Origin of the sequence: Aeromonas sp. S12(2024), from assembly GCF_041402305.1 — a bacterium.
GTDB classification, from domain to species: domain Bacteria; phylum Pseudomonadota; class Gammaproteobacteria; order Enterobacterales; family Aeromonadaceae; genus Aeromonas; species Aeromonas veronii.
In genome coordinates, this window is record NZ_JBGLRB010000001.1 from 115,344 (window position 1) to 171,744 (window position 56,401).

Below are 56,401 nucleotides of genomic sequence, written 5' to 3' on the forward strand. Positions count from 1 at the left end.
TGGCCCGGGTAGGGCTGGCCGGATTTGAAGAGAACCCGACCGGGCAACTCTCTGCCGGCCAGCAACGCCGGGTGGCTCTGGCCAGACTCTGGCTGTCACAGAAACCGGCACTCTGGATCCTCGATGAGCCCTTTACCGCCATCGACAAGCAGGGGGTCAAGGTGCTCGAACAGCTCTTTCTGGCCCACGCCGAGCGGGGCGGCATGGTGATCCTCACCACCCATCAGGATCTGACCCTGATGCAGGGACGGCTGAAGACTATCTCGTTGACCCCCTTCGCCTCGACATTGCAGGAGTAACGCCATGTTGCGCGCTGTTATGCACCTTATTCACCGTGAACTGCTGATGGCTCTGCGCCAGCGTTCCGATATTCTCAACCCGCTCTGGTTTTTCCTCATCGTCATCACCCTGTTTCCGTTAGGGATTGGCCCGGAGCCCAAACTGCTGGCCCGTATTGCCCCGGGGATAATCTGGGTGGCGGCGCTATTGGCGGCCATGTTGTCGCTGGAGCGACTGTTTCGCGACGACTTTGCCGATGGTGCGCTGGAGCAGATGATGCTGATGCCGCACCCGCTGGGCTTGCTGGCGCTGGCGAAAGTGGTCGCTCACTGGCTGCTGACCGGCTTGCCGCTGCTGCTGATCTCTCCCTTGCTGGCGATTTTGCTGTCGCTGGATATGAACACCTATCTGGCTGTCGTCGCGACGCTGGCACTGGGCACTCCGGTATTGAGTCTGCTCGGCGCGGTCGGGGTTGCGTTGACGGTGGGATTGCGCAAAGGCGGGGTGCTGCTCAGTCTGCTGATCCTGCCGCTCTATATTCCGGTACTGATTTTTGCCACCTCAGCCATCGATGCCGCGGGGATGAGCTTGCCCTATGGTGGGCAGCTTGCCATTCTGGCCGCCATGCTGGTGGGGGCTTTGACACTGACACCGCTGGCTGTGTCGGCGGCGTTGCGGGTCAGCCTCAACTGATGGCCGTGAGCTGAGCCGGATTTGGCTCCGAACGGAGTCTTTTTGCAAAAAATAATGTTGCGATGGATCAAGGAGAGTGCCGCTTATTGCTTTCGGGGTATTTGATGCTGCCCTGCGGTCGGTATGGTAGGCCTCGCCAAACGATTAATAACAAAAAGGTTTTGTGAGCTATGTGGAAATGGTTGCACCCTTATGCCAAACCGGAGCGTGCCTATCAGCTGGCAGGCACGCTGTTGCCCTGGTTTGCGGTGATTAGTCTGCTCTCGTTTGTGATCGGTACTGTCTGGGGCCTCGCGTTTGCGCCAGCGGATTACCAGCAGGGAGATTCGTTCCGGATCATCTATATCCACGTGCCTTCCGCCATTCTCTCCATGGGGGCCTACTCCACCATGGCGGTGGCTGCCTTTATCGGCCTGGTGTGGCAATTGCGGATGGCGGACATGACGGTTGCAGCCATTGCACCGGTCGGCGCTGTATTTACCTTTATTGCCCTCTTTACCGGTGCCGCCTGGGGCAAACCGATGTGGGGTACCTGGTGGGTGTGGGATGCACGGCTCACCTCTGAGCTGATCCTGCTGTTTCTCTACCTCGGCGTGATTGCTCTCTACAACGCCTTCAGCGACAAGGTGGTCGCTGGCCGTGCGGCCGGCATTCTGGCGCTGGTTGGGGTGATCAACCTGCCGATCATTCACTACTCGGTGGAGTGGTGGAATACCCTGCATCAGGGGGCCACCATCACCAAATTTGACAAACCCTCCATTTCACCCGAGATGCTCTGGCCGCTGCTGATCATGATCCTGGCGTTTGCCGCGTTTCTCGGGGCCCTGACCCTGATGCGTTTTCGTAATGAACTCCTGATGCGGGAGTGGCATCGCCCCTGGGTCAAAGAGATTGCAGAGCAGGAGAAGTAAGCATGCACTTTGCCTCTTTCAGTGATTTTATGGCGATGGGCGGTTACGCCTTCTATGTCTGGCTCTCTTTTGGCCTGACGCTGGTGTGTCTGGTCGGCATCATTATTTCTACCCGCATGAAAACCCGCAGCCTGCTCGCCGAGTTGCGCAGCAAACAGGCGCGTGAGGCCCGTCGCAAGGCGGCCCAGCAGATGGAGAACACCCTATGAATCCGAGACGCAAAAAACGCCTCACCATCATTCTCGCCATCACCCTGGGTCTGGCGACCGTCAGCGGGCTGGTGCTCTACGCCCTCAGTCAGAATATAGACCTCTTCTACACCCCGAGCGAGCTGGTGGAGGGGAAAGGACCGGACAAGATCAAGCCGGAAGAGGGGCAGCGCCTGCGCATCGGTGGGTTGGTCGTGCCGGGGTCGGTACAGCGGGATCCCCAGAGCCTCAAGGTTGCCTTCAAGCTGGTGGATAACGGCGGTCATCTGGTGAAGGTCGAGTTTGACGGCATCTTGCCGGATCTGTTCCGTGAAGGGCAGGGGATTGTTGCCCAGGGCACCCTCAAAGATGCCACGACCGTAGAGGCGTTCGAGGTGCTGGCCAAGCACGATGAGAACTACATGCCGCCGGAAGTGGCCGATGCCACCAACGGCATGCACTTCAAGCCGGAGTATACCGAGGCGCAGTTGAAGGGAGCCAAGCAGTGATCCCTGTGGTGTTTGCCTTTTCCGCTTTGCCTGCCGTGCGTGGTGCGGCTGTTGTCACCGTTCAATTGAAAGGAATGCCTTCATGATCCCGGAATTAGGTCAGTTTGCGCTGATCCTGGCCTTTGCCACCGCCCTGCTGCTGGGCAGCTATCCGCTGCTTGGCGCTAGTTGGGGGCGTCTTGGTATGATGTCGGCGGCCCGTCCGCTCGCCTATGCCCAGTTCTTGCTGCTGCTGCTGTCGTTTCTCTGCCTGACCTGGGCTTTTATCGATAACGACTTCACCGTGCAGTATGTGGCCACTAACTCCAACAGCCTGCTGCCGCTCGCCTATCGCATTTCCGCCGTATGGGGTGCCCACGAAGGCTCCCTGCTGCTGTGGGTACTGACCCTGGGTGGCTGGACCGCGGCGGTAGCCATGTTCAGCCGCCGTCTGCCGCTCGATGCGGTGGCCCGGGTGCTCGGCGTGTTGGGGCTGATCTCGGTCGGTTTCACCGCGTTCGTGCTGTTCACCTCTGATCCCTTCACCCGTACGTTGCCCTATTTCCCGGTAGATGGCCGTGACCTCAATCCGCTGCTGCAGGATCCGGGTCTCATCTTCCATCCGCCTATGCTCTACATGGGTTATGTGGGCTTCTCGGTGGCGTTTGCCTTTGCCATAGCTTCGCTGATGACCGGCCGTCTCGATGCGACCTGGGCCCGCTGGTCGCGCCCCTGGACCATGGCGGCCTGGGTATTCCTGACCCTCGGCATCGTGCTCGGCTCCTGGTGGGCTTACTACGAGCTCGGTTGGGGCGGCTGGTGGTTCTGGGATCCGGTAGAAAACGCCTCCTTCATGCCCTGGCTCGCGGGTACCGCTCTGCTGCACTCGCTGGCGGTGAGCGAGAAGCGCGCCACCTTCAAAGCGTGGACCGTGCTGCTGGCCCTCTCAGCCTTCTCGTTGAGCCTGCTGGGTACCTTCCTGGTGCGCTCCGGCGTGCTGGTGTCGGTCCATGCGTTTGCCTCCGACCCGACCCGCGGTCTGTTTATTCTCGGCTTCCTGCTGGCGGTGATCGGTTCATCCTTGCTGCTGTTTGCCTTTAAAGGCTCGCAGGTGAAGAGCCACGGCAAACACGAGCTGTGGAGCCGCGAGACCCTGCTGCTTTGCAACAACATCATGCTGGTTGCAGGTCTGCTGACCGTGCTGCTCGGTACCTTGCTGCCGCTGGTGCACAAGGAGCTGGGGCTGGGGAGCATCTCTATCGGTACCCCCTTCTTCAACCACATCTACAGCTGGCTGATCATCCCGTTTGCCCTGCTGCTGGGGGTTGGCCCGCTGTTTCGCTGGCGTCGTCAGGAGCTGGGGGAACTCAAAAGCAAGGTGGTTGTGGCACTGGTGCTGAGTCTGGCCGCAGCCTTGCTGTTGCCGCTGCTCTTTGCCGAAACCTTCAAGCCGTGGGCGGCGGTAGGGATTGGTCTGGGCGCCTGGATCATCGTCACCAGCGTGCAGGAGACCTGGGCGCGAGCGACCCACAAGCACAGCTTTGCGGTCGGTGTGCGCAAGCTTGGCAACAGCCACTGGGCCATGATCCTTGGCCATGTGGGGCTGGCAGTCAGCATCATAGGTATCGCCTGCACCCAGAACTACAGCATCGAGAAGGATCTGCGGATGCAGGCGGGTGATCGGGTGCACTTTGCCGATTACGAGTTCGTCTTTGCCGGGATCAAGGAGAAGAACGGCCCCAACTACGATGGCTTCAAGGGCGTGCTGGAAGTGCACCGCAATGGCAAGCAGGTCGCCCTGCTCAAGCCCGAGAAGCGGATGTACAAGGTGACCCGGATGCCGATGACCGAAGCGGCCATCGATGCCGGTATCACCCGCGATCTCTATGCGGCGCTGGGGGAACAGCTCGACAACGGTGCCTGGGCGGTGCGGATCTACTACAAGCCGTTCGTGCGCTGGATCTGGTTCGGCGGCGTTTTTATGGCCATTGGTGGCGTGCTGGCGATGCTGGACAAGCGTTACCGTTTCGGCCGTCGTGAGGAGGAGGCCAAGGCATGAACAAAAAGACCTGGTTGTTTTTAATCCCCTTTATCGTCTTTTTGCTGGGGGCAGTGTTCCTGTTCAAGGGGCTCTACTCCGATCCCACCAAGCTTGAGTCCGTGATGGTGGGCAAAGAGGTGCCAGTGTTCACCCTGCAGGACATTTACGATCTGAACAAGCAGCACGATCGCAGTATCCTGACCGGTCGCCCCATGCTGCTCAACGTCTGGGCTACCTGGTGCCCGACCTGCTACGGCGAGCACACCTACCTCAAACAGCTGGCGGGGCAGGGCATTCCCATCATCGGCATGAACTACAAGGATGAGCGCGACAAGGCGATCAAGTGGCTGGCGGAGCTGGGTAACCCCTATCAGGTCAACCTCTATGATCCGGACGGCATGCTGGGGCTGGATCTCGGGGTATACGGCGCGCCGGAGACCTTCTTTATCGACAGCAAGGGGATCATCCGGTATCGCCACGTGGGGGATATCAACCCCGAAAACTGGGCGTCGACCCTCAAACCCATCTTTGATGCCATGAAGTGAGGGGAGTCCTGATGAGAGTATTTATTGCTTCCCTGCTGCTGTTGCTGGGATGGGTAGTGCAAGCACCCGCCATGGCCGCTATCGATGTCTACACCTTCGACAACGACAATCAGGAGCAGGTCTTTCGCGAACTGACCAAGGAGCTGCGTTGCCCCAAGTGCCAGAACCAGGATATCGCCGACTCCAATGCGGGGCTGGCCAAGGACTTGCGCGACAAGACCTACCAGATGGTGCGCGAGGGTAAGGATAAAGAGGAGATCGTGGACTATATGGTTGCCCGCTATGGCAACTTTATCCTCTATAACCCGCCCCTGATGGCCTCCACCCTGATCCTCTGGCTCGGCCCGCTGCTGGTGATCCTGATCGGTGGCGCCGTGGTCGTGATGCGCAGCCGCCGGCCCCCTGCGGTGAAAAAACAACTGGATAACGCCTTGAGCGAGGAGGAGCAGCGCCGACTGGCCGAGCTGCTCAAAGAGGAAGAGAAACAATGACCGCTTTTTGGATAGTGATTGCGGGCTTGCTGGTGCTGGTGAGTCTGGCGCTCGTCGTGCCGCTGTGGCGTGGTGAAGGCAAACAGAGCATCAGTCGCTCGGCGCTCAACAAACAACTCTATCGCCAGCGGCTGCTGGAGATTGGCGAAGAGCGCGAGCAGGGTGTCCTGGCTGAGGAGTCCGACTCGCTGGTCGAGCTGCAACGAAGCCTCTTGGATGATATCCCCGATGTGGAGCAGACTGCCCGCAGTGGCAAGAGTCTGATCTGGATCCCGGGTGTGCTGGTGCTGTTGGTGGTGAGTCTGGGGCTCTACTACAAGTTGGGCTCCTGGCAAGAGGTGAGTCGCTGGCAAGATGCCAGCAGCCGTCTTGGCGAGCTGAGCAACCGCATTCTGGTGGAACGCGATGCCCAGGTGACCGAGCAGGATCTGCTGGATTTCACGCTGGCACTGCGTACCCGTCTCAAGGATGAACCGAACGACTACCGTGGCTGGCTGCTGCTGGGACGTTTGGCGCTGGATGGCAATGATCCTGAAATGGCCAGCGAGGCGCTGGAGCGGGCCTACACGCTGGCTCCCCAGAAATCGCTGGTGGCGGTGCCCTACGCGCAGGCGCTGATGATGACGGGGGATGAGGCGCAAGCGGATGCCCTGTTGCAAGCGGCTATCGCGCAGGATCCGGACAATATCGAGGCGCGCTCTGTCTATGCCTTTATGGCGCTGCAAAAAGAGGACTTCCAGACCGCGCTGGCTCGCTGGCAGGCGATGTTGCCACTGATGGAGAAAGGTACCCCCCGTTACGTGATGGTCGAGCGCTCCATGGAGTACGCCCGCGCGCAGCTCAAGCAGCGCGGCATCGAGGTGACGAATTCAGGCGTAGCCAAAGCGGGCGCAGTTGAGGGACAACCGCTGGCGGTGAAGGAGGGGGAATTCCCCATCCACGTCACGTTGGCGGCGGGCATTCAGATGCCGGAAGATGCCCATCTCTTTGTCTTTGCCGTGGTGCCCAACGGGCCGCCCATGCCCATCGCCGTGAAGCGTATCGCAGGGCCAACCTTGCCTGTTACCCTGTCGCTCGGGGATGGCGATGCCATGATGGAAGGTAGCAAACTGGCGGCCTATCCGGAGCTGCAGTTCAAGGCACGTCTCTCGCGCGGTGGCAATGTGATGAACAAGGAAGGAGCCTTCGAAGGGGTATCCTTACCGGTCAAGACGGCCGAGATCCCTGCTGCTCCGATTGACATCCGCATCGATCACGCCCTCTAATATGCCTTTGGATAACCCGGCTCCTGGATAGGTGCCGGGTTATCTATACTTCTGATAAATCAAAATAAAACGTCAGGACAATCATATGTATCTTCGTTCAGGGGCCATACTGGCAGCCCTCTTGCTGGCTGGTTGTGCCGGTGGCCCACCCAAGCCTGGCCCAGAGAGTCTGGATCTCAATCCCGGCATGAATAATCCGGGAGCCACCAGTACGGCGGCCGATCCGCGCGATCCCTTCCAGGGGGCCAACCGGGCCATGTGGGCGGTCAACTATGATGTGCTGGAGCCCTATGTGGCACGTCCTGTGGTACATGCCTATGCCCGCTACATTCCGGTAGGGGTGAAGGATGGCATTGCCAACTTTGTTGCCAACTTTGATGAGCCAAGCAGCATGGTGAACCATCTGATCACCGGTGATTTGAAAGGGGCAGGCACCAACCTGGGGCGCTTTACCCTCAACACCACGGTCGGTCTGCTGGGTATCTTCGATGTGGCCAAACATGCCGGCCTCGAGCGCAACAAGCTGGAGATGGACACAGTGCTGGGCAGGGCCGATATCGGTAATGGTGCCTACATCATGGTGCCTGTCTACGGTCCGACTACCACCCGGGAGCTGGTTGGTGATGCGATTGACAGCTTCTACTTCCCCTATGCCCTGTTAACCTTCCCGATGAAGGTTGCACACTGGGCACTGGATGGCTTGGGCACACGTGCCAAGCTGATCGATCAGGAGCGGATCATCGACAACTCCCTCGATCCTTATGCGCTGACCAAGGACTTCTACCTGCAATATAACCAGGGCAAGGTGACGGGCAAGCAGACCGAGCTGAAAGCGTCTCAGCAAGAGCAGGCTGACGACGCAAATCTGGATGAATACATGGACGAGCTGGACCAGTAAGCGGGTCATCTCGATATGTAAAAGGCGCCTGCGGGCGCCTTATTCATTTTTGCAGCCATCTCGAGATAAAAAAACGCCCCGCAGTGCGGGGCGTTTTGGCAAGTGAAGCTGATTAGGCAGCCAGATTCTTGGCCACGAATTCCCAGTTAACCAGAGCCCAGAAGGTTTCCATGTACTTCGGACGCAGGTTGCGGAAGTCGATGTAGTAGGCGTGCTCCCACAGGTCAACGGTCAGCAGCGGGGTGGTACCGGCTTCAGTCAGCGGGCAGCCAGCGTTGGAGGTGTTGACGATAGCCAGAGAGCCGTCAGCTTTCTTCACCAGCCAAGTCCAGCTGGAACCGAAGTTGCCGATGGCAGATTTGGTGAAGGCATCTTTGAACTCGGCGAAGGAGCCGAATGCCTTGTTGATGGCCTCAGCCAGGGCGCCAGTCGGCTCGCCACCGCCATTCGGGGAGAGGCAGTGCCAGTAGAAGGTGTGGTTCCAGATCTGGGCGGCGTTGTTGAAGATGCCGCCGTTGGAGGTCTTGATGATCTCTTCCAGAGACTTGCCTTCAAACTCGGTACCCGGCACCAGATTGTTCAGGTTGACCACGTAGGTGTTGTGGTGCTTGCCGTGGTGATATTCCAGAGTTTCCTGGGAGATGTGCGGTTCCAGAGCGTTGATTGCATAGGGCAGAGCGGGAAGTTCGAATGCCATTTTCTACTCTCCATTGGCTGGACCGTGCGAAGGCGACGGTTGCAAGACATTGCGTACTCTTTTCTATATGTGAAAAGAGTTGTTTTTAAAATGATGGGGCTGGGTAGCCCAAAGCCAAGGGATTGTAGCAGTATCAAAGATGGCCTAACAACTCTTGATTGGCGCCATGATCGCGATCAATCCAGTGTGGGTTCTTTGCACAATTCGAGCCGGGTCACCCCTTTGTCAGTTTGTGCTCGGGCAAGATTGCAGTAGAATGGCCGCCGAAATCGCTCTAGTGAGGCACCTATGGAAACTATTGAAAAGATTAAGCAGCAGCTGGCTGACAACCCCATCATCATCTACATGAAGGGCTCCCCCAAGCTACCCAGCTGTGGCTTCTCTGCCCAGGCCTCCCAGGCTCTGATGTCCTGCGGCGAGCCGTTTGCCTACGTTGATATCCTGCAGAATCCGGATATCCGCGCCGAATTGCCAAAATTCGCCAACTGGCCGACCTTCCCCCAACTGTGGGTTGAAGGTGAGCTGATCGGTGGCTGTGACATCATGATCGAGATGTTCCAGGTTGGCGAGTTGCAGGCTCTGATCAAAGAGACTGCTGCCAAGTACAAGAAAGATGATGCTGCAGCCGAGTAATCGGTTCTGTGTTGTCGAGAGGGAGCCTTATAGGCTCCCTTTTTTATTGTCCCGGTTCTGGCAGGCAAGCAACTGATTGCCGGTTGCAAAAAGCAACGTAATTGCCCTGAAAAATCTAATCTTTACGGCTTTGTTTTTGAGTTGTTAATTATATTATTTGCCAATATCTGATTACTTTTTTTAATCCATTTGGATTCAAGTGTTGCTGCCATCACATTTTTTGATAATTTCACCGTAACGCAGTCTCTTTGTAGATTTTTTTGTGTTTATACTCACATTAATTGCGAGTGATAGAACCTAGTATCGCTTCGCCCTGTGAAATAAAACCCTACAAATTAATAAATAAAAAGAGATTTGCGATGAAGATGTATAGCAATCTGCCCATTGGTCTTCATGATATTACTGAAGCCAAAAAAAGACTGACCAATCATATATACAAGACCGCGCAACTACCCTCTAACTACATCAGCGAACGTTGCCATGGCGAGGTTTACCTCAAGCTTGAAAACATGCAACGTACAGGCTCTTTTAAAATTCGTGGTGCCTTCAACAAACTCAGTTCATTAAGTCTGGAAGACCGACAAAAAGGTGTTGTCGCCTGCTCGGCGGGCAATCATGCCCAAGGTGTATCACTCTCCAGTGCCATGCTGGGAATTGATGCCAAGGTGGTCATGCCTTGCTGTGCCCCCAAATCCAAAATTGCTGCAACCAGTGACTATTCAGCCAAAGTGATCCTCCATGGAAATAGCTTCAATGACACCATTGCCAAAGTCAGCGAAATCGTGGAGATGGAAGGCCGCGTATTTATCCCTCCTTTCGACGATGCAAAAGTGATTGCCGGCCAGGGCACCATTGGCCTGGAAATTATCGAAGATTTGTATGATGTCGATAACATCATAGTGCCGATCGGTGGCGGTGGTTTGATTGCCGGTGTTGCCATGGCTATCAAATCTATTAATCCGACCATCAAGGTGATTGGTGTGCAATCCGAGAATGTGCACGGTATGGCGGCCTCTTTCTATGCCGGTACCATGACCAATCACAGAACCAGCAGCACGCTGGCCGATGGCTGTGATGTGGCAAGACCCGGTTCACTGACCTTCGAAATCGTCAAACAATTGGTGGATGATATTGTACTGGTCACCGAGGATGATATTCGTCATAGCATGGTTGACCTTATTCAGCGCAACAAGGTGATTACCGAGGGAGCGGGAGCTCTGGCCTCGGCAGCGCTGCTCAGTGGCAAGCTGAAACATTATGTCGAAGGTAAAAAGACCGTCAGCATTATTTCGGGTGGCAATATTGATCTGACCCGGATCGCCGAAATTATCGAACAGAACAATATTCGTCAATTTAGTCTGTAAGGAATGCAGTCATGATATTAGACAGTGTTGTCACCGGCAGTAAAGAGAATACGCGTGCATGGCGTAAATCGGATACCACATGGGGATTAGGTCTGTTCGGTACTGCTATCGGGGCGGGGGTCTTGTTCTTTCCAATCCGGGCCGGATATGGTGGCCTGATCCCAATATTAATTATGCTGGTGCTGGCTTACCCCATTGCATTTTATAGCCACAGAGCGTTGGCAAGATTATGTCTTTCTGGCAGTAATCCATCGGCAAATATTACCGAGACCGTTGAAGAGCATTTTGGCAAAATGGGTGGAGTAGTAATTACCTTCCTCTATTTCTTTGCCATCTGCCCACTGCTGTGGATATATGGTGTGACGATCACCAATACCTTTATGGCATTTTGGGAGCATCAACTACAGTTGGTTCCGCTTAATCGCGGTGTGGTTGCACTGGCATTGTTGATGTTGATGGCATTCGTGATCTACTTCGGTAAAGATCTGATGGTCAAGGTGATGAGCTATCTGGTCTTTCCCTTTATTGCCAGTCTGATCGTTATCTCTCTCTCCCTCGTCCCGTACTGGAACAGTGCCGTCTTTGATCAGGTCAATCTGAGCGAGATATCCATGTTTGGTCACGATGGTATTCTGGTCACCGTCTGGCTGGGGATCTCCATCATGGTCTTCTCCTTCAACTTCTCGCCGATTGTCTCCTCTTTCATTGTCTCCAAACGGGAAGAGTATGAGCAGGAGTTCGGGCGTGATTTTACCGAGAAGCGCTGCTCGAAGATTATCTCCGGTGCCAGTATGCTGATGGTGGCCGTGGTGATGTTCTTTGCCTTCAGCTGTCTCTTTACCCTGTCACCGCAAAATATGGCGGAAGCCAAAGCCCAGAATATTCCGGTGCTCTCCTATCTGGCCAACCACTTCTCCTCAATGACGGGCAGCAAGTCTGCATTTGCCACCACTTTGGAGTATGCCGCTTCCATCATTGCGCTGGTTGCCATCTTCAAATCCTTCTTCGGCCACTACCTGGGGACGCTGGAAGGGTTGAATGGTCTTATCCTCCGCTTTGGCTACCAGGGCGACAAGAGCAAGGTTTCCAGTAAAAAACTCAATATGGTCAGTATGTTGTTCATCATGGGTTCGACCTGGCTGGTCGCTTATGTGAACCCCAACATCCTCGACCTGATTGAGGCAATGGGGGCGCCAATCATCGCTTCCCTGCTCTGTCTGCTGCCGATGTATGCGGTGAGCAAGACACCGGCACTGGCAAAATATAAAGGTCAGGCCAGCAACCTGTTTGTCACCATCATCGGTGTGCTGACCATCCTGAATATAGTTTCCAAGCTGTTCTGAAAACCTTTTCTGCAAGTCATCAACCATTCTGGCTCCCCTGGCGGGGTCTGGATGGCGCAGTCAGAAGTGCGCAATAACCTGTTCTTGGTTGGCCCAATTATGTGGGCCCAGGGCAAGGCTATCCGTGATTTGGCCACCACACTCAGTGGTAAATATGTTCTGACTGCAGTGACTCGACATCATAAATATCGAGGCGATGTAATGAAGTTTGATTCGTTGGTTCTGGTTATCAATTGCGGCTCCTCATCGGTCAAATTCTCGGTACTGGACAGTAAAACCTGCGAGGTGGCGATATCCGGTATAGCGGATGGTATTGATACAGCCCATCCCCAATTGCAAGTGGGTAAAGAGCCCGCAATGTCATTACCTGAAAATAACCACACCTGTGCATTGGTTGCCATCGCGGCGGCATTGAAAAAACGGGATCTGCTGGATGCCATTGCACTGGTGGGTCATCGAATTGCTCATGGTGGTAGTGAATTTAGCGAAGCCGTGATCATTGATGAACATGTATTGGCCAAAATAAAGCAGGTGTCATCCTTGGCTCCCCTGCACAATCACGCCAATTTGAGTGGTGTGATGGCGGCTCGTCAGCTATTTCCCACACAACCCCAAATTGCGGTATTTGATACCGGTTTTCACCAGACCCTGAAGCCGGAAGCCTATATCTATGGGCTGCCTTACCAATATTTGCAGGATTACGGTGTGCGCCGCTATGGCTTCCATGGCACCTCCCATCGCTATGTGGCCGAGCAGGCCTGCGTATTTATGGGGCTGGATGAGCAGCATGCCGGTCTGGTCATCGCCCATCTGGGCAATGGCGCCTCTATTTGCGCGGTGCAGGATGGCAAGAGCGTCGATACCTCGATGGGGATGACGCCGCTGGAGGGGCTGATCATGGGCAGCCGCAGCGGCGATATCGATTTTGGTGCGCTGGCCTATATCGCCAGCAAGACCGGGCAATCCATCGAGGATATCGAGCGGGTATTGAACAAGCAGTCCGGCCTGCTGGGTATTTCGGGGCTCTCCTCCGATATGCGGGTATTGGAAGCTGCCTATCACGAAGGGCACCCCGGCGCGAAACTGGCGATCCACGCCTTTGTCCACCGTATTGCCCGCCATATTGGCGGTCATGCCACCTCATTGCGCCGACTGGATGCCATTATTTTCACCGGTGGTATTGGCGAGAACTCCACGTTTATCAGAAAGCTGGTGTGCGAACGACTTCAGGTATTTGGCGTAGCGATCAGCGAGCCATTTAACCAGCGTCCCAATAGCGAGGGCTGCCGGGTGATTTCGGCGGCAGAGTCCATGGTACTGGCGGCAGTTATTCCCACCAATGAAGAGAAAATGATCGCGCTGGATGCCATTCGTCTGGGGCAGCTGGTTCGTCAGGCCGAGTGCGTCTGACATCTTCCACTGTAGTGTCATGAGTAGTGAATGAGGTTTATTTGATGAAAGTTGATATGCAATTGGATCAGGATAAATTCCGCTTGGCATGGCAAGGGTTTGCCGGTGAAAACTGGAAGCACGAGATCAACGTCCGTGATTTTATCCAGCAGAACTACACCCCCTATGAAGGTGACGAACAGTTTTTAGCGGATGCGACCGAAGCGACCACCACTTTATGGAACAAGGTGATGGAGGGGATCCGCATCGAGAATGCCACCCACGCGCCGGTCGATTTTGATACCAATATTGCCACGACCATCACCGCCCACGGGCCGGGCTATATCGAGCAGGGGCTGGAAAAGATTGTTGGCCTGCAAACCGACAAGCCCCTTAAAAGAGCACTGCACCCGTTTGGCGGTGTAAATATGATCCGCAGCTCTTTTGAAGCATATGGCCGGGAGATGGACCCCAAATTTGAATATACCTTCAGCGAATTGCGCAAAACCCATAACCAGGGAGTGTTCGACGTCTACTCTCCCGAGATGTTGCGCTGCCGAAAATCGGGAATTTTGACCGGTTTGCCGGATGGTTACGGTCGTGGTCGCATTATCGGAGATTATCGTCGGGTCGCGCTCTATGGCATAGATTATCTAATCCGTGAGCGGGAGCTGCAGTTTGCCGATCTGCAACCGGCTCTTGAGCGGGGAGAACAGTTGGAGCAGGTGATCCGCCAGCGCGAGGAGCTGGCCGAGCACAAGCGGGCACTGGTGCAGATCAAGCAGATGGCGGCCAACTACGGCTTCGATATCTCAGGGCCAGCACGCACGGCGCAGCAGGCGGTGCAGTGGCTCTACTTTGCCTATCTGGCGGCGGTGAAGTCGCAAAATGGCGGGGCCATGTCCCTCGGTCGTACTGCCACTTTCCTCGACATCTATATCGAGCGGGATCTTAAGGCGGGGCTTATCAGCGAGCAGGATGCCCAGGAGCTGGTTGATCACTTCATCATGAAGATCCGCATGGTACGTTTCCTGCGTACCCCCGAGTTTGACTCCCTCTTCTCCGGCGACCCCATTTGGGCCACCGAGGTGATTGGTGGCATGGGGCTGGATGGTCGCACCCTGGTGACCAAGAACTCCTTCCGCTACCTCCACACCCTCAAGACCATGGGGCCAGCGCCTGAGCCCAACCTCACCATCCTCTGGGCGGAAGGGCTGCCGCGGGCCTTCAAGACCTATGCGGCTCGCGTCTCCATCGATACCTCATCCCTGCAGTATGAAAACGATGACCTGATGCGCACCGATTTCGAGAGCGATGATTACGCCATCGCCTGCTGCGTGAGTCCCATGGTGATCGGCAAGCAGATGCAGTTCTTCGGTGCCCGCGCCAACCTGGCCAAGACCCTGCTCTACTGCATCAACGGTGGGGTGGACGAGAAGCTGAAGATCCAGGTCGGCCCGAAAGTGGCGCCCATCATGGACGAGGTGCTGGATTACGACACCGTCATGGCCAGCCTCGACAGCTTTATGGATTGGCTGGCGGTGCAGTACATCAGCGCGTTGAACCTGATCCACTACATGCACGACAAGTACAGCTATGAGGCCTCGCTGATGGCGCTGCACGATCGCAACGTCTATCGCACCATGGCTTGCGGCATTGCCGGTCTGTCGGTGGCGGTCGATTCGCTGGCGGCCATCAAGTACGCCCGGGTCAAGCCGGTGCGCGATGCTGACGGGCTGGCGGTCGATTTTGTGATTGAGGGGGCGTATCCCCAGTACGGCAACAACGACGAGCGGGCCGACTCCATTGCCTGCGATCTGGTCGAGCGCTTCATGAAGAAGATCCAGACGTTGCCGACCTACCGCAATGCGGTACCGACCCAGTCGATCCTGACCATCACCTCCAACGTGGTCTATGGCCAGAAGACCGGCAACACCCCGGATGGCCGCCGCGCCGGAGCCCCGTTTGCCCCGGGGGCCAACCCGATGCATGGTCGGGATCGCAAGGGGGCGGTCGCTTCGCTCGCCTCGGTGGCCAAGCTGCCGTTCAAATATGCCAAGGACGGGATCTCCTACACCTTCTCCATTGTGCCGGGAGCGCTCGGCAAGGAGCCGGCCAATCGCGAGAACAATCTGGTGGGGCTGATGGATGGCTACTTCCATCATGAGCGGGATGTGGAAGGGGGTCAGCACCTCAACGTCAACGTGATGAACCGCGAGATGCTGCTGGATGCCATCGATAATCCGGACAAGTACCCCAGCCTGACCATCCGGGTCTCCGGCTATGCGGTGCGCTTCAACGCCCTGACCCGCGAGCAGCAGCAGGACGTCATCTCCAGAACCTTCACCAACATGATGTAACTCTCATGCCCGGGGTGAGCAGGCTTGCTCCGGGCCTACTTTTTGTTTGTCAGCACGAGGAAGTAACAGATGCGACAGGTTATCACTACCAAGGCGGCGCCGAGCGCCATCGGCCCCTATGTGCAGGCCACCCGGATTGGCAACATCCTCTACACCTCCGGTCAGATCCCGCTGGACCCGGTGAGCGGCGACGTTGCGGAGGGGATCGAAGCGCAGACCCTGCGCTCCCTGCAAAACGTACAGGCGATTGTCGAGGCAGCAGGCGGCCAGGTGCGCAACATCATCAAGACCACGGTGTTTGTCTCGGATCTGAACGACTTTGCTGCGGTCAACCGGGTCTACAACGACTTTTTCACCAAGCACGATGCCATGTATCCGGCGCGCTCTTGCGTGGAAGTGGCCCGCTTGCCGAAGGATGTGAAGATCGAGATTGAGGCGATTGCTGCGCTGTAACCCCATCGGGAGTGTGTCAGCAAGCCAAAACAGAGCGGCTGCCATAGGCAGCCGCTTTTTCTATCTGGTCATCTGGCAGATCAGGCGATCCGTTCGATACGAGCCATGTAGAAGCCGTCGAAGCCGGTCTCGGACGGGCTCACGGTGTGATCGTCACGCAGACGGAAGTTTTCGTTGGCGGCGAGGAACTTGTCTACCTGCTGGCGGTTCTCCTCGGGCAGGATGGAGCAGGTTGCATAGACCAGCAGGCCGCCGACCTTCACCATCTGGCTGTAACGCTGCAGGATCTCTTCTTGCAGCGCGACCAGCACCGGCAGACGCTCGGCGGTATCACGCCACTTGGCATCCGGATTGCGCTTGAGGACGCCAAGACCGGAACAGGGCACGTCAAGCAGTACGCGGTCGGCGCTCTCTTTGAGGCGCTTGACGGTCTTGCTGCTGGTGATGACCCGGGTCTCCACGTTGTGGGCACCGGCGCGACGGGCGCGTTGCTTGAGGTTCTCCAGCTTCCACTCTTCCACATCCATCGCCAGCAGGCGGCCTTTGCCCTGCATCATGGCGGCGATATGCAGGGTCTTGCCACCGGCACCGGCGCAGGCGTCGATAACGCGCATGCCTGGGGCAACTTCCAGCGCAGCAGCAACCAGCTGGGAGCCAGCGTCCTGCTGTTCGAAGCAACCATCGGCAAAGGCCTTGGTACGGAACAGGGCGGCGTCGGAGGTGACCTGCAGGGCTGTCTCCACACCTTCAACCGGAATGGTGGTGACCTGCTCTTTGGCCAGCATGGCCTGCAGCTCATCACGGGTGCACTTGAGGGTGTTGACCCGAAGGTAACGCTTGGGCATCCAGGCCAGGGCGGCACGCTCGGCAGGCCAGGCTTCACCCAGCTGCTCGCTACCCAGTTTCTCCAACCAGCTCGGGCAACCATCCATCAATACCGGGTTCTTCTTCGCCTCGGTCAGACGGCGGCGGAATGCCTCTTCATTGAAGCGATCCAGGGTCGGGTGGTTGGGCTGGGCAATTTTGTGGAAGGCGTGCCAGCTGTGCAGCAGCGGCCAGACATTCTTTTCGGCCTGACGCACCTGAATGCCGGTGAGGAAGCAATAGAGGCTGAGACGGCGCAGCAGGTCGCCGGTGACCAAGGCAATCCTTGCCTGTTCTTGCGGTTTGAGTTCGATGCCGGAGAAGTGACGGGCATAAGCGCGGTCGAGGGTAAGACCCTGACCGAGCACATCGTCAACAATGGCAACGACCAGATCCCCGAAACGGGGCAACAGTGGGGATTTGAGCATGAGATTAACCTTGGCCAGATAAAGATGAACCGCACCTTTGTGAAGAGGAGCAGTTCTAAAATTGACAAATCCGCGCAATGATAGGGGTTAGACGGGGTTGGCGCAACACTCCCCATGGGTGAGTGGCTGAAACAGTAGCGCCGGGCTTTTTGATTCGGCGGGATAATGATGCCGGTAATGGTTCAAAAAAGTGCATGACTACAAGGATGACAAAGATGCATGTGACCAGTAAGTGTTCGTTGGCCTTGTTGGTGGCCAGTTTGTTGGGGTCAACCAGCCTGATGGCCAGCGAGTGGAGTACGGTAGCCGCCAGAGCGACTGCGGAGCAAGGTTATGAGGTGCGGGCCAATCAGTTTCGGGTGGCCAAGGTGCCGCTCGACTATTTTGCCGGGCTGCAAGCCGGGGCGAGTGAGCTGACCCTGCCGTTGCCCGATGGGGGGGAGGTCACCTTTGCTCTGGAAGCCTACGACTTGCTGCCTGCAGATCTCGCCGCCAAGTATCCGCAGATCCGCACCTTCAAGGGTCACAATCCGGCGAATCCGATAGAGACAGGACGCTTCGATCTGGGGCCGCAAGGTTTCCACGCCATGTTCAGCCATCAGGGCAGGATGGTGTTTGTCGATCCGCTGCGCAATGCCGAAGGCTACGCCGTCTATTACCAGCAGGATGCCCATAGTCGATTGGAAGAGGCTGCAGATGAGGTGATAGGGCCCAAGCTCAGCAAACTGGTGCGCAAGGTGCAAGTGGATGGCAATGTTCGCAAGCGCTACGTCATTGCCATTTCGGCGACAGGAGAGTTTACCCAATACCACGGTGGCTCCAAAGCGCTTACCATGGCGGCGATTGCGACCTTGCTCAACCGCGTCAATCAGGTCTATCAACGGGATGTGGGCGCCGAATTCGTGCTGGCCAGTGGCAATGACAACCTGATCTTTACCGATCCGGCCAGCGACTTGTTTGCCAATGATAATTCGGATGCGCAGACCAATATCGGGGTACAGGCTTATTACTTTACCAATATGCAGCTCGGTAATTTTGATATCGGCCATGTCCTGAATACCAATGGCGGCGGTCTGGCCGGATTGGCAGTGCTCTGCACCAATCAGAAGTCTGGTGGGATGTCGGGTTCACCCACACCGGTGGGAGATGCCTTCTTCGTTGACTATGTGGCTCATGAAATTGGCCACCAGTTTGGTGCCGATCATACCTTCAACGGCACTACCGGGAGTTGCGGTGCTGGTACCCGGGTTGCGAGTCAAGCCTATGAGCCTGGTAGTGGCAGCTCCATCATGGCCTATGCCGGTATTTGTGGTGATGAGAATATTCAGACTCACAGCGACCCCTATTTTCATAGCAAGTCCATCGAGCAGATGCGTGCGCACATGGCGACCGTATCGACTTGTGGAACCACACTCGCGTTGAGCAATAATGCCCCGCAGGCAGCTGCAGGGGGGGACTATGTGATCCCTGCCAATACGGCCTTTATGCTAAAAGGGGCGGGTGGAGATCTGGATAATGACTCTCTGCTCTACAACTGGGAGCAGATCGATCTGGGCACTGAATCGAGCAGTGCCGCCACCATGATTGACGATGGCTCCCGGCCGCTGTTTCGTTTTGTCTCTCCCACGGCATCGTCGGAGCGGATCATGCCGAGTTTGCCATCCCTGCTCTCCGGCACGCTTGCCAAAGGAGAGGCCTGGCCGACTACCAACCGGGATCTCAATTTCAGACTGACGGTGCGTGATGGTCAGGGTGGCGTTGCCAGTGATGACATGAAAGTGCAAGTGATCAATACCGGTGCGGCATTTCGCATCACCAACCCGTTTTACGGGGTGACTCTCACTCCGGGGGCCAGTCAGGCCATAGCATGGGATGTGGCGGGCACAACTGTGGCGCCGATCAGTTGCAGCAAGGTGGACATCTCGGTGACCCAGGATGAGGGCGCAAGCTGGACAATGCTCGCCGCCGGACAACCCAATAACGGCGCAGCAACGGTAACGTTGCCTGCCGATCTCACCAGCAGCGTCAGGCTGAAAGTGGCATGCAGCGACAATATCTTCTTTGCCATCAGTCCCCTCAAATTGCCTCTGGTGCAAGGTGGCTCGACTTCAGGTGGCGGTGGTGGTGGCGGTGCGCTCGGATTGTGGACGCTGGCTCTGGCACTGCTCGGCTGGCAACGGAGGCGTACATGAAGGGAGTCCCTCTGTTGCTGCTTGTCATGCTCGGCGGTTGTCAGGCCGATGCCAGCACGCTGGAACAGGAGCTGAGTGCAAACCTCGCCAGGCAGGATTACCGCCTGATAGTGATAGCCGGGCGGGGAGAGTTCGCCCCCGGTATTGCAGCAGAGCAGCAGGCAGAGGCCAAGGCGCGCTGTGGCAAGCGTTATCTGGATGGATTGGGCGATGTTATAAGGCCCGGTCAGCAAGAGATACATGCCAAGTTGAGCGCTTACGCCAGCGAGTATAACCAGCGTATGGTGATTCATTGCCCAATAGCATCGGGCGCTGGCAAGCAGTAATACACCAACGAACCAATCCAAATGGAGGGGATATTCATCCCCCTATCTATCCGTGAAGGCGCCAATGGCGCCTTCACTTTTTCCGTTGTTGAATGGGGCCAGTCTGTATTGCCTGAGATGGGGAGCGCGGGGGTAGCACGATTTTTCAGCGTGACAGAAGTTTTGTGCGAATTTTCTTTTCTGTCTGTCACGCAGATCGTCAATTGACGCTGCACCATACTTGTTGTCACCAAGGTAGGGCAAGGAGGCTCTATGAAGCATGGCATTGCGGTGATTATCACCAGTTTGTCTGTTCAGGTTGCAGCAGAACCACAGTGGACCTTCATGGATGAAAACTTGGAAAGGGGAGGGATCTATGATGTGCGAGCTGAAAAGGTCAGAGTGGTGGTTCCTGACAAGCCTTTTGAACCCGGGCATCTCGCCAGTGTATTGACCTTGCCATTGCCGGATGGCACTACGGTGCAGTTTGATGTTCATCCGAATGCCTTGCTCCCGGAGCCTTTGGCCCAGCGCTACCCTTCTATCAATACTTACAGTGGGAAGGCTATCGATCGGGCGGCGGATACAGGCCGATTTGATGTCACCATACATGGTTTTCACGGTATGTTTACCCATCAGGGGCGTACCTTTTATGTCGATCCGCTTCAGGACGGTTTCTCTTATGCCGTTTATGAACAGCAAGATGCCTGGCGGCGACAGGATGTGGATCAGGTGATTGATCCTCATGGTATCGAGCGTGAGCGAGCTGTGCTGGTCGATGGCAATTTGCGCAAGCGCTACACTATCGCCATCTCGGCAACCGGGGAATATACCCAGTATCACGGTGGTACCAAGGTTGCAGCACTCTCGGCCATTGCAACACTGCTTAATCGGGTCAATGAAGTCTATCGCCGTGATGTGGGGGCCGAGTTTCAGCTTGCAGCTGATACGGATAATGTGATTTTCACCGATCCTGCGACGGATCCTTTCACCAACTCGACTCAGGATATCGCCATCAACCAGACCCAACAGGGGGTGTTGCTCAATCCTTCTTTTGATCTGGGCCATCTGCTGGCGACATCAGGCGGCGGGGTGGCGACCCTGAGATCTTTATGCAACCCTTTCAGCCGTTCACGGGGCATGACCGGAGGCTCACAGCCTATCGGTGATGCATTTTTTATTGATTATGTGGCTCACGAATTGGGGCACCAGCTGGGGGCCGAGCACTCCTTCAATGGCATGGCCGACAGTTGTGCCACGGGTCGCAAGGCTAGCTCAGCCTGGGAACCGGGCAGTGGCTCGACCATCATGGCCTATGCCGGGATCTGTGGTGAGGAGAATCTGCAGGTTAACAGCACACCTTTTTTTCACAGCAAGTCGATCGAGCAGATGCGGGCTCTGATGGCCTCTCTGCCCTCCTGCGGCACCGACCTTGCGCTTGCCAATAACGCACCGGTTGTGGATGCGGGGGGCGATAGGGTGATCCCCGCCAATACGCCTTTCACTCTTGTCGGTAGTGCGCTGGATCTGGATGGTCATCCCCTCAGTTACACCTGGGAGCAGGTTGATCTTGGCAATGCATCCTACAGCGTGGCAACCATGGTGGATGATGGAACCCGCCCGCTGTTTCGCTTTGTTTCACCGACATCGGATCCCCGCAGAACATTGCCCGCCATGAGCTCTCTGATATCGGGTGTCTTGGCCAAAGGAGAGGCGTGGCCTGCGACCAATCGCAATCTCCAGTTCCGCCTTACCGTACGTGATGGTCAGGGGGCGGTGAGCAGTGATGAAATGGTGGTTCAGGTGATCAATACCGGCGCTGCATTTGCCATCACAGCTCCGCAGATCGGCGCCATGGTGGCGGGTAGCACTCAGCTAGTGACATGGAATGTTGCCGGGACCGATCAGCCTCCTATCAATTGTCCCAGCGTGGATTTGGCACTGACACAGAATGGCGGCTCTACCTGGACTACGCTGGCAAGCGGGCTTGCCAATAACGGTTCGGCCAGTGTGGTGTTGCCTGCACCGTTGACCAGCACGGCCAGGCTGAAGCTGGCATGCAGCAATAATATTTTTTTCTCTATCAATGGGATAAGAGGTAATGCGTCTGCCACTACGGAAAGTGCAACTGTCATTACCGACAACAATGCGGGTGGCGGCGGTGGTGGTGGTGCAGTGAATCTTATCGTGATCCTCCTGATGGGAGGGGCAGCCGGATGGCGCAGGTATTACGGTTAGCCGTCAGTTTGCTGTTTCTATATATCTGCGCAGCGCCTTTTGTGGCCGCATCACTGACCGAGGCAATAGATGAGAGTCTTGCTGCTCAGGATTATCGGCTTATAGTGCGCGGCGGGCGCGGTGGTATGGCCCCGGGGGTTGTGGAGTCATTGCAAGCAGAAGCGAGAACCCGGTGCGGAGTCCGTTATCTGAAAGGGTTCGGTGATGTGATTGAGATGGGTAAGGAGTCGGAGTTTGAGCAGCGGATTGACTATGCCACCCGATATAACCGACAGATGCTGGAAAGGTGCATGCCGGAGGCGATTTCAAGGCCGTAGTGGCTGTTCAACAACGGCGTGTAAATCGGCATGATTGGAGTTATAACTCTAATATTCCAAACATAGTGATAGCCTCATGGGAATGATTCGATGACTCACATATGAGCCCCCATATACTTTTTTTGGAGTTTTAACTCTATGAAAAAGAACTGCTGAAAATGCTAACAAAATGAGCTGTTTATAAACTATAACTCACTAACTTTATGATTTTAAATGAAATAAAATTCATTTAATTTTTATTGAAAAAGTTGAATTGTGATTTGTGTCACGTTATTCTCGCCGGCTGTTCAGTCAGGTGATTAATAATGATGAAGTTCACAATAAATGCAATCTCAGTTGTCATCGCAATGTCAGCCAATATCGCGCTGGCATCCCCATGGCATATGGTCGAAGCACACAATAGGCAGGCGGCTGATACAGTCACAACTAGTGCCTATACCAGCTTTAAGGTCGATGAAGAGTTTATTCAAAATCTGCGTGCTGGCGATACGCTGATTACTTTGCCATTACCAAATGGTGGAATGGTGCAATTTGAAGTGCAGCCCTCGTCGGTGTTGCCACCTGCATTGGCCGCCAAGTATCCGGATATCATGACCTTTAAAGGCCATGAAGTGGGCAATGAAAATAATACCGGCAGTTTTGATATTTCCCCACGTGGTTTTAATGGCATGTTTATGCACCAAGGGGAGCAGGTGTTTATTGATGTTCAACGTAGCGGTCTTTATTCCGTTTATTACAAAAAAAATGTAAAGCCGCGAAAAAATGGGCATCATGAAGAGCTGATGCAGAATAATACAAGTGAGCATGAAAGTGAAAAAAAGCGCTCATTGTTAGATAGTGCAACTAAGCAAGCAGCACAAAAATATAACTTTCCTGGAATAAAAACATATCGGATTGCGATATCTACCACTGGAGAGTATACCACCTCATTTCATGATAAAATAGGTGCGTTGTCATCTATTGTAACATTGCTGGCTCGAGTCAATGAGATATATGAGCGTGATCTCGGTATAAAGTTTATCTTGGCTGATGGTAATGATAATATTATTTTTGACGATCCGGACACAGATCTTTTTTTTAATGGAACTAATAAAGACCGCACATTTACCACGCCTACAATAGACCGTGATGATGCACATCGCAATGAGCTTGTTCAACTGTTGGCTCAAAGAGAAGCCGATCCTGCGAAAAAGTTAGGTGAGTTTGATATTGGCCACGTGCTGATGACGACCAATTATTCTGGCTTGGCATGGGGGACGCTGTGCGCAGCTCCAAATCTGGATTATTTCGGGAATAAGTCCCCTGGTCGAAACTTGCGATCTAATGCAATGAGTGGAGCCGGTAATGGCAGCTCGGGAGCGGGAATCGCAGAGATCGATGCGATGTTTGTCGATACCTTTGCGCATGAAGTGGGTCATCAGCTCGGTGCAGAGCATATCTTTAATGTCGACCAAGGCGGACGTGTAGCTAATTCCGCTTGGGAGGTTGGTAGCGGTGCGACCATCATGGGTTATCCGGGCAGAGTTGGCATGGGGTCACAAAATCTGCAATCTAAAACGACGGGTTATTTTCATAGCAAGTCCATTGAGCAGATGCTTGCTGTGCTAGTCAGCCGGCCAGATAATTGTGGCGTTGTTGAGCCTATGATCAAGCAAGATATTGATGTGAATATCTCACCAGCATCGCAATCAAAAGTTATTCCTGTTAGAACTGCATTTTCACTCACAGGGATTGGTTCTGGTGAAGATGGAATGACTTTTACCTGGGAACAGGTTGATCTTGGTCGAGCGACAGAGAGTGCATCTGATATTTACTATGGGAAATTGAACGATGGACCCTTATATCGTTTTGTAGCGCCTGCAACGTCTCCTGAACGTCACTTTCCTTCTTTGGCTACTCAGCTAAGGGGATATGAACGATTTATGTTGCAACAGCCTGAGCTAATAAAAGATGAAGAGAAGGGCGATCCATGGGTCAATGTACCGCGTACTCTGAATTTCCGTTTGGTGGTCCGTGATGGAAAAGGCGGTGGTGCCTATGATGAGACCTCGGTCGAAGTGGTTGATACAGGTTCACAAACCTTCAAGATATTGCCAGCCCCTGACCAGCGTATTCTGGTTGGCAGCCCGACCACAGTGAACTGGCAAGTAGCTGGAACCGATGGTGGCCGTATCAACTGCCAGCGGGTCGATATCAGTTATAGCAACGATGAAGGCAAGAGCTGGCAGCCGCTGGTCAATGGCGTGAGCAACAATGGCGCTCATGAGGTAACCATTCCGGCCAATGCTGGCAGCGCTGTTCGCCTCAAGCTGGCCTGTAGCGACAATATCTTCTATGCCATTACGCCAAAACTGGCGACCAAGAGCAGCGATACACCGGCTCCCCAGCCTGAAAGCAATGGCGGCGGCGGTGGCGGCGGTTCGACCGGTCTGTTCGCGCTGCTGGGCCTTGGTATCGCTGCGCTACTGCGTCGTCGTGAGATCATGAGCTACTAAACCAAGATAACCCAAGGGTGAGATTACCCATCTTTGGTAAATTGATAAACCAAGCGAAGAGGCGTGAGCCTCTTCGCTTTTTTTGTATGGTTTACAAGGTCGCTTTATCGAGCGCACAATGCCTGCGTCACTCTCTTGATGGTCGTGGAACCATTATTTATTTGAAGGAAAATCAAGATGATGGATGTTGCTGATCTGCGCCGTGAGTATACCCGTGGCGGGCTGCACCGGGCCGATCTGCCGGCCGAGCCGCTGGCGCTGTTCGAGAAGTGGTTGGCGCAGGCTTGTGAGGCCAAACTGACCGATCCCACCGCCATGGTGGTGGCGACGGTGGATGCCGATGGTCAGCCCTGGCAGCGCACCGTGCTGCTCAAGCACTACGACGCCCAGGGGATGGTCTTTTACACCAACATGGGCAGCCGTAAGGCGCAGCAGCTGGAAGGCAATCCCCGTATCAGCCTGCTCTTCCCCTGGCACACGCTGGACAGACAGGTTCATGTGACTGGCCGGGTGGAGAAGATGAGCACCTTCGAGGTGATGAAGTATTTCCACAGCCGCCCCAAGGATAGCCAGATCGCTGCCTGGGTCTCCAAGCAGTCGACCCGCATCTCGGCCCGCGGCGTGCTGGAGGCCAAGTTCCTCGAGCTCAAGCAGAAGTTTGCCAATGGCGAAGTGCCGCTGCCGAGCTTCTGGGGCGGATTCCGGGTGGTGATCGAGACGGTGGAGTTCTGGCAGGGGGGCGAGCACCGGCTGCACGACCGCTTCTACTACACCCGCGACGGGGATGGCTGGCATATCGAGCGTCTGGCACCCTGAGCGCGCTGTTCAATTCTGTTTTCACAAGGAGTGTGTATGCGTCTGTATGGTGATCTGCGTTCCGGCAACTGTTACAAGGTGTGGCTGCTGGCCCGCTGGCTGAAGCTGCCCCTTGAGTGGGTAGAGGTCGATATTCAGGCGGGGGATACCCGTACCCCCGCATTTCTGGCCATGAACCCCAACGGCAAGATCCCGGTGCTGGAGATTGGCCAGGGCGATACGCTGGCGGAGTCCAATGCCATCCTCTTCTATCTGGCGCAGGGCTCGTCTTTGTGGCCAACCGATCCGCGCCAGCAGGCCGAGGTGCTCAAATGGATGTTCTTTGAGCAGTACAGCCATGAGCCCTACATCGCGGTGGCCCGCTTTATCGTTCACTATCTCGGCCGACCCGAGTCGCAGGAGGCGCGGCTCGACGGGCTGAAAGCCGGTGGCGAGAAGGCGCTGGCGGTAATGGAGCAGCAGCTGAAACAGAGCCCCTACCTGTGCGGTGATGCGCCGACCATCGCCGATATCGCCCTTTATGCCTACACCCATGTGGCAGAGGAGGGGATCTTCTCCCTGCAGGGGTGGCCCGCTATCCGTAGCTGGATCGCCCGTATCGAAGCCCATCCCCGTCACCTGACGCTGCCAGCGGCCTGTCAGGCCAGCTGATGGAACTGCTGATCGAGGCCAGTCTGTGGCAACCGCAGTGGGCTGCACTGTTGCAGGTCTGGCAGCAGCAAGGTCATCGCTGGCAGCTGCTACTGGGCAAAGAGGCGGCCGCTGCCCTCGATCAAACCGATGCTCCCTGGGCGAGCAGCCCTCCAGACGGGGTGCTCTGCCCGGGAGCCCTGCTGGCTGCCTGGCTCGATGGGGATCTGCTGGCGGATTTTCATGTTGATCCCAGCCGCCAGATCCTGATCAGTGCCTCTACCTCCCTATTGACCCTCGCCAGGGAGCAGGGACTGCTCACCCTTGGCCCTGTGGGGGCCGATCTGCCGCTCACCCCCGAGGCCGATTTGGGCGCCGTGCTCAATCGCCTGCTGGCGCGCCGCGTGACGGTGCCGACCCTGGCTGAGGGGCATTCGCTATCAGGTGTCGTATTGCGACCACTGCAGGCTGCCGATGAGCGTGAGATAGTGCGCTATTGCAGCGACGAGGCGCTGGCGCGCTACACCCTCAATATTCCTCACCCCTATCCGCCGGAGGGGGCCCGCGACTGGCTGGCGCTCAGCTGGCGCAAGGCGGCGCTTGGCCTTGGCTGGAGCTGGGCCATCACCTTGCCAGAGGAGCCAGGTGCGGCGTTGCTTGGGGTGATCTCCCTGCACTGGAATGGCGAGCTCGCCTGGTGGGTGGGCGTGCCCTGGCAAAATCGCGGTCTGGCGACCCGGGCTGCTGGTTTGGTCAAGGGGTTCGCCTTTGACCAACTGCAACTGCCTGCGCTGACGGCTCGCCATATGCCAGACAATTTAGCCTCCGGCCGGGTGATGGCAAAAGTGGGCATGCACTATCGCGGGCGGCGCCATATCAGCGGTCGCCAGCCGTGTGAGGTGAGTTACTGGCGGCTGGATCGCGCTCCCTCCTTACCCAATCCTTTGCCTGAGGAAATTTCCCGCTGGCTGGCTGATGAGCGGATCGCCGTGGTGATCCTGTGGGATCCTGTAACGTTGGATCGGCAGAGCGCCAACGGTAAGCTGGCTATCTCGCTCTTTGTGGATGAGAGGGGCGCGGGGGAGAAGCCCTGTTTTCTGCGCTGCCCGCCGCATCTTGAGAGGTTGCTGGCGCTGCACTGTTATCCCGTCGATCTGCTGGAGCAGGCCGAACCGGAGCAGTTGTCCCATCTTGGCGGCGTCTTGCTGAAAGACAGGGATGAACAGGGGCTGGCGTGGTTGCTGCAACTGGCCGCGCTGCAGCGTCAGGGGCCTGATCTGCTCAGCCGCGAGGAGCGCGCATCACGGCGCCACTGGTTCAACCAATTGATGGCGCAGGCGCTGGGTGGCAACTGTGACTCGTCGCAGATACGCTATCAGCAGTTACGGCTGCTGGTGGAGCTGCCGGAGCTGGTCGATGAGCTGGATGGCTGTTGGCATCAAACGCCCGAACTGACCTTTGCTCGGTTGGCGCGGGAGGCTCCCGCCCTCTGGCTGGCCTACCGCGAGGCGATGAACAGGGTCACCCCGGCTACGCTAACCGCCTTGCAGCAGCAGTTTGCAGCTCGTTTTCCTGAGTGCACCCTCCCATTTTTGGACAAAGGTACTCAGAATGACCAGCCGTTGTGTGGAATAATGCCCGCTCTGCTGTACGAGGAGTAATACCTGATGTTGAGAACCGAGCGCCCCGGTGACATGCTGCCGGTTTATGAGCTGCTGAGTGCCGCCTTCGGTCGTTCCGATGAGGCCGAACTGGTCAACCGCCTGCGCGAATGTGGTGCTGCCGTGGTGACCATGGTCGAAGAGGAAGAGTACGAGTTCATGGGGCACCTGATGCTAAGCCCGATCACCATTAACGGCATGGAAGGGCCCTGGCTCGGTCTGGCACCAGTTGCGGTTCATCCCGACTGGCAAGGTCAGGGGATTGGTTCTGATCTCATCCGTGAAGGGCTTGATACGGCGCTTGAGATGGACTGGAAAGGGGTGGTAGTACTCGGGGATCCGGCCTATTACAGCCGTTTCGGTTTCCGTCCGGCCAGCGAGTTTGGCCTGCACTGCATCTATGAGGTGCCTGCCGACTGCTTTATGGCGATGGAGCTGCAGGAGCGCGGTTTTGCGGGTGTGCAGGGTGAGGTGCTCTATCACCCCCTGTTTGATGAACTCCCCGACGAGCTGCCGGATGCGCAGGCAGAAGAGTCCCATTCATAGCGAGACGTCGCAGCGACAAGCTATAACGAAAAAGCCCTCATCGAGGGCTTTTTCATCTTGTATTGGTCCCTGCCGGGCTTATTCGAGCAAATTGGCTCAGGCAATGATATCGAGCTGGGTGCCCTTGCGATTATCTTCGCCCACCATGTCACCCATCTGCTGGGCGAGCGGGCTCTGCTGGAATTGCATGTAGTCGCTCAGATTCTGCTGGCGCTGGTAGCGATTCGCTGCCTGATACATATCAGCCGTGCTTGGGCCCGACTTGCTGTCGCTCTCCTGACCGCTGGCCTCCAGGTAGCGCTCCACCACGGCTTTATCTTGCTGGTTAGCCGTATAAGAGACCGCCAGGGTTCTGCGAGCCGTTGCTTTCTCTTCGCTCTGTGCCTGCAATTCATCCTTCTTGGTCAGTGCTTCGTTACGGGCCTGACTGACCTGCTCGGGCGTGACAGCGGGAGAGGAGGGGTATTTGCCGTAATCGGGCAGCGGCATGGGCCGGGAGGTGATTTGCATGGTGGCGCTTCTCTTTTGAACAGGGACGGACGCATGATACCCATCCATGTTAGCTCAATAAATCACCACTTGTCGGTTCATCAAGAGTAGGTTCAGCTTCGCGCATCGATTGTTAATTGAACCGCCTCTGAGTGACAAAAAAAGCGCCATAAGGCGCCTTTTTATCCTTCAGTTACCGCCGGATCAGTTGAAGAACCAGTAACCGCGGTTGACCAGACGGGTCAGCAGTTGCAGGAAACCGGCCTGATCGGCCAGCTCCACCATGTCGGCCTGGGTGATGATGTCCTTGTCGCACAGGAGCGAAATGGCTGCCGCGTCTTCGCTCTGCAGCGTCCAGGCTTCGCCGTCGATGAAGCACTGCTGGCTCTCACCACTAAACCAGACGGTGCGCAGACCCGGCACCTTGATGGCGGGCTCGCCCTGGGTCAGCAGGTCGGCCACTTCCTCGGCACTGTAGTCCGGCTCGACCGGATTGACGTCCAGATCGTGCTTGGCCTCGGAGATCATGGTGCCGAACCACTCCTTGAACAGGGTCTCGTCATCGAGAGCCTGCTGCATCAGCTCGCGCAGACGGTGCAGCTCGTGGGGCTGGATCTCGCCGTGACGGGCGCGGGGCTTGAGATCGGCATCGCCGTAACGCTCGGTACGCACCTCGTTGTCGATCAGGTGATCGGCAAAGGAGGAGATAAGCGCCTTGGCATCCGGTGCACGGAAACCCACCGAGAAGTTCATGGAGGGCTCGATGGCGTAGCCTTCGTGGGGGAATCCGGGCGGAATGTAGAGGATATCGCCCGGCTCCATGATGACGTCGATGATCGCCTCGAACGGCTCGCAGTGCAGCAGTGCGGCATGGGCGGCGAACTCGTTGAGCGGCTTGGCATCGCCGACTCGCCAGTGGCGTTTGCCCAGACCCTGGGTGATAAACACATCGTAGTTGTCGATGTGGGGGCCGACACCCGCGTGAGGGGTGGAGAAGCTCACCATCACATCGTCAAAGCGCCAGCCCGGAATGAACTGGAACGGCACCGCCAGCTCGTTCACCTCGGGGGCCCAGTGGTTGCAAGCCTGTACCAGAATGGTCCAGTTCTCTTCGCCCAGATGGTCGTAGGATTCGAAGGGGCCGTGGGCAGCATCCCACTTGCCGTCGAAACGGGTGACGAGGCGCGACTCTACCACCTCTTCCATGGCCAGACCCGCCAGCTCATCCGGGCTGATGGGATCCTGAAAGTCCTTGAAGCCACCCTTGATAAGGAGCGGGCGCTTCTGCCAGTAGTGCTCGAGGAAGTGAGCGATATCCAGATTGAGTTCGTACATGCTGTTTCTCGTGTCTCGCAAAGAGGTTTTGCCCAAGGCAGGCTTGGGAAAAGCCACTCGGGATCCTGCCGTGGCAGGGAAAATAACAGGGGCCCTGTGGCGTATTGTGCACAGGGCCCCTTCGTCACTGCCGGTTGGCTTACTTCAGCAGATCGACCAGACGCTGGGCGTCACCGATGTAGTTGGCCGGGGTCAGCTTCTTCAGCTCAACCTTGACCGCTTCCGGTAATTCCAGGGTGTCGATAAAGGTACGCATCCCTTCGGCATCGACGCGGCGACCACGGGTCAGCTCCTTGAGCTTCTCGTAGGGCTTCTCGATACCGTAGCGGCGCATCACGGTCTGGATAGGCTCGGCCAGCACTTCCCAGTTGGCATCCAGATCGGCGGCCATGGCGGCGTCGTTGGCTTCCAGCTTGGAGATACCCTTGAGGGTCGCCTGATAGGCAATCAGTGAGTAACCCACCGCCACACCCAGGTTGCGCAGCACGGTAGAGTCGGTCAGATCACGCTGCCAGCGGGAGATAGGCAGCTTGCTCGCCAGATGCTGGAACACGGCGTTGGCCAGACCCAGATTGCCTTCGGAGTTCTCGAAGTCGATGGGGTTGACCTTGTGCGGCATGGTGGAGGAGCCGATTTCACCGGCGATGGTGCGCTGCTTGAAGTGACCCAGGGAGATGTAACCCCACACATCGCGGTCGAAGTCGATCAGGATGGTGTTGAAGCGGGCCATGGCGTCGAACAGCTCGGCGATATAGTCGTGCGGCTCGATCTGGGTGGTGTAGGGGTTCCAGGTCAGGCCCAAGGAGGTAACAAACTCCTCGGAGAACTGGTGCCAGTCCACATCCGGGTAGGCGCTGAGGTGGGCGTTGTAGTTGCCGACTGCACCGTTGATCTTGCCGAGGATCTCCACCGCCATGATCTGCTTGAACTGGCGCTCCAGACGGTAGGCGACGTTGGCCATCTCCTTGCCCATGGTGCTCGGGGTCGCCGGCTGGCCGTGGGTACGGGAGAGCAGCGGCATGTCACGGTACTCGTGGGCCAGACGCTTGAGCTCGCTGATCAGCTTTTCGCAATAAGGCTTGATGACCTCTTCGCGAGCGGTTTTCAGCATCAGACCGTGGGAGTTGTTGTTGATGTCTTCCGAGGTGCAGGCGAAGTGGATGAACTCGCTGACAGCCGCCAGCTCCGGGTTCACTTCGACTTTCTCTTTGAGGAAGTATTCCACCGCTTTCACATCATGGTTGGTGGTGCGCTCGATCTGTTTGATGCGGGCGGCGTCACTCTCGTTGAAGTTGCTGACGATGCCGTCGAGCAGGGCGTTGGCGGCCGCGCTCAGGGCAGGGACTTCCGGGATCCCGGCGTGGCTGGCCAGTTTTTGCAACCAGCGCACCTCGACTTCGACGCGAAAACGCAGCAGGCCGAATTCGGAGAAGATAGGGCGCAGGGCATCGGCCTTGTCGCCATAACGACCGTCAATCGGGGAAACAGCAGTCAGCGCGGACAGCTCCATGGGGTGAACTCCTGATGATTTGTGTGGGGGATCCGTATCCACTCGCGCGTGGGGTTGAGTCGTCATCAAGGCGGATGTGCGGCTATTTGCCCTGATGTCGACCTCCTTGCCCGCACGCGAGCCGATGATTAGTAACGTTTGGCCAGCTCCACCATCTTCTTGCGAGCGAAGATGATCTGGGTGCGGCTGCCACCGAGCTGACGCCACAGCACGCAGGCACGAATGCCCGCCAGCAGCAGAGCACGCACCTTGTGCTGCACCAGCGGCTGCTGCAGGAACAGCGGGGTACCCGCCACCTGGATGCGAGGCCCGATGGGGCTGATAAGATCGCTGTAGATGCTCGCCATGTTGGCCAAAATCTGCTCGTCGAGCAGATCGAAGTGCTGTTGCTGGCGGCCAATCTGGCTGATCCGCTCACCCAGCATATTGAGAATGTCCTTGCGCTTGGCCAGCTTGCGCTCCAGTGCAATCAGGCTCACCACGTAGCGGGTCAGCTCGGCATTCTTCTGGCTGCCGTCGGCACCCAGCTGCTCGACCAGCGCGCGGTAGCCGTCGCGAATGGCCAGATGGGTGTTGTTGAACACCTCGAGCGGTTGGCTCGGGTTGGTCACCAGAATGCTGGAGAGGCTCTCGCGCAGGGCGGCCTCGTCACAGCTGCCGTCTCGGGCCACCTTCTGCACCAGATACGCGGCCTGGCAGATGCCGGCAAAGGCCATGGTTCTGTCTTGGAATTTATCGCTCACGTCTGCTGCCTTCTGTTAAGGATTCAAACCGGATGGCTGAAACGTTGTTCGATGATGCCGCCGCCCAGACACACTTCCCCATCGTAGAAGACGGCGGACTGGCCCGGGGTCACTGCAGCCTGTTTCTCGTCGAAGATGACCCGGATGGTCTCGTCGTCGATGGGCTGGATCAGGCAGGGGATATCCTGCTGGCGGTAGCGGGTCTTGACGGTGCAGCGACGCGGCTCGCGGATCGGAGTGCGATCCACCCAGTGCAATTGGCTGGCAATCAAACCATCGGAGTAAAGGCGGGGATGTTCGCCCTGCGCCACCACCAGCACGTTGCGCTCGACCTCTTTGTCGACCACATACCAGGCCTCTTCGGTGGCATCTTTGCGACCACCGATACCGAGCCCCTTGCGCTGGCCCAGGGTGTGATACATCAGACCCTGATGCTCGCCGATCACCTTGCCATCCACGGTCTCGATCTTACCGGGCTGGGCGGGCAGGAACTTGGCCAGGAAGTCCTTGAACTTGCGCTCGCCGATAAAGCAGATGCCGGTGGAGTCTTTTTTCTTGGCGGTGATGAGATCGAGCTGCTCGGCGATGCGGCGCACCTCGGGCTTCTCCAGATCGCCAACCGGGAACAGGCTCTGACCCACTTGCTTCTCGCTCAGGGTATAGAGGAAGTAGCTCTGATCCTTGTTGGTATCGAGACCGCGCAGCAGGCGCGGGCGGCCGGTGCTGTCGTCACGGCGCACATAGTGGCCGGTGGCGATGTAGGTGGCACCCAGCTCTTCGGCGGCAAATTCGAGGAACGCCTTGAACTTGATCTCCTTGTTGCAAAGGATATCGGGGTTTGGCGTGCGGCCAGCCTTGTACTCTTCGAGGAAGTGCTCGAACACATTGTCCCAGTACTCGGCCGCGAAGTTGATGGTGTGGAGTTTCATCCCCAGCTTGTCGCAGACGGCCTTGGCATCAGCCAAATCCTGGGCGGCAGAGCAGTACTCGTCCGTGTCGTCTTCTTCCCAGTTCTTCATGAACAAGCCTTCGACCTGATAGCCCTGCTGCTGGAGCAGGTAGGCCGAGACGGAAGAATCCACGCCGCCGGACATGCCGACGATCACCTTGATTTGGCTGTTGTCTGTCATTAGTCGAAGTTACCAGTTCGTTTAAACGGGGCGTATTCTACCAGAGTTTTGCGCCCCCGGTCACATATCCATGCCGCAGTTCCCATCAGGAGCCTGATAGCAGGAAATCGTTTTTCTGTCGTTGGCCTTTGTCACCGAAAAAGAGTGTCAAATGGCCTCAAATAAAGGCCTTGAGTGCCGACAGTGGCAGCCGTGTCCCCGCCAAATAATCCTGAATACACTGCCACACCAAGGGGCTTCTCAGGGCCGGTTTGCATTCAGCTATTTCTTCCAGAGTGAGCCAGTGGCAAGCCAGCACATCGCCGTCAGGATCCTCTGGATGGTGCTGACCAGGCGCTTTTTCAAGGTCGAAGATGATGGCGGTGCGCACATAGGTGGCTTCGCTGTCGGCCGGTTTGAACAGATAGGTACCAAGCCAGGCGGTCGGCGTGGCGGTCAGACCCGTCTCCTCTTTCAGCTCACGACAGGCCGCTTCAAGCAGGTTTTCCCCCGGCTCCACATGGCCGGCGGGTTGGTTGAAGCGGCGCTGGCCTTTTATCTCCTCTTCCACCACCAGAAAGCGCCCCTGCCACTGCACCAGGGCGGCGACCGTCAGGCGCGCCTCCATGCGGGCGTGGCTGGTGGTCGAGTGCTCTGCCTGATTGCTCATCATGACTCCTTGTCGCTGCTATTTGGATTGCCCGCACGGGCGGGTCGGCGTGCCGTTCCTCGCCCGCTGCTGCGGGGTTTGCCGCCGGTCGGGTTCGTGGCTGCGCGCTCGGTTGGGTGAGTGCTGCGGGGGCGCTCGTCCCGTCTCGGCTGGCTGGCCCGCCGTGGCGCATCCCCTGCCGGTTTGGCCGGTTTGGCGGTATGAGCGCCTGAACGGGATGAGGCGGGACGCGGGCGGCTGCTGGAGCTCGGCACCAGCTCGGGGGCGGGCAGGCTGCGGCTCTCGCCGGGTGCCAGTCCATCCAGGGTCCAGTCGCCGATGGCGTAGCGAATAAGGCGCAAGGTGGGGTGGCCGATATGGGCGGTCATCCGCCGCACCTGCCGGTTGCGTCCCTCGATGATTTTGATCTCCAGCCAGCTGGTGGGGATCTCCTTGCGCTCGCGAATGGGCGGATTGCGCGGCCATACCGCAGGTTCATCCATGATGCGCGCCCCGGCGGGCAGGGTCATGCCGTCATTGAGCTCCACCCCGGCGCGCAGGGCGGCCAGTTTCTCCTCGCTCGGGATCCCTTCCACCTGCACCCAGTAGGTCTTGGGGGTCTTCTCCCCCGGCTGGGTGAGGCGCGCCTGCAGCTTGCCATCGTTGGTGAGCAGCAGCAGCCCCTCGCTGTCGCGATCGAGCCGCCCTGCGGCGTAGATGCCGGGCTCTTTGATGTAATCCTTGAGAGTCTCGCGGCCCGCCTCGTCGGTGAACTGGCAGAGCACCATATAGGGCTTGTTTAGCAGGAGCAATTTGCGATCCGCTGGGGCCTGCTCCGGTTTGCGGGGGGATGCATGGCGGGGTGCGGCTGGTTTGGCCGCCGTGCGCGGGGCGTTATCGCGCGGCGCACGGCTGACAGAGAGACGGGAGCGGGGAGATTTCATTGGATACACACTTCAGACAGACGATGGCAGCGAGTGTACCACAGGGGCTGAGGACAGGATGAATGGCTGGCGTTACAGCAAGCAGTGCCCAGAGCCAATTCGCCTAGCTTAGCAGGCTCTCGATGACGATAGCCTGACGGGCGGGGGCCGAGCCCGCCAACAGCAGGGCGTGGCTGACCACATCGTCGATCATCGCCTGCGCCAGTCGGGTGAGGGGGCGCAGGGTCTCCCGTCCGCTACCAACCGGCACCGCCAGCAGAATAATGGTCTGCACCGGCCCGATTTGAGAGCCCCACTCGATGGGCTCCTTGCAATTGAGCAGGGTCAGCGCTGGCTGGCTGATCCCTTCGCTCAATACATGAGGCATGGCAAGGCCGGGGCGGATGATGGTGGCCGAGACCTGCTCGCGCCGCTCCACCGCGGCGGTCAGTGTGGCGCGGTCGGTGATCAGCTCGGCGGGCAGCAGATCGATCAGATGCTCGAGGGCTTCGGCCTTGGTCAGCGGTTCGGGGCTGTGGGCCAGCTGGCGCAGGGCAAAATGGTAGTCGGGCAGAGCGTTGGCCAGTCGCAACTCCGCCAGCGCGGCGGTGCGCGGGCGCACCAGCGGTTGACCCAGTTCGCCGCACCAGCAGGTGAAGGCCATGTGGGCGAGCTCGGCATCGCACCCTTCAATCTGCAACTGGCAGAGATCGCCGGGTTGGGTGGCGAGGGTCAACAGGGAGAGCTGGTTGCTGGCGGCAACGGTCTGGCGCCGGGTGAGGTTGGCGCAGCGGATGGTGGATTTGAACATCCCCGCCAGCCGGTTCAACTGCTTGGCCTGGGTGATGCTCAACCCCTGCTGGCAGTAGAAGGTGATTTCGCGGGTCAGCATCAGGCCGGGATCGGCAGGGCCTTGAGTACGGCGTTGGCATCCAGCAGCACGGTTTCCAGTCTCACCTGATGGATGGTGCAGCCGAGGAAGCGCTCTTTCTGCTCAATCTCGATATCGGAGGCAATCAGCACCAGGTCGGCGCTGGCAATATCGCGGGCGGTCAGCATGTTTTCCATGCCCATGGCGCCCTGAGTCTCGACCTTGATCTTGAGTCCCAGCCCAGTGGCGGCTTTTTGCAGGGCATCGGCAGCCATATAGGTATGGGCAATACCGGTCGGGCAAGCGGTGACGGCGACGATCTTCATCTGCTCTCTGTGATGCTGACAAGGGGGAGCAACAAGATAGCGCCAGCGGGGGGCTTTTACCAAAAGTCCATATGAAAAGTGGGATCTTGATGGGGATATGCCCGTCCCTTGAACGGCTGTGCAGGCTCATGCCGGGCCAGTCGGGTGTCTGGTTGCTCTAAACAACAAGGGCCACCCCTGTGGGTGGCCCTGAACAATCTGCGTCTGTTGTTATGGCTATCAGGCGGTCTGGGCGGCCAGCTCGGCGGCTTTCAGTTCGCGCTTGATGCGGCGGATCTTGCGCTCCTCGGCGACCGCGACACAGCCCATCAGTACCAGACAGGCGGCGGCTGCGATGTCCAGCGCCGCGAAGGTGCCGGTCCAGCCGGTCAGACCGAAGATGGGGGTGCCATCGGCGATCATGCCCAGACCCAGTTTGGCGAAGCTGTCACCAATCAGGTAAGCAAAGGTCCCCTTGACGCCATCGGCTACGCTGATGCCCTGCTTGGGGACGAAGCCCACGGCGGCGACGCCGATCAGCAGTTGCGGACCAAACACCAGGAAGCCCAAAGTGAACAGGGAGCCCAGGAACATAAACTGGGTAGTCGCATGCTGGTAGAGACCCAGAGTCGCGATGATCAGCGCCAGTGCCACGCAAGCCACCAGACCACGACGGCCATTGGCCAGATCGGAGAGGTAACCCCACATCAGGGTGCCGACCAGTGCGCCTACTTCGAAGAAGGTAAAGCCCTGAATAGCCACGTCTTTGGAGAAGCCCAGCTCCTGGTGGGCATAGACGGTAGACCACTGGTCGATACCGATACGCACCACGTAGAGGAAGATGTTGGCAAAGCAGAGCAGCCAGATCACCTTGTTGAGCAGCACATACTTCACGAAGATCTGCCACTTGGTCAGCTGCTGCTCTTCGGTGGCGATATCCTCTTCGCTCGCCACTTCGTCAAACAGCTCTTCCACCTTGCCAAGACCATAGGCTTCCGGTGAATCGCTACCAAAGCGCAGGCCGATAAAGCCGACGATCAGCGCGATGATGGAGGGGAAGATAAACATGCCGAGCACGTTGCCATCGAACAGGTAGTTGGCACCGAACAGCGCCACACCGGCCGCGCCGGCACCGCCCACGTTGTGGGAGAGGTTCCACATACCGAGATAGGTGCCGCGCTTGTTGCGAGGGGTCCACTTGGTGATGGTGGAGTAGCTGCACGAACCGCCACAGCTCTGGAAGAAACCGCTCAGGGCATAGAAGAAGATCATGAAGTAGAGGCTGAAACCGGTGCCGCCCATGCTGGCACTGAAGCCCAGCATGCAGAGCGCGGAGAGGATCAGCATCAGCGGCAGGAACTGCTTGGTGTTCTTGCCATCGGCGTAGTAGGAGACGATGGTCTTGCCCACCCCGTAGGTGATGGAGAAGCCAAGGCCGATCATACCAAGCTCGGTCATGGAGAGACCGTACTCCTGGATCATGTCATTTTGCGCAATGTTGAAGTTCTTGCGGATCAGATACATGGTCAAATAGCCAATAAATACAACCAGATAAGATTGCATAAACGGCTTGAACCAGAGCTTGCGCCGGGCTTCGACCGGCAGGTCCAGGGTGGGGACCCGGACCTGTTGGAGCAATTTCAACATCTTCGTTCATCCTCTGCGAGATAGACGGTATTTCCGCCGCGCCCCTCATTTGTAGATAGGTTGTTCGAGGTCACGCCACGGAAGGGGGAACGGAACGTCGGGGCTGTCAGCCGTTGCTGCGCTCGACGCTCCATCCATATAAACCCGGGCCCGGCACGGGATGACGGGGCACATTGCCCGTCGCGGTGCGGGTCACGACATCAGGTGGGGTGACTCTAATAAGAGGGGCAAAAAATGGCTTGAGAGCCATCCCTAGTGGGGATAGGAAATTTTCCTAGTTTTTGCGCTTTCGCGGACAAAGCGTGAGAAACATCACACCGCTGACGCCAGATTGCTGCCATTTCAGCCAGTTTGGCGCTCTGTGTGAGTGCTGGGCTGAGGAGGGGAGAGGCAAGAAGGGATCCAAGTAAAGGAAAGGGGAGAGACGAGGAAGAGTGCTTGTTGACCACCATTTCTCGGGGGGCGATTTTGGGAAATACGGCCCGCCAGCTATCCACAAAAAACAAGAGGCCACCCCGTGGGGTGGCCTCTTTTATGCTCTATGAGCCGCGATGGCGAGAGGGACTCAGGCCGCCTTGGCCAGAGTTATCTCATCACTCTTTTTGACCCGCAGTTTTTTCAGGGCAACCGCCACCACACCGGTGACGATGGCACCGCAGATCATGCAGAGCAGGGCCAGCAGCGGCTTGTTGACCGCACCCAGCAGGGCCACGATGGGGCCACCGTGGGCGACGCTGTTGGTGATGCCAAACAGGAAGGCCATCACTGCGGCGGTCATGCTGCCCAGAATGTTGGCCGGGATCACGGCCAGCGGATCACGGGCGGCGAACGGAATCGCCCCTTCGGAGATCCCCACCAGACCCATGGCGCCGGCGGCTTTGCCCGCTTCGATTTCAGAGGCATCGAAGATACCGAGCTTGCGACCGAGTACGGTCGCCAGCGACATACCAAGGGGCGCAGCCGGGATGGCGCAGGCCATGGCACCCATAAACTGGGTCTGACCGGAGGCGATCATGCCGACCGAGAACAGGAAAGCCACCTTGTTGACCGGGCCACCCATATCAAAGCCCGCCATACCACCCAGCACGATACCCAGCAGCACCAGACTGCCACCGCTCATGGAGAGCAGCATGGCGTTGAGGCCAGTCATCATGTCGGCAATCGGGGCACCGATGATGAAGATGAATACCGCAGCGATAAAGAGCGACCCGACGATGGGGGCGATCAGGATCGGCACCAGCGGTTGCACCATCTTGTGGTACTGACGGGTGGCAATCCAGCGCACCAGATAGCCGACCAACAGGCCCGCAATGATGGCACCGATAAAGCCGGTACCGGCATCCGCGCCGTAGAAGCTGCCGTTGTTGGCGATCCAGCCGCCGATAAAGCCCGGTGCCAGTGCCGGACGATCACCGATGGCGTAGGCGATATAGCCCGCCAGTATGGGGATCATCAGGGTGAAGGCGGCCACGCCCACGTTGAGGATCTGGTTCCACATGCTCCCTTCCGGGATCTGCATGCCGCTCGGGGTCGGGTTGCCGCCGATGGCGAGTGCCAGCGCAATCAACAGACCGCCGGTCACCACAAACGGGATCATGTGCGATACACCGTTCATGAGAAAACGATAGAGATCGGAACTGCCGCCCGCGCTCTTCTCTTCACCTTTTTTATCTTCTTTGCCAGCCACATAGGCGGGGGCTTTCAGGGCTTGCTCGATCAGACCCTTGCCATCCTTGATGGGGGCCTTCACGCCGGTCTTGATGAGGGGCTTGCCGTTGAAGCGGGCCATGTCCACCTGCTTGTCACAGGCGACCACGATGGCGGTGGCGCGGGCGATCTCGTCCGCAGTCGGGCTGTTCTTGACGCCGATGGATCCGTTGGTCTCCACCTTCACCTCATAACCCAGCTCGCGAGCGGCGCGCTCCAGCGACTCGGCCGCCAGATAGGTGTGGGCGATACCGGCCGGGCAGCCGGTGACACCGATGATAAAGCCTTTGCTGGTGGTCGGGGCTGCGCTCTGCTCCTCTTTCTTGGCCAGCAGCAGCGCCAGCGCATCGGCCGGAGTTTTCGCCGCCAGCAGCTTGGCGATAAAGCCCTCTTCGATCAGCTTGCCGGAGAGCTCGGCCAGCACCTCGATATGGTGGTTGGCGCCGCCATCGGGGGAGGCGATCATAAAGAAAATATGGGACGGCTTGCCATCTTCGGCGCCGTACTCGATGCCGTTGCGGCTGATGCCGATGGCGACCGCCGGGTTGCATACCGCTGCACTCTTGGCGTGGGGCAGGGCTACGCCCTCTTCAAAGCCGGTGTTGCCCAGCTCTTCGCGGGCCCACAGATCCTTGATAAAGGCCTGCTCGTCGCTGACCTTGCCTTGCGACGCCAGCAGGCGGGCCATCTCGGTGAAGACCTCTTCCTTACGCGTCGCTTTCAAATCGAGGTTGATCAGATGTTCATTGATCAAGGTGGTGATCATTGCGCTCTCCCCGCTTCCGGTGACGGAAGCTATGCGTGAGTACGTATCGACGTACTGGATAAAAATGACCTGATCATTATCGCGGCTCGCCCGCACCCTCCCTATCGGACAAATGTGCTAATCACTGGATTTTTGTGCGAAGCAAAACGGGATGTGATGAAGATCCCGTTTTCAGGCAGGACTCGTCATTTTCAGCCGCTCATCAATTTTTTCTTTAAAAACAGATAAATGAATTGATGTCAGGCTCACCACCAGGTTTGTAATGCGCCATATCAATAAATTAATCATCAGCAGGGTCTGGATTTATATGTGGTTAAACGGCGCCATCAGATGTGACCCTTCTCACAAAAAGTCGCCATTTCGCCGGGCGGATTAGGATTTTTATGCGCCATTTCTCCCCCTGCCTTTTGCCCTCGCGAATAGCGGATAGGCGCGCCCTGGAATGATGCCAGGGCGAGCTTTAACGAGTCCCTAAACCTCTTCGTTGGAAAAAATAGTTTGTTGCATATGCCATAAACTGAGCGTATACATGGCATATGCCAATTACGGCAGCATCATGATCAGACGCTTATCGAGCCGAATGATGCGTGACTAAACCAGTAAAAGTTGATGCGTACGGCTCTTCATCTGGTTGCTGCAAGAGGCTGGGAACATGGCCATGCCAACCGGCAAGCCTGCGGGAAGATCCTGAACAAGGGGACGAATGCAGAGTGGCAAGGGGCAGGGCCGGAAAATCAACAGTGATAGCAGGAGGTCAAATGACCATCATCACAGCCATTCCGATGAATGACGACCATATCGCAGGACATTTTGCCAAGGCAGAGCGCTTTGTATTCGTAGATGAACAGGGGGGCACCCTGGCAGAGATCGCCAATCCGGTGGCAGGCAACGAGTGCAAAAGTGCGTTGGCAGAGCTGCTTCAGGCGCAGGGGGCTCGTCGTATCGTGTTGAAAAATATCGGTAGCAAGATGCTTGGCAAGCTGCTGGGCAGCGGGCTTGCCGTCTATCAGGCCAGTCAGGGGCGTCTCGCTATGGCCGACATGCTGAGCAATGAGTCGGGCAATCTGACCGAGCTGACATCTGCTGAACAGGGCAGTGCATTGCGCTGCGCAGAGGGGGCTGGCCATCACGGCAAGGGAAGCCGTCAATGCGCTCCCCGTGGCCGCCTTGGCAAAGGGGGTTGCTGCAAGTCAGCCTCCGGACAACAGCAGGGATGTCAGGGCAACCGTCAGCGCAACCACAAGAAATGTTGTGAAGAGTAAGCACTACCGCTAGGCCGAACTGGAGGGGAACGTTGATGGAAAACCTGAATCAAGAGGGTAAGCAAATCCCCTCCATAACCAAGATTGCACATATGCCTGTCACACTGTTTTCAATCATCATGGGGCTGACGGGGGCGGCGATTGCCTGTCGCAAGGCATTTCCGGATCTGCTGCTGTTGCAGTCGGCAGGGTTCCTGTTCGGGGTCTTGTCATCCCTGCTACTGGCGACGTTTCTGGTGATGTATGGCTGGAAAATCCTCAGACACAATGACGAGTTCCTGCATGAGCTGAAACACCCGGTCAGGATCAATTTCTTCCCGACCATCTCAATCAGCTTGCTGCTGCAATCCGCCTACTGGGCCAGCTGGCATGATGCGGCGCTGGCCCTCTGGTCGGTGGGCGCCAGCTTGCAGCTGCTCTTCACCCTCTACATCATGAGCAACTGGATCCATCGCGACCATTTCACAATCACCCACACCAATCCGGCATGGTTTATACCGATTGTCGGCAATATCGTGGTGCCCCTGGGGTGCGTGCCGCTTGGCTTTCACGAGATCAGCCTGTTCTTCTTCAGCATTGGCCTTATTTTCTGGTTCTCTCTGCTGACCATAGTGCTCTATCGGCTGTTCTTTCATGAGAGCCTGCCTGAGAAGCTGATGCCCACCATGTTTATTCTGTTAGCACCGCCTTCCATCGGATTTATCTCGTATAGCGAAATAGCCAGTGCCAGCGATCTGTTTGCCCATGTCATTTATTATTTTGCGCTGTTTGTATTTATCTTGCTGATGTACAACACCCTCACTTTTTTGAAACTGAAATTTTTTCTCTCTTCGTGGGCGTACTCATTTCCACTGGCGGCATTTTCCGCAGCCTCGGCCATGTTTGCCGACGCAACCGGTAATATCATTCCGTATTATCTGGCCAAAATAGTGGTGTGTGCCCTGATTGTATTGATCATCTGGTTAATCAGCATGACAGTGCAGTCATTCTATAAAGGTGAGATTTTCACACCGGAGAAATAACGTGATGAAAAATTATCGAGAGATCAATAAAGAACAACACCAGCTTGGCTCTGCTTATCGCAAGAGCAGCCCGGATACCATGAATGCGTTTATTGCGCTGCACAAAGCCGTTATGAAAGAGGACGAGTCGCTGGCGCTGAAATATCGGGAAATGATCGCCCTCGGTATTGGTATCGCTTCCCGCTGCGATGGCTGCATTGCCGCCCATGTTGCCGGGGCCGTGAAGGCCGGTGCTTCGCGAGCGGAACTCATTGCCACCGTGGATGTCGCGGTATTGATGGGAGGCGGCCCCTCCATCATCTATGGCACCCAGGCACATGCTGCCATCGAAGAGCTGCTCTCCTAGCACTCTGTTCTCAACATGCGAGTGACCAAATAGCGAGTGAACAGATCAAGTGGATGAATATCAATCAGAGAGTTATCAACAGACCATGATGTCCCACGCCCGTTGCATGGTGTGTGGCACTCATAACCCGGATTCACTGGGAATTCGCTTTTACCAGGGGGAGGAAGGGACGACGGAAGGGCTGTTTATTGCCGACCAGCGCCATCAGGGTTACAGCGATATTTTGCATGGCGGCATGACCAGCACCCTGCTCGATGCGGTGATGACACATGCGTTGCTGCAACGGGGAATAAGAGGATTAACAGCGGAGCTGACCGTTCGTTTTATTGCTCCCATCGATATCGGCAGCAAAGTAGCGCTGTCGGCCAGAATAGTCGACCAGCGTCACGGTATCTATCGCCTGAATGCCGTAGCGTCGGTCGGCGGGATGATTGTTGCAAAAGCATCGGCCAAATTTATCAAGCCGAAAGCCAATGACAGGAGTTAGCGTGATGAAAAAAGAGAGTGTGGTTTTACCAGAAATGGATATCGGTATTTCAGCCGCCGATCGCAAGAAAATTGCGGATGGATTGTCGGCACTGCTTGCCGATAGTTACACCCTTTATTTGATGACCCACAATTTTCACTGGAACGTAACCGGCCCGCAGTTCAACAGCCTGCACAATATGTTTATGGATCAATACACCGAGCAGTGGAATGCGCTGGATGTTATCGCCGAGCGGATCCGCGCATTGGGCTTTCCCGCTCCCGGCACATACAAGGAGTTTGTCCGTCTCTCCTCCATTGAGGAGGTCGAAGGGGTGCCCTGTGCCAGTGAAATGCTCAAACATCTGGTGTTGGCGCAAGAAGCCACGGCGAGAACCGCCAGAAAACTGTTCGATCTGGTCGATGCCGTCAATGACCAGCCCACCGCCGATGTGCTGACCCAGCGCATCGATATTCATGAAAAAACCGCCTGGATGCTAAGAAGCATGCTCTCCTGATGGCACGGGGCTGCTATATCTTTGGCAGCCCGATCTTCCCTTACCTGTTTGGTCCAACCGGGCCCTTTGGCTGCTGTCGTTTGTTTCGATAGCGATGCACGAGCCAGTCAATTCCCGCCATTGCCGCCGCGACGCCAATCATGATCAGAGTGAGGCGGCCGCCCTCCTGCCATGAGAGCAAATCCAGATGAAAATCCTGCCGAATAAATTCCGGGATCAGGCCGATAGGCAAGGTAATAGCCAGATAGGATATAAATTTTCTGAAAAACATATGGTCAGGTTTTGGCGTCTGTTTGTATTGGGTCATGTTATATAGGTAAGTGATTTTTATAAGATATTGAAATATCATGTTTTTTGTAGTGACTGTTGGGCTTCACTGCCTTTGGCGTCAACCTGCGAGATGTTGCTGGTGATTACACAATATGCGCTACCGACTCCAGCCAGTGGGGTACTTGTTGTCGATACCACTCCAGATATTGCTGTGCCTGCGGCTTCTCCCTTCTGGTCAGCAGATTGGTGACTTCAATAATTAGCCAGCACTTGGCCATGACGAGATGGCGCAGCAACCGGTCGCCAGAGTGCAGCGAACTGTGGCGCTGATAGCGTTCAATGATGGTTTCATACTCAGCCCGTGAACCCATCCGCGGCACCAGCGGGGCCAGATCGATGGCCGGGCTGCCATAACCAAATCGTTCCCAGTCAAATAACACCAGCTCACCATTGTTGCGGGTGCCCCAGTTGCCTTCATTGCTATCTCCCGAAATCAGGCATGACTCCTCGAATAGTTCGTGACCAACTTGCTGGATATGGCGGATCTTCTCGTTTACCGCTTCCGGCAAGCAGAGTACAGAGAGCGCCTCGTTGGTGTCGACGAGCGACCAGCCGTGAGTTTTCACCGCAAAGTCGGGCTGATAGTTGGCGTTATGAAGGTTGGCCAGCTGAGCAAAGGTCTGTTCGTTGTGGTGCAGCTGCGTGAGCGTGACCGGATGAGGGATCTGCTCAAGGAACAGGGTCTCCCCTTCGACCTTGAGCAGGGCAGGAGTGTTGAGCCCGCTTAAATGCAGTGCGGCGCGTTGGTAGAAATGGCGCTCGACAGGCGATGCGCCGCTTTTTCTGATACAGGGTTTGCCATCCAGCAGCTGGATATTTACCGAAGCGCCCCCCATTTTCGCCAACTCCTCTTGCGTCATCCTCTACCCCGTGAGCTATGAGTGGTCAGTTGAGTGAGATAGCTATTTACCGCTTCACGAGTCGTGAAATGGTGCTTGTCGTTTGGGAATCGATCAAACAGCTCGCGATGGAAGTGGCGGGAGCTTTTGCCGGCTCGCTGCCCATATTCCGATGCCCACACCAGCAGTTGTTGAAAGTTCTTTTCCGCTGCCACTGCATCCCGTTGCCTGGCGCTTTGTGATCCGCGTGATAGCAGTGAATCACGGCATACCGACCAGTCGAGATCCAGAAAGAGCAGGGTATCAGCGGCATCAAGCAGTTGCTCGGCCAGGGCACCAAATACCCCTTCGACCACCCATGAGGGCGCTTGAGCAAGAGTTTGAATGGCATGGTCAATCTCATGCTGGGGCCGTTTTTGGTTAAAGCCGCCCGGCTGCCAGACAATGCTGTCCAGATTGACCTCGCGGATAGTTAACCCCTCAGCCAATCGAGCCGCCAACCAGCTCTTGCCAGATCCCGAGTTGCCAATAATCAGAATTCGCTTCATCAGCGAGAATCCTCGTTTGGTCGGCGTAACATCAGTGCCACTCGCTCTGGAGGATGGCCAATACCACGGTATCCCACCACTGATCTTTGAAGAAACGGTGTTCGCGAAAATATCCCTCTTGTCTCATACCCAACGCCTTGCATAACCGAATCGCAGCGCGATTCTGGCTGATGGTTTCTGCATAGATCCGGTGTACGCCTAATTCGCGAAAACCAACGTTCATCAAGGCGTATGCGGCTTCATGTATGAGTCCATTCCCCTGATATTCGCGGGCCATGCCACATCCCATCGACGCCTGATTATTCGCTTCAAGACGCAGGCAGACCGTGCCAATAAATTTCCCGGTTGCCTTGTACTCGATGGCCAGTTGATAGGCGGTGCGAGGGTGTTCATTTGCCTGCTCGATAAACAGCTTGGTGAGCTGCCGATATTTATCTGGGTCGCAATCTGATTCGCTGTAAAACCGCTGATACTTGCTCTCTTGCGAGATAGCGACAAATGCCGCCTCATCAGTTGGCTGCATATCGCGCAGGATAAGATGTGTTGTTTCAAGCTTGAACATAACGTCCTTGTTAATCGCAGAGGTGCGTATCAAGTACCGTAGGGTGCAATGAACGAAGTGAATTGCACCGCTGATTTGGTCACAGAAGATGTGGGCGACCGAAAGGTCGAGGCCATGATGCGAATGTTAAAATAAAAGTCGTTATTATAATATTCAGGCTATTCTTTTTCGAAGTGGTCTAGCCGAAATATTGAGTCAGCTAATCTCGAGCCGGTAGATACCAACTTAGACAACACTCTAAGTTGTTCTTTTGTCGCAACAGATGATGATTGTTCTGGGTAGTTTACCGTATGGTCTATCTCCCCCCATATTTCCTCAAACAATGTGCGCACCTGAATTTCACATTTCACGCGTTCGTCATTTGCAGGTCTTACAACATAATGGATGCTTGTATAATAACTTTCTTTAATTTTAACCACTAAGTTTAGTGACTCAAAAAAACGCTGGGATTCAGGATCCCATGAATAAGCTACCGGGGGTTCATTTAGTGTCCAATCACCGTTTGAAACCATCCCCATAATAAATTCATGGATTTTTGGTAATTGGTCTTGATATAGGTGAAGTACTCTTACACCTGCAAGATCAGTAATTCTTTCGAATACATTCTCAACTGTGATCGGTGATGTTTGCTCTGCCTTCCTCTCCAATTTCTTTTCTAGGTGAGATTCATTTTTTAAACGGTATTTAATGCTATGTATTATTGGGCTTCCATATTCATTTAATTTTGGTTCTAGAGTGAATGAATCAACAACAGCGTTTAAAAATCGCTGAAAAACATGTTTGTGAGTTATATACTCATTGACTATTTTTTTAGAATTGCCATTATTGCTCATATATCACCTAACAAACCAATTCTATTGATTAAGTCATTAACAAAGCGTTTGTAGGCAGGGCCAGTTTCTCGATATTTTGCGCTAGAGCCTCTTAACGTATTTATATGTTGAGGTTCAACCAAGTTGGGTAATAGATCTGGTATTTTCCACATAGGTTGATGATAATATTGAGCCATTGATGGAAATGTATTATGTGTTAGCATAATTTCATTACCTCCAATTGGTGAAGTTAACTGCGTATCATCTAAGTGATTCCTGAGATCACCTTTTATATTTTCTTTAATGGTTTGTGGGATTTGTTTGGCATAATTGTAATGAGCCTCGGCAAGATTCCACTCATTTTTAGAGCCTGAATATTTCTTTGCGTTGTAAATCGTATATCCCAAAAATGTAACAAATTGCTCTGGGAAATTTTTCCTTTTCTCAGTAGAAATTAGCTTATATATGATATCAAATTCTTCCTTCCATGAAGAAAGAGCCTTGCCTATGTTTTTTATCCCATATAAAGAAAATAAATCTGGAAGTGCGGGAATAAAGAAGCCATCAACAGTTGATATTACTGATTTATTCAGGGCGCCTAGGCTTGGCGACGTATCTACAATGACATAATCATAACCATGAGTACTTGAATATCTTTCAGCCAATTCTCTAATTTTTGTTATTGTTCTTAATGCAAGAGGTTCTCCTCGGTATAAATCAGTCCATCGACCGGCGATTTTCTCTTCAAATAAATGCAAAGATAATCTTCCAGGTATTATATCCAGCGATGGAGTTATTCTAAACGGTGGTGGTAGTGATTCAAGATCACCTGTACCCTCTTCTGTTGGTTTTACTAGATAGTGTAAGCTTCTAGTTGTTTTGTTTATCAAGGAGAAATCATCTGGACTTAAGTGTTTCTTGGTTGCTTCAAAGCCCTCATCAATAAAACGATCCTCTTCTTCCCATATTTTATGAATGACATCTTCTCTTATTGAATATATAGTTAGGTTACATTGTGGGTCTGCGTCAATCATTAGTACTTTATTCCCAAGTTCTGATAATGCATGACCTATGTGATAAGTTAAGGTTGTTTTACCAACTCCACCTTTGTTATTGAATACTGATATAACCTTCATTTTTAAACCTTTTTAATTTATAGTAGAAACTATGATGCTATTTATCTCATCTCTTGTAGGCTATCATCCATATTTATTACACTCTGGTTGGCTAAATAATATTCGCTAGTCGTATTTCGCTACGCTCTACGCCAACCTACAAAAACCCACGCTACCGCCCGTGGATTACAGCCTCCAGCCTGCTGCGGTTATCCGGCGATGTGGTGGATGGCGAAACGGCTGCACAGGGTTATCTCTGCAAGATGGTTACCAAGTGGGGCATATTAATCGAGAGGGAGGCAGGGTAAAACCGCAGTCGGGCAAAAACCTGCCAGAGATCAATAAATTGCTCACTAAGTGGGTGTTATCTGTCCGCTTGGCGCGGCGACCGCAAGCTGAGCGTCACTTCTTGCCGGGTGCTACCGCCACTCAATACTCCAGAAACTTCTCCCCGCAGCGTTCGCAGATCAGATGTTTTACATGGGTGGTCTGGTAGGCCAGTGTTTCACCAAACGCCCAGTTGGTGATGCTGCTGGAAGTAAAGGCTTGCCAGAAGGCTTTGCGCGGATCCTTGGGCATGATGTCCTGAGTGTGATCGCGGGCGACCAGCACCACGATATGGCGGGTACGCTCGCCGCATTTGTCACAGCGGTGGATTTCAGTCTGCGGATTCTGATCGTGCGGGTTGGTCATAAAAAGGCTCATGAAGAGAGGGAGGCACCCATCATATTCCTCTCCACTTGGCTCTCAATCTCTCCTTGCCGGCGCAGTGAGCAGCCTCACATTTTGCTCCCCCTCTTTGTTATTTGCCCGCGCGCCGCAGCCTTGTGCCTCTGGTCGACTCCCGCTTCTGCGGTTTGCTGGTGAGCGGTGATGATATGGCGGGTGGGGTGAGCTCGGGCTTGCCCAGCCAGCTTAGGCCGACTCCCGCTTTTGTAGATTGGGGGTGATGATATGGCGGTTGGGGGCTAGCTCGGGTTGCTGCATCCGGGTCAGCAGGCGCCTTGCCGCCTGACGGCCGATTTCGCGGGCCGGTGAGCTGACAAAGGTGAGGGCGGGGGAGGTGAGTTCGGCCTCCGCCACGTCATCAAAACCGAGCAGGGCCACCTGCTGGCCGATGTAGTTGTCCTTGCCCACGGTGCGGCCACTCGCCTCGACGCCATAGATGGCGCCGAGCGCCACCTCGGGGTAGTGGCAGAGCACGGCGGTCACCTTGGGGTGCTGGTGCAGCAGCTGGGCGATGGTGTCGGCGGCGCTGCGCTGGGTGCGCTCGCACTCCAGTACCCACTCCGGTTTGAAGGGCAGGCCATATTGCAGCAGGCTGGCGCAGTAGCCGCCGATGCGCTCGGCGCGGGTGAGGGAGTCGGCCCGCCCGCCGACATAGGCGATATGGCGGTGGCCCTGCTCGATCAGGTAGGTGGTGGCCTGCTTGGCGGCGTGGGTGTTGTCGGGGCCGATAAAGTCCACGTCATCCCGATAGTAGGAGCGGGCGGCGCACACCACCGGCAGCTCGGAGTCGAGCAGGGTCTCCAGGGTTTTGGCCGCCGCGCCGCGCACCGGATTGAAGATGATGCCCGCCACCCCTTGGCGTGACAGGGAGTGGATGCTCTGCTGCAGCCGCTCAGGGCTGTGGCCGCACTGGGTCAGAAACAGCAGGTAGCCCTGCTGCTCCAGCACCTCGCTCACCCCGGCGGTCACCTCGGTATAGAAGGGGTCGGTGATGTCGCGCAGGATCAGCCCCACCAGATTGGACTGCTGGCTGCGCAGGTTGGCGGCGGCGCTGTTGGGCACATAGTCGAGCTCTTTTATCGCCTGCTGCACCCGCTCGGCGGTGGCCGGCGAGATACGTCCCTTGGCGTTAAGCACCATGGAGACGGTAGTGACCGACACTCCCGCCCGCTGGGCGACATCGGTGATCTTGGTGGCTTTGGCAGAGAGGGATTTGGGCGACATAGGGCGAATGGACGACGGACAGTTGAGAGCGAGGCCCCAGCATACCTGCTTGGGTTGCCAAGTGAAACGTTACATCACCATCTGGCCGATCCGGCTCACAAATTTGGATCCTGCTGCCAGCCAGCCCCCTTATTCTGTGATCCTGTCGGCACTTGTAGTTTGATAAAACGTTTTATCATCCAGCAAAACCTGATGCTGACCCGCGCCTCTGCGTCGAGATTGCTACGAGCAGCCACGGGGAAAGCCGCAGATATTGCTGTCTATTCACAAGGAGCCGTTTCATGGCCAAGCCTCAAGCCAAATCCACCATCTGGGAGTTCCTGCAGAGCCTCGGCAAGACCTTTATGTTGCCGGTCGCCCTGCTGGCCTTCTCGGGCATCCTGCTCGGTGTCGGCAGCTCGCTCACCAGCGATGCGGTCAAGCAGAGCATGCCCTTCCTCGACAATACAGTGCTGCAACTGCTGTTCCTTTGGATGACCAAGGTGGGGCTGGTGGCCTTTATCTACCTGCCAGTGATGTTTGCGGTGGCCATTCCGCTCGGGCTGGCGCGGGAAGAGAAGGGGGTCGCAGCCTTTGCCGGTTTCGTCGGCTATGCGGCGCTCAACCTCTCCATCAACTTCTACCTGACCGTGGCCAACGTCATCGGTGACGCGGCGGCGGAGAAGGCCTACGGGGTGAAATCGATCCTCGGCATCAGCTCCATCGACACCGGTATTCTGGGGGCCATCATCGTCGGGGTGATCGTCGCGAAGCTCCACGCCCGTTTCTACACCTACAAGATGCCCGATGCGCTCGCCTTCTTCGGCGGTGCCCGCTTCGTGCCCATCATCACCGCGCTGGTGCTGGGTGTAGTCGGCTTGGTCGTGCCGTTCGTCTGGCCCTGGTTTGCTGCCGGCATCAACGGCATCGGGGCGCTCATCTCCCACGCTGGTCCCTTCGGCCCCTTCCTGTTCGGTACCGGTGAGCGTCTGCTGCTGCCGCTCGGCCTGCACCACATTCTGGTGGCGCTGATCCGCTTTACCGAAGCGGGCGGTACCCAGCTGGTATGCGGTCACGAGGTGAGCGGCGCCCTCAATATCTTCTACGCCGAGCTCTCCTGCGCCGACACTTCCGGCTTCTCGGTCTCTGCCACCTCCTTCCTCTCTCAGGGCAAGATGCCAGCCTTCCTCGGCGGCCTGCCGGGTGCGGCGCTCGCCATGTATCACTGCGCTCGCCCGGAAAATCGTGGCAAGATCAAGGCGCTGCTGGTCTCCGGCGTGGTGGCCTGCGTCATCGGTGGTATCACAGAGCCGCTGGAGTTCCTGTTCCTGTTCGTGGCACCGGTGCTCTACGTCATTCACGCCATCCTGACGGGTCTGGGCTTTATGACCATGGGGCTGCTCGGCGTCACCATTGGCAACACCGACGGCAACCTCATCGATTTTCTGGTGTTCGGCGTGCTGCAAGGTACCGCCACCAAGTGGTATCTGGTGCCGGTCGCGGCCGCCATCTGGTTTGCCATCTACTACAGCGTGTTCCGCTTCGCCATCGTGCGCTTTAACCTGAAAACCCCCGGTCGTGAAATCGAGACCAGCGAGACTGCCCAGCCCGCAGGCAAGAAGGCCGGCAACAGCGGTTACAACGGTGAAATCATCCTTAACGCCCTGGGCGGCGCCGATAACATTCTCGCGCTCGATAACTGCATCACCCGCCTGCGGATGTCGGTGCAGGACATGAGCCGGGTCGATGACAAGGTATTGAAAGCGAACGGCGCCATCGGGGTGATCAAGTTCGACGAGCACAACCTGCAGGTGGTGATCGGCCCGCAGGTGCATCTGGTGAAAAACCAGCTGCAAAGCCTGATGGGGGCCTGAACCGGCCAATAAGATCCGAACGGGGGGCGCAAGCCCCCTTGTTTGCCTCTCCCAATATGTCTCCTGTTTATGGAGGGAGAAACTTCATGCACGATATTTATGACTTCGACCATGTGGTCGACCGCCACGGCACCTACTGCACCCAGTGGGACTATGTGGCCGACCGTTTTGGCCATGCCGATCTGCTCCCCTTTACCATCTCCGATATGGATTTCGAGACTGCCCCCTGCATTCGCCAGACCCTGGCAACCCGCCTTGAGCACGGAGTATTTGGCTACAGCCGCTGGAATCATGACGACTTCAAGGGGGCGGTGAGCCACTGGTTTGCCCACCGCTACGGGGCGAGCCTCGACCCCGAGACGCTGGTTTACGGCCCCTCGGTCATCTATGTGATTGCCCAGCTGGTGAGCCTCTGGTCGGCGCCGGGCGAAGGAGTGCTGGTGCATACCCCCGCCTACGATGCCTTCGGCAATATGCTGGCGGCCAACGACCGGGTGCTGCTGCCTTGTCCGCTCAAAAAAGCAGAGGGGAGTTACCAGATCGACTGGCAATGTTTCGAGCAGCAAGCGGCCCGCCCTGATTGCCGGATTTTGCTGCTCTGCAGCCCCCACAACCCCACCGGCCGGGTCTGGACGCGGGATGAACTGGGCCGGATGGCCGCCATCTGCCAGCGCCACGGGGTCAAGGTCATCTCGGACGACATCCATATGGATGTGAGCTTTGCCCGCTACCTGCCATGGAGCGAGGTGGCGCCGGATGATCACTGGGCGCTGGTGAGCTCGGGCTCCAAATCCTTCAATATTCCCGCCCTTGGCGGCGCCTACGCCTTTATCGCCAACGCAGCGGCGCGGACCGCCTATCTGCAGCGGCTCAAGGCGGCCCACGGCCTCTCATCGCCGCCCATTCTCGGGGTGCTGGCCCATATCAGCGCCTATCGGGATGGGGCTGCCTGGCTCGATGCCCTGAAAGCCTACCTGCACGGCAACCTCACCCAGGTGGCGGCGCGGCTCAACGGTGCCTTCCCCGCCATCGACTATCGGGTGCCCGAGGGCACCTATCTCGCCTGGATTGATCTGCGCGGGCTTGGTATCGACACCACCGAACGGATGAATGAATTGCAAACCTTGCTGGTGGAGAAATACCGGGTCGCCATCATGCGTGGCGACACCTACGGCCCCGAAGGCACAGGCTATATCCGCCTCAACGTCGGCTGCCCACGCTCGAAGGTTGACCAAGGGCTCGACGCCCTTATCGGTGCGCTGGGGGAGCTGGTGTAAGGCAAATCCATTCAACGTAAGAAACATAACGGGGCCATCAGTGATGGCCCCGTTATGTGGGGAAATATAAAAAACCGCCCCGGATATCCGGGGCGGTTTTTTATTTGCTGACACAGAGACGAGCCGTGGGCGACACAAGGGCTCAGCGATAGCGGCCACGTACCGAGCTGCTGGCGCGGCCGGCCATCTTGATCAGGCTCTGGCGGGTGTGCAGGTGGCAGAGCGCGACGCCAAGGGCATCTGCTGCATCCGCCTGCGGGGTGGCGGAGAGTTTCAGCAGATGGGTCACCATATGCTGCACCTGCTCCTTGGCGGCGCCGCCAGTGCCCACCACTGCCTGCTTGATCTGGGTGGCAGAGTATTCGCTCACCGGCAGATAGGCGTTGACCGCGGCGACGATGGCGCTGCCCCGGGCCTGCCCCAGTTTCAGGGCCGAGTCGGCGTTGCGGGCCATAAAGACCCGCTCGATGGCAAACTCGGTGGGTTTGAACTGGGTGATGATCTCGCATACCCCGTCATAAACCTGCTTGAGGCGCTCCGGCAGCTCGCCGCAATCGGTGCGGATGCAGCCAGAGCCCAAGTATTCGGCCTTGCCGCCCACGACCCGGATAACCCCGTATCCGGTGATCCGCGAACCCGGATCGATGCCCAAAATAATGCTCATGGGTGTTGATTGCTCTAAACGCGAGTGATGGCCGCCAAGATAGCAAACTGTGGCCCGTTTGGCTGTATGTCCCTGGTCAAGCGGGCAAAGATTGGCCAGCTTGCGTCGGGCGTGGTTAGCCCTTGAACAGCGCTATGGTGTCGCCATCCTGCAGGCTGCCTGCGCCACGCACCACCACCCGATCCCCCTGCTTGAGGGCGCCGGTCACCGCAACTTGCTGGCTGTCGCCAAACAACACGGTGACCGGCACCCGATTCACCTTGAGCGCCTTGCCGCTCTGCGCCACCTGATAGACCACACTGCCATCGGTGCCGAGCACCAGGGCGTCCCGGGGCAGCAGCATGCTCTGTTGATCCCCCAGTGGCAGGGCAACCCGCACCGGCGAGCCGATGATGAAGGTGCCCGCTTCCGGTTTGAGGCGCAGCTCGATGAGGCGCGACTTGGGATCGGCGCTGGCGGCTCGCTGGTAATAGACGCCGTGACCGCTCAGCTGCTCCCCCTCCACCCGCAGCCGGGTTTGTGGTGCCAGCTGCTGGGCCCAGAGAATGGGGGCTTGCAGGCGGATATCCTGCTGATCCGGGTTGACCAGCTCCAGCGCCTGCTCGCCCGCGTCCACATGCTCGCCGGGCTGGATGAAGTGGTTGTTCACCACCCCGTCGAACGGGGCATAGATGTGGCTGCGGCGCAGCTGTTCCTCAATCTGGTTCACCTGTATGGCGGCCAGCCGCTCGGCCAGCGCGGCCTGCTCCACATCGTAGCTGGCCTTGTCGTACTGGCTCTGGGAGGCGCTCTTTTGCTGGTGCAGTCGGGTGATCCGCTGGGATTCGGCGCGAGCGAAGCGCAGGTTGCTCTGCCATTTCGCCTGCTCGGCGCGAGCCTGCTCCAGCGAGAGGCGCAGTGCCGCGCTGTCGAGGCGCAGCAGCTCGTCCCCTTTTTTGACCCGGCTGCCAAATTCGGCGATCCACTCCACCCGGCCGCTTACTTCGGCGCTGAGCGCCGCCTGCTGACGGCTCGCCACCGTGCCGCTGACCCAGATATTGGCGGCCGCATCCCCTTGGGTCACATCCGCCAGGGTCACCATCTTGCCCTGAGCGGCCAATACCGGCAGCGCACTGCCTGCAATCAGCACCGCGCCAGCCAACATTCGGGTAATCATATGTGTCATCAATGAGCTCCTTGCTCAGGCCCGCTGGCGCAGGGGTTGTGGGATCGCCACCTGCTCCCCGAGACGCAGGAAAGCAGGCAACAGGATCAGGGTAAACAGGGTGCTGCAGCTCATGCCGCCGACAATGACGGTGGCGAGCCCGCGGTAAATTTCACTCCCCTCGCTCGGACTCAGCATCAGCGGCAGCATGCCGAAGATGCTGGTGAGGCTGGTCATGGCGATGGGGCGCATCCGGCTTTGCAGGGCATCGGCCACCGCCAGCTGGCGGCTCATGCCGTCTCGCTCCGCCGTGCGGGTCTGATGCACCAGCAGGATGGCGTTGTTGACCACCAGTCCCAGCAGGATGACAAAGCCGATGATGGTGAGCAGATCCATCGGCAGCGGCACCAGCAGCCCGCTCAGTTGCAGCGCCAGCACGCCGCCAACCGAGGCAAGGGGCAGGGTGAGCAGCACCAGCAGGGCATCCTTGATGGAGGCAAACACCCCCCACAGCAGCACCAGCAGGATCACCACGGCAAACAGGAAGATGGTCCCCAGATTGTCGAGCGCCTGTTGCAGGCTGTCGGCATTGCCGGCAATGCGCAGCTCGCCACCGGCGGGCAGCAGGGGGCGGATGGCGGCAAAACTGCGGTTTTTCAGAGTGTCGAGCACCTGCTCCATGGTCATGCCTGACGGGGGCGCTATCTGCAGGCTGATGCTGCGCCGCCCATCGGCCCGGAAGATGCTGGCCGGGCCCATGTCATGCTCCACCCGCAGCAGCTCGCCAAGGGGAACGATGCGCCCGGAGGGGGTGGCCAGCGGCACTGCCTTCAGTTCGTCCGGATTGGCGGAGCTCTGCCCCATCAGCATGATGTCGAGCCGATCCTCGCCATCGAAATACTCGCCGACCCGCAAGCCGTCGCCAAAGGTCTGGATGATGGTGGGCAGGGGTGTGCGATCCCAACCCACTTCGGCGAGACGTCGATCTTGCGGCACCAGTTTGAACTCGGGGGCGGTGAAGTCGAGACTCGGTTCGGGCCGAATCTGTGCTCCCGGCAGGTCCTTGCTGAGGATCCCCATGCTGGCACGGGCCGCCTGATAGAGCTC

55 protein-coding genes and 1 pseudogene (2 of these 56 only partly in view) are annotated in these 56,401 nt (G+C 56.9%); 31 read left to right on the top strand and 25 right to left on the bottom strand.

What is annotated here, in order from left to right:
* From ccmA to ACB035_RS00590, 10 genes are all read left to right on the top strand, one after another.
* Positions 1-299: the 3' portion of a cytochrome c biogenesis heme-transporting ATPase CcmA gene (ccmA, locus tag ACB035_RS00545; protein ID WP_005353659.1), read on the top strand. It extends 346 nt beyond the left edge of the window; the window shows 299 of its 645 coding nt (coding positions 347-645); its start codon lies beyond the left edge, outside the window; the stop codon is at positions 297-299.
* Between the two features lie 4 nt (positions 300-303).
* Positions 304-972 carry a heme exporter protein CcmB gene (gene ccmB / locus ACB035_RS00550; RefSeq protein ID WP_005353658.1) on the top strand — a complete coding sequence of 223 codons (669 nt, stop codon included), beginning with the start codon at positions 304-306 and terminating at the stop codon, positions 970-972.
* Positions 973-1,142: 170 nt separating this feature from the next.
* Positions 1,143-1,883 (top strand): heme ABC transporter permease, encoded by a 741-nt coding sequence (locus ACB035_RS00555; protein ID WP_005334687.1) that lies wholly within the window; start codon positions 1,143-1,145, stop codon positions 1,881-1,883.
* Positions 1,884-1,885: 2 nt separating this feature from the next.
* Complete coding sequence (gene ccmD, locus ACB035_RS00560) at positions 1,886-2,092, top strand: heme exporter protein CcmD (RefSeq protein WP_005353657.1); 207 nt, start codon at positions 1,886-1,888, stop codon at positions 2,090-2,092.
* Positions 2,089-2,580, top strand: a complete 492-nt coding sequence (gene ccmE / locus ACB035_RS00565) for a cytochrome c maturation protein CcmE (RefSeq protein ID WP_005334685.1) — start codon at positions 2,089-2,091, stop codon at positions 2,578-2,580. Before ccmD ends, ccmE begins: the two co-directional genes overlap by 4 nt.
* 82 nt (positions 2,581-2,662) lie before the next feature.
* Positions 2,663-4,618 carry a heme lyase CcmF/NrfE family subunit gene (locus ACB035_RS00570; RefSeq protein ID WP_021229892.1) on the top strand — a complete coding sequence of 652 codons (1,956 nt, stop codon included), beginning with the start codon at positions 2,663-2,665 and terminating at the stop codon, positions 4,616-4,618.
* Positions 4,615-5,145 carry a DsbE family thiol:disulfide interchange protein gene (locus tag ACB035_RS00575; RefSeq protein WP_005353655.1) on the top strand — a complete coding sequence of 177 codons (531 nt, stop codon included), beginning with the start codon at positions 4,615-4,617 and terminating at the stop codon, positions 5,143-5,145. Before ACB035_RS00570 ends, ACB035_RS00575 begins: the two co-directional genes overlap by 4 nt.
* Positions 5,146-5,156: 11 nt before the next feature.
* Positions 5,157-5,636 carry a cytochrome c-type biogenesis protein gene (locus tag ACB035_RS00580; protein WP_017788562.1) on the top strand — a complete coding sequence of 160 codons (480 nt, stop codon included), beginning with the start codon at positions 5,157-5,159 and terminating at the stop codon, positions 5,634-5,636.
* Positions 5,633-6,901: a c-type cytochrome biogenesis protein CcmI gene (gene ccmI / locus ACB035_RS00585; protein WP_371166418.1), complete on the top strand. Its 1,269-nt coding sequence runs from the start codon at positions 5,633-5,635 to the stop codon at positions 6,899-6,901. Before ACB035_RS00580 ends, ccmI begins: the two co-directional genes overlap by 4 nt.
* An 85-nt stretch (positions 6,902-6,986) precedes the next feature.
* Positions 6,987-7,799 carry a VacJ family lipoprotein gene (locus ACB035_RS00590; RefSeq protein ID WP_005334673.1) on the top strand — a complete coding sequence of 271 codons (813 nt, stop codon included), beginning with the start codon at positions 6,987-6,989 and terminating at the stop codon, positions 7,797-7,799.
* 112 nt (positions 7,800-7,911) lie between these two features.
* On the opposite strand, the gene sodB is transcribed toward ACB035_RS00590, so the two are convergent.
* Positions 7,912-8,496: a superoxide dismutase [Fe] gene (gene sodB, locus ACB035_RS00595; RefSeq protein WP_019444736.1), complete on the bottom strand. Its 585-nt coding sequence runs from the start codon at positions 8,494-8,496 to the stop codon at positions 7,912-7,914.
* 288 nt (positions 8,497-8,784) lie between these two features.
* On the opposite strand from sodB, the gene ACB035_RS00600 reads away from it, so the two are divergent.
* The 6 genes from ACB035_RS00600 to ACB035_RS00625 all read left to right on the top strand — a co-directional run bounded on the left by ACB035_RS00600 (position 8,785) and on the right by ACB035_RS00625 (position 16,038).
* Positions 8,785-9,129, top strand: coding sequence for a Grx4 family monothiol glutaredoxin (locus ACB035_RS00600; protein ID WP_005334662.1), 345 nt, complete (start codon positions 8,785-8,787; stop codon positions 9,127-9,129).
* Between the two features lie 359 nt (positions 9,130-9,488).
* Complete coding sequence (gene tdcB / locus ACB035_RS00605; protein ID WP_005334660.1) at positions 9,489-10,493, top strand: bifunctional threonine ammonia-lyase/L-serine ammonia-lyase TdcB; 1,005 nt, start codon at positions 9,489-9,491, stop codon at positions 10,491-10,493.
* 11 nt (positions 10,494-10,504) lie between these two features.
* Entirely contained in the window at positions 10,505-11,836 is a 1,332-nt protein-coding gene (gene tdcC, locus ACB035_RS00610; protein ID WP_371166419.1) for a threonine/serine transporter TdcC, read from the top strand.
* 201 nt (positions 11,837-12,037) lie between these two features.
* The gene (gene tdcD / locus ACB035_RS00615) at positions 12,038-13,246 is read left to right on the top strand and encodes a propionate kinase (RefSeq protein ID WP_371166420.1); all 1,209 of its coding nucleotides are present in this window, start codon (positions 12,038-12,040) and stop codon (positions 13,244-13,246) included.
* A gap of 44 nt (positions 13,247-13,290) precedes the next feature.
* The gene (pflB, locus tag ACB035_RS00620) at positions 13,291-15,585 is read left to right on the top strand and encodes a formate C-acetyltransferase (RefSeq protein WP_371166421.1); all 2,295 of its coding nucleotides are present in this window, start codon (positions 13,291-13,293) and stop codon (positions 15,583-15,585) included.
* Positions 15,586-15,654: 69 nt separating this feature from the next.
* Positions 15,655-16,038, top strand: a complete 384-nt coding sequence (locus ACB035_RS00625) for a RidA family protein (RefSeq protein ID WP_371166422.1) — start codon at positions 15,655-15,657, stop codon at positions 16,036-16,038.
* Between the two features lie 80 nt (positions 16,039-16,118).
* On the opposite strand, the gene ACB035_RS00630 is transcribed toward ACB035_RS00625, so the two are convergent.
* Positions 16,119-17,330, bottom strand: a complete 1,212-nt coding sequence (locus ACB035_RS00630) for an RsmB/NOP family class I SAM-dependent RNA methyltransferase (protein WP_047434271.1) — start codon at positions 17,328-17,330, stop codon at positions 16,119-16,121.
* Positions 17,331-17,545: 215 nt separating this feature from the next.
* On the opposite strand from ACB035_RS00630, the gene ACB035_RS00635 reads away from it, so the two are divergent.
* The 7 genes and pseudogenes from ACB035_RS00635 to ACB035_RS00665 all read left to right on the top strand — a co-directional run.
* On the top strand, positions 17,546-19,522 hold the full coding sequence (locus ACB035_RS00635; RefSeq protein ID WP_021229900.1) for a reprolysin-like metallopeptidase: 1,977 nt from the start codon (positions 17,546-17,548) through the stop codon (positions 19,520-19,522).
* Positions 19,519-19,848: a hypothetical protein gene (locus ACB035_RS00640; protein ID WP_120415664.1), complete on the top strand. Its 330-nt coding sequence runs from the start codon at positions 19,519-19,521 to the stop codon at positions 19,846-19,848. Before ACB035_RS00635 ends, ACB035_RS00640 begins: the two co-directional genes overlap by 4 nt.
* Before the next feature lie 252 nt (positions 19,849-20,100).
* Positions 20,101-22,065 (top strand): reprolysin-like metallopeptidase, encoded by a 1,965-nt coding sequence (locus tag ACB035_RS00645; protein ID WP_159157330.1) that lies wholly within the window; start codon positions 20,101-20,103, stop codon positions 22,063-22,065.
* A 622-nt stretch (positions 22,066-22,687) separates the two neighbouring features.
* The gene (locus ACB035_RS00650; RefSeq protein ID WP_371166423.1) at positions 22,688-24,877 is read left to right on the top strand and encodes a reprolysin-like metallopeptidase; all 2,190 of its coding nucleotides are present in this window, start codon (positions 22,688-22,690) and stop codon (positions 24,875-24,877) included.
* A gap of 177 nt (positions 24,878-25,054) precedes the next feature.
* A complete protein-coding gene (pdxH, locus tag ACB035_RS00655) occupies positions 25,055-25,693 on the top strand; it encodes a pyridoxamine 5'-phosphate oxidase (RefSeq protein ID WP_019444749.1) in 639 nt (212 codons plus the stop codon).
* Positions 25,694-25,729: 36 nt separating this feature from the next.
* On the top strand, positions 25,730-26,344 hold the full coding sequence (locus tag ACB035_RS00660) for a glutathione S-transferase family protein (RefSeq protein ID WP_236562116.1): 615 nt from the start codon (positions 25,730-25,732) through the stop codon (positions 26,342-26,344).
* Positions 26,344-27,168 (top strand): annotated as a pseudogene (locus ACB035_RS00665) (GNAT family N-acetyltransferase); the annotation flags it as partial. The gene ACB035_RS00660 and the pseudogene ACB035_RS00665, both read left to right, overlap by 1 nt.
* 456 nt (positions 27,169-27,624) lie before the next feature.
* Here the strand turns inward: ACB035_RS00665 and ACB035_RS00670 are convergent.
* Positions 27,625-27,705 (bottom strand): polyketide synthase docking domain-containing protein, encoded by an 81-nt coding sequence (locus tag ACB035_RS00670; RefSeq protein ID WP_368175128.1) that lies wholly within the window; start codon positions 27,703-27,705, stop codon positions 27,625-27,627.
* A 285-nt stretch (positions 27,706-27,990) separates the two neighbouring features.
* Here ACB035_RS00670 and ACB035_RS00675 point away from each other — a divergent pair, with 285 nt between their 5' ends.
* Positions 27,991-28,530 (top strand): GNAT family N-acetyltransferase, encoded by a 540-nt coding sequence (locus ACB035_RS00675; protein ID WP_139442391.1) that lies wholly within the window; start codon positions 27,991-27,993, stop codon positions 28,528-28,530.
* 96 nt (positions 28,531-28,626) lie between these two features.
* Here the strand turns inward: ACB035_RS00675 and ACB035_RS00680 are convergent, their stop codons facing one another.
* The 11 genes from ACB035_RS00680 to ACB035_RS00730 all read right to left on the bottom strand — a co-directional run bounded on the left by ACB035_RS00680 (position 28,627) and on the right by ACB035_RS00730 (position 40,584).
* Positions 28,627-29,040: a hypothetical protein gene (locus tag ACB035_RS00680; RefSeq protein WP_021229911.1), complete on the bottom strand. Its 414-nt coding sequence runs from the start codon at positions 29,038-29,040 to the stop codon at positions 28,627-28,629.
* A gap of 183 nt (positions 29,041-29,223) precedes the next feature.
* Complete coding sequence (locus ACB035_RS00685) at positions 29,224-30,354, bottom strand: cupin domain-containing protein (protein WP_005353621.1); 1,131 nt, start codon at positions 30,352-30,354, stop codon at positions 29,224-29,226.
* A gap of 139 nt (positions 30,355-30,493) precedes the next feature.
* Complete coding sequence (purB, locus tag ACB035_RS00690; RefSeq protein ID WP_005334624.1) at positions 30,494-31,864, bottom strand: adenylosuccinate lyase; 1,371 nt, start codon at positions 31,862-31,864, stop codon at positions 30,494-30,496.
* A 128-nt stretch (positions 31,865-31,992) separates the two neighbouring features.
* The gene (gene hflD / locus ACB035_RS00695; protein ID WP_005334622.1) at positions 31,993-32,607 is read right to left on the bottom strand and encodes a high frequency lysogenization protein HflD; all 615 of its coding nucleotides are present in this window, start codon (positions 32,605-32,607) and stop codon (positions 31,993-31,995) included.
* 23 nt (positions 32,608-32,630) lie between these two features.
* Positions 32,631-33,737 carry a tRNA 2-thiouridine(34) synthase MnmA gene (mnmA, locus tag ACB035_RS00700; RefSeq protein WP_005353619.1) on the bottom strand — a complete coding sequence of 369 codons (1,107 nt, stop codon included), beginning with the start codon at positions 33,735-33,737 and terminating at the stop codon, positions 32,631-32,633.
* 157 nt (positions 33,738-33,894) lie between these two features.
* Positions 33,895-34,386, bottom strand: a complete 492-nt coding sequence (locus ACB035_RS00705; RefSeq protein WP_042054431.1) for an NUDIX hydrolase — start codon at positions 34,384-34,386, stop codon at positions 33,895-33,897.
* Positions 34,386-35,309 carry a 23S rRNA pseudouridine(2457) synthase RluE gene (gene rluE / locus ACB035_RS00710; protein ID WP_236562114.1) on the bottom strand — a complete coding sequence of 308 codons (924 nt, stop codon included), beginning with the start codon at positions 35,307-35,309 and terminating at the stop codon, positions 34,386-34,388. The genes ACB035_RS00705 and rluE overlap by 1 nt, the downstream gene beginning before the upstream one ends.
* 103 nt (positions 35,310-35,412) lie before the next feature.
* A complete protein-coding gene (locus ACB035_RS00715; RefSeq protein ID WP_101529903.1) occupies positions 35,413-36,180 on the bottom strand; it encodes a PTS sugar transporter subunit IIA in 768 nt (255 codons plus the stop codon).
* The gene (locus ACB035_RS00720; RefSeq protein ID WP_005334611.1) at positions 36,180-36,485 is read right to left on the bottom strand and encodes a PTS fructose transporter subunit IIB; all 306 of its coding nucleotides are present in this window, start codon (positions 36,483-36,485) and stop codon (positions 36,180-36,182) included. The genes ACB035_RS00715 and ACB035_RS00720 overlap by 1 nt, the downstream gene beginning before the upstream one ends.
* Before the next feature lie 219 nt (positions 36,486-36,704).
* Positions 36,705-38,111 carry a hexose-6-phosphate:phosphate antiporter gene (gene uhpT / locus ACB035_RS00725; protein WP_005353611.1) on the bottom strand — a complete coding sequence of 469 codons (1,407 nt, stop codon included), beginning with the start codon at positions 38,109-38,111 and terminating at the stop codon, positions 36,705-36,707.
* Positions 38,112-38,676: 565 nt separating this feature from the next.
* Entirely contained in the window at positions 38,677-40,584 is a 1,908-nt protein-coding gene (locus ACB035_RS00730) for a fructose-specific PTS transporter subunit EIIC (protein WP_371166424.1), read from the bottom strand.
* A gap of 758 nt (positions 40,585-41,342) precedes the next feature.
* On the opposite strand from ACB035_RS00730, the gene ACB035_RS00735 reads away from it, so the two are divergent.
* The 5 genes from ACB035_RS00735 to ACB035_RS00755 are packed head-to-tail and all read left to right on the top strand — an operon-like array spanning position 41,343 to position 44,197.
* The gene (locus ACB035_RS00735; protein ID WP_371166425.1) at positions 41,343-41,846 is read left to right on the top strand and encodes a NifB/NifX family molybdenum-iron cluster-binding protein; all 504 of its coding nucleotides are present in this window, start codon (positions 41,343-41,345) and stop codon (positions 41,844-41,846) included.
* 35 nt (positions 41,847-41,881) lie between these two features.
* A complete protein-coding gene (locus tag ACB035_RS00740; protein ID WP_371166426.1) occupies positions 41,882-42,868 on the top strand; it encodes an SLAC1 anion channel family protein in 987 nt (328 codons plus the stop codon).
* A 4-nt stretch (positions 42,869-42,872) separates the two neighbouring features.
* The gene (locus ACB035_RS00745; RefSeq protein WP_167566217.1) at positions 42,873-43,214 is read left to right on the top strand and encodes a carboxymuconolactone decarboxylase family protein; all 342 of its coding nucleotides are present in this window, start codon (positions 42,873-42,875) and stop codon (positions 43,212-43,214) included.
* Between the two features lie 49 nt (positions 43,215-43,263).
* The gene (locus ACB035_RS00750) at positions 43,264-43,701 is read left to right on the top strand and encodes a PaaI family thioesterase (RefSeq protein ID WP_224969703.1); all 438 of its coding nucleotides are present in this window, start codon (positions 43,264-43,266) and stop codon (positions 43,699-43,701) included.
* A gap of 4 nt (positions 43,702-43,705) precedes the next feature.
* Positions 43,706-44,197 carry a Dps family protein gene (locus tag ACB035_RS00755; RefSeq protein ID WP_005334596.1) on the top strand — a complete coding sequence of 164 codons (492 nt, stop codon included), beginning with the start codon at positions 43,706-43,708 and terminating at the stop codon, positions 44,195-44,197.
* A gap of 40 nt (positions 44,198-44,237) precedes the next feature.
* Here ACB035_RS00755 and ACB035_RS00760 read toward each other — a convergent pair whose 3' ends face one another.
* The 8 genes from ACB035_RS00760 to ACB035_RS00795 form a co-directional block, all read right to left on the bottom strand.
* Positions 44,238-44,504 carry a hypothetical protein gene (locus ACB035_RS00760; protein WP_371166427.1) on the bottom strand — a complete coding sequence of 89 codons (267 nt, stop codon included), beginning with the start codon at positions 44,502-44,504 and terminating at the stop codon, positions 44,238-44,240.
* Between the two features lie 106 nt (positions 44,505-44,610).
* Positions 44,611-45,387 carry a phosphotransferase family protein gene (locus ACB035_RS00765; protein WP_234916333.1) on the bottom strand — a complete coding sequence of 259 codons (777 nt, stop codon included), beginning with the start codon at positions 45,385-45,387 and terminating at the stop codon, positions 44,611-44,613.
* Positions 45,384-45,914, bottom strand: coding sequence for an AAA family ATPase (locus tag ACB035_RS00770; protein ID WP_371166428.1), 531 nt, complete (start codon positions 45,912-45,914; stop codon positions 45,384-45,386). The genes ACB035_RS00765 and ACB035_RS00770 overlap by 4 nt, the downstream gene beginning before the upstream one ends.
* Positions 45,915-45,945: 31 nt before the next feature.
* Positions 45,946-46,476: a GNAT family N-acetyltransferase gene (locus ACB035_RS00775; protein WP_371166429.1), complete on the bottom strand. Its 531-nt coding sequence runs from the start codon at positions 46,474-46,476 to the stop codon at positions 45,946-45,948.
* A gap of 158 nt (positions 46,477-46,634) precedes the next feature.
* Complete coding sequence (locus tag ACB035_RS00780) at positions 46,635-47,309, bottom strand: RelA/SpoT domain-containing protein (RefSeq protein ID WP_371166430.1); 675 nt, start codon at positions 47,307-47,309, stop codon at positions 46,635-46,637.
* Complete coding sequence (locus ACB035_RS00785; protein ID WP_371166431.1) at positions 47,306-48,424, bottom strand: ParA family protein; 1,119 nt, start codon at positions 48,422-48,424, stop codon at positions 47,306-47,308. The genes ACB035_RS00780 and ACB035_RS00785 overlap by 4 nt, the downstream gene beginning before the upstream one ends.
* 408 nt (positions 48,425-48,832) lie before the next feature.
* Positions 48,833-49,096, bottom strand: coding sequence for a hypothetical protein (locus ACB035_RS00790; protein WP_371166432.1), 264 nt, complete (start codon positions 49,094-49,096; stop codon positions 48,833-48,835).
* A 222-nt stretch (positions 49,097-49,318) separates the two neighbouring features.
* A complete protein-coding gene (locus ACB035_RS00795; RefSeq protein WP_371166433.1) occupies positions 49,319-50,356 on the bottom strand; it encodes a Mal regulon transcriptional regulator MalI in 1,038 nt (345 codons plus the stop codon).
* Between the two features lie 281 nt (positions 50,357-50,637).
* Between ACB035_RS00795 and malX the strand changes: the two genes are divergently transcribed.
* Positions 50,638-52,209, top strand: a complete 1,572-nt coding sequence (gene malX, locus ACB035_RS00800; protein ID WP_279505472.1) for a maltose/glucose-specific PTS transporter subunit IIBC — start codon at positions 50,638-50,640, stop codon at positions 52,207-52,209.
* 86 nt (positions 52,210-52,295) lie between these two features.
* Positions 52,296-53,486, top strand: a complete 1,191-nt coding sequence (locus ACB035_RS00805; RefSeq protein WP_279505469.1) for a pyridoxal phosphate-dependent aminotransferase — start codon at positions 52,296-52,298, stop codon at positions 53,484-53,486.
* Positions 53,487-53,628: 142 nt separating this feature from the next.
* On the opposite strand, the gene ruvC is transcribed toward ACB035_RS00805, so the two are convergent.
* The 3 genes from ruvC to ACB035_RS00820 form a co-directional block, all read right to left on the bottom strand.
* A complete protein-coding gene (gene ruvC, locus ACB035_RS00810; RefSeq protein WP_005334512.1) occupies positions 53,629-54,150 on the bottom strand; it encodes a crossover junction endodeoxyribonuclease RuvC in 522 nt (173 codons plus the stop codon).
* Between the two features lie 115 nt (positions 54,151-54,265).
* Positions 54,266-55,315, bottom strand: coding sequence for an efflux RND transporter periplasmic adaptor subunit (locus ACB035_RS00815; RefSeq protein ID WP_371166434.1), 1,050 nt, complete (start codon positions 55,313-55,315; stop codon positions 54,266-54,268).
* A 15-nt stretch (positions 55,316-55,330) separates the two neighbouring features.
* Positions 55,331-56,401 carry the final stretch of an efflux RND transporter permease subunit gene (locus ACB035_RS00820; RefSeq protein ID WP_371166435.1) on the bottom strand. 1,992 nt of this gene lie beyond the right edge of the window, so only the last 1,071 of its 3,063 coding nucleotides appear in the window; its start codon lies beyond the right edge, outside the window — the gene reads right to left on this strand; the stop codon is at positions 55,331-55,333.

Excerpts from the sequence above, each read along its gene's own strand:
- ACB035_RS00660 (WP_236562116.1), top strand. The coding sequence starts at position 25,730 with ATGCGTCTGTATGGTGATCTGCGTTCCGGCAACTGTTACAAGGTGTGG.
- ACB035_RS00720 (WP_005334611.1), bottom strand. The coding sequence starts at position 36,485 with ATGAAGATCGTCGCCGTCACCGCTTGCCCGACCGGTATTGCCCATACC.
- ACB035_RS00680 (WP_021229911.1), bottom strand. The coding sequence starts at position 29,040 with ATGCAAATCACCTCCCGGCCCATGCCGCTGCCCGATTACGGCAAATAC.
- ACB035_RS00740 (WP_371166426.1), top strand. The coding sequence starts at position 41,882 with ATGGAAAACCTGAATCAAGAGGGTAAGCAAATCCCCTCCATAACCAAG.
- ACB035_RS00765 (WP_234916333.1), bottom strand. The coding sequence starts at position 45,387 with ATGACGCAAGAGGAGTTGGCGAAAATGGGGGGCGCTTCGGTAAATATC.
- ACB035_RS00630 (WP_047434271.1), bottom strand. The coding sequence starts at position 17,330 with ATGCTCAAATCCCCACTGTTGCCCCGTTTCGGGGATCTGGTCGTTGCC.
- mnmA (WP_005353619.1), bottom strand. The coding sequence starts at position 33,737 with ATGACAGACAACAGCCAAATCAAGGTGATCGTCGGCATGTCCGGCGGC.
- ACB035_RS00705 (WP_042054431.1), bottom strand. The coding sequence starts at position 34,386 with ATGAGCAATCAGGCAGAGCACTCGACCACCAGCCACGCCCGCATGGAG.
- ACB035_RS00675 (WP_139442391.1), top strand. The coding sequence starts at position 27,991 with ATGTTGAGAACCGAGCGCCCCGGTGACATGCTGCCGGTTTATGAGCTG.
- ACB035_RS00755 (WP_005334596.1), top strand. The coding sequence starts at position 43,706 with ATGAAAAAAGAGAGTGTGGTTTTACCAGAAATGGATATCGGTATTTCA.
- ACB035_RS00770 (WP_371166428.1), bottom strand. The coding sequence starts at position 45,914 with ATGAAGCGAATTCTGATTATTGGCAACTCGGGATCTGGCAAGAGCTGG.
- ACB035_RS00795 (WP_371166433.1), bottom strand. The coding sequence starts at position 50,356 with ATGTCGCCCAAATCCCTCTCTGCCAAAGCCACCAAGATCACCGATGTC.
- purB (WP_005334624.1), bottom strand. The coding sequence starts at position 31,864 with ATGGAGCTGTCCGCGCTGACTGCTGTTTCCCCGATTGACGGTCGTTAT.
- ccmI (WP_371166418.1), top strand. The coding sequence starts at position 5,633 with ATGACCGCTTTTTGGATAGTGATTGCGGGCTTGCTGGTGCTGGTGAGT.
- ACB035_RS00580 (WP_017788562.1), top strand. The coding sequence starts at position 5,157 with ATGAGAGTATTTATTGCTTCCCTGCTGCTGTTGCTGGGATGGGTAGTG.
- rluE (WP_236562114.1), bottom strand. The coding sequence starts at position 35,309 with ATGAAATCTCCCCGCTCCCGTCTCTCTGTCAGCCGTGCGCCGCGCGAT.
- ACB035_RS00815 (WP_371166434.1), bottom strand. The coding sequence starts at position 55,315 with ATGACACATATGATTACCCGAATGTTGGCTGGCGCGGTGCTGATTGCA.
- malX (WP_279505472.1), top strand. The coding sequence starts at position 50,638 with ATGGCCAAGCCTCAAGCCAAATCCACCATCTGGGAGTTCCTGCAGAGC.
- ACB035_RS00775 (WP_371166429.1), bottom strand. The coding sequence starts at position 46,476 with ATGTTCAAGCTTGAAACAACACATCTTATCCTGCGCGATATGCAGCCA.
- tdcB (WP_005334660.1), top strand. The coding sequence starts at position 9,489 with ATGAAGATGTATAGCAATCTGCCCATTGGTCTTCATGATATTACTGAA.
- ACB035_RS00590 (WP_005334673.1), top strand. The coding sequence starts at position 6,987 with ATGTATCTTCGTTCAGGGGCCATACTGGCAGCCCTCTTGCTGGCTGGT.
- ACB035_RS00715 (WP_101529903.1), bottom strand. The coding sequence starts at position 36,180 with ATGCTGACCCGCGAAATCACCTTCTACTGCCAGCAGGGGTTGAGCATC.
- uhpT (WP_005353611.1), bottom strand. The coding sequence starts at position 38,111 with ATGTTGAAATTGCTCCAACAGGTCCGGGTCCCCACCCTGGACCTGCCG.
- ACB035_RS00570 (WP_021229892.1), top strand. The coding sequence starts at position 2,663 with ATGATCCCGGAATTAGGTCAGTTTGCGCTGATCCTGGCCTTTGCCACC.
- ccmE (WP_005334685.1), top strand. The coding sequence starts at position 2,089 with ATGAATCCGAGACGCAAAAAACGCCTCACCATCATTCTCGCCATCACC.
- ACB035_RS00730 (WP_371166424.1), bottom strand. The coding sequence starts at position 40,584 with ATGATCACCACCTTGATCAATGAACATCTGATCAACCTCGATTTGAAA.
- ACB035_RS00555 (WP_005334687.1), top strand. The coding sequence starts at position 1,143 with ATGTGGAAATGGTTGCACCCTTATGCCAAACCGGAGCGTGCCTATCAG.
- ACB035_RS00640 (WP_120415664.1), top strand. The coding sequence starts at position 19,519 with ATGAAGGGAGTCCCTCTGTTGCTGCTTGTCATGCTCGGCGGTTGTCAG.
- pflB (WP_371166421.1), top strand. The coding sequence starts at position 13,291 with ATGAAAGTTGATATGCAATTGGATCAGGATAAATTCCGCTTGGCATGG.
- ACB035_RS00600 (WP_005334662.1), top strand. The coding sequence starts at position 8,785 with ATGGAAACTATTGAAAAGATTAAGCAGCAGCTGGCTGACAACCCCATC.
- ACB035_RS00685 (WP_005353621.1), bottom strand. The coding sequence starts at position 30,354 with ATGTACGAACTCAATCTGGATATCGCTCACTTCCTCGAGCACTACTGG.
- ccmB (WP_005353658.1), top strand. The coding sequence starts at position 304 with ATGTTGCGCGCTGTTATGCACCTTATTCACCGTGAACTGCTGATGGCT.
- ccmD (WP_005353657.1), top strand. The coding sequence starts at position 1,886 with ATGCACTTTGCCTCTTTCAGTGATTTTATGGCGATGGGCGGTTACGCC.
- tdcD (WP_371166420.1), top strand. The coding sequence starts at position 12,038 with ATGAAGTTTGATTCGTTGGTTCTGGTTATCAATTGCGGCTCCTCATCG.
- ACB035_RS00625 (WP_371166422.1), top strand. The coding sequence starts at position 15,655 with ATGCGACAGGTTATCACTACCAAGGCGGCGCCGAGCGCCATCGGCCCC.
- ACB035_RS00780 (WP_371166430.1), bottom strand. The coding sequence starts at position 47,309 with ATGAGCAATAATGGCAATTCTAAAAAAATAGTCAATGAGTATATAACT.
- sodB (WP_019444736.1), bottom strand. The coding sequence starts at position 8,496 with ATGGCATTCGAACTTCCCGCTCTGCCCTATGCAATCAACGCTCTGGAA.
- ACB035_RS00635 (WP_021229900.1), top strand. The coding sequence starts at position 17,546 with ATGCATGTGACCAGTAAGTGTTCGTTGGCCTTGTTGGTGGCCAGTTTG.
- ACB035_RS00735 (WP_371166425.1), top strand. The coding sequence starts at position 41,343 with ATGACCATCATCACAGCCATTCCGATGAATGACGACCATATCGCAGGA.
- ACB035_RS00805 (WP_279505469.1), top strand. The coding sequence starts at position 52,296 with ATGCACGATATTTATGACTTCGACCATGTGGTCGACCGCCACGGCACC.
- pdxH (WP_019444749.1), top strand. The coding sequence starts at position 25,055 with ATGATGGATGTTGCTGATCTGCGCCGTGAGTATACCCGTGGCGGGCTG.
- ACB035_RS00785 (WP_371166431.1), bottom strand. The coding sequence starts at position 48,424 with ATGAAGGTTATATCAGTATTCAATAACAAAGGTGGAGTTGGTAAAACA.
- ACB035_RS00745 (WP_167566217.1), top strand. The coding sequence starts at position 42,873 with ATGAAAAATTATCGAGAGATCAATAAAGAACAACACCAGCTTGGCTCT.
- ACB035_RS00650 (WP_371166423.1), top strand. The coding sequence starts at position 22,688 with ATGATGAAGTTCACAATAAATGCAATCTCAGTTGTCATCGCAATGTCA.
- tdcC (WP_371166419.1), top strand. The coding sequence starts at position 10,505 with ATGATATTAGACAGTGTTGTCACCGGCAGTAAAGAGAATACGCGTGCA.
- ACB035_RS00575 (WP_005353655.1), top strand. The coding sequence starts at position 4,615 with ATGAACAAAAAGACCTGGTTGTTTTTAATCCCCTTTATCGTCTTTTTG.
- ACB035_RS00645 (WP_159157330.1), top strand. The coding sequence starts at position 20,101 with ATGAAGCATGGCATTGCGGTGATTATCACCAGTTTGTCTGTTCAGGTT.
- ACB035_RS00790 (WP_371166432.1), bottom strand. The coding sequence starts at position 49,096 with ATGACCAACCCGCACGATCAGAATCCGCAGACTGAAATCCACCGCTGT.
- ruvC (WP_005334512.1), bottom strand. The coding sequence starts at position 54,150 with ATGAGCATTATTTTGGGCATCGATCCGGGTTCGCGGATCACCGGATAC.
- ACB035_RS00760 (WP_371166427.1), bottom strand. The coding sequence starts at position 44,504 with ATGACCCAATACAAACAGACGCCAAAACCTGACCATATGTTTTTCAGA.